Raw genomic sequence first — 57,671 nt, forward strand, 5'->3', positions numbered from 1 at the left:
TATGAGGTGTAAGTCTCACGTACGGTTCTTAGGAGAGTTTGGGGAAGTAATTCCTCACTCTTATCCGACAACATCAGTGCAAGAGTAGATTTAACACTCAAAAAAATAGTAGAAGAATCAACCTTCAACCATAAAGACGCCTACGAGCTTGGAGCAAAACTGATAGCTATCGGCGATGCAGAAGAAACCATGGAAATAATTGACACTGATCCAGTTCTTCAGAAATTAATAAAACAAAATGAATACAAAATAATCCAAGCAAAAAAGGAACAGCTTGAAAAGGAATTAAAAGATTTATAGGAGGCAACCTATGGGTCGAGGTAGTTCAATAAAAAGTAGCGGATAATTTTACTACTGCTATGCAAACGTCAACATAAAGTTGGTTAAAAGGAACCAAAAGTTGCATAATATTTATTCACAATTGATGATTGGTGAGGTTAAATAAGGGCGAAACTGTTAATGAAGTTTCGAACCAAGCTATATTGATGCTCAAACTAGATTGATATAGTTATTAGGTTGGGCCTTGAATATTTAAAGTTCATCAGAAATCAATCTTACAGAGATTATGGTATTCTTGCAGTATTTTGATAAAAATCCAATCCAAAAATTTAATCGTTGCGAAAGCAAATATAAAATTAAGTTCATGTTTAAGTTTGAATGTTAAAATATTTTTTAAGATAATATGTTGGAGGATTAATAAATATGAATGAAAAGGCTAACGAGAGTTCTTGGTTTCCGTTAATAGTTGTGGCTTGTGCTTCCTTTATTATAGTATTGGACTCTTTTTTCATGAATGTTAGCATTTCTAGAATTGTTGTTGATTTGAGTACTGATGTTAGTACTATTCAAATGATCGTGTCGTTTTGTACTCTTATCACTGCTGCGTTGATACTGTTCAGTACCAAACTTCAGGACATAGTTGGTAAAAAGAAACTGTTTGTAATTGGTGCTGCACTTTTTGGTATCGGCATATTTGCTGCAGTATTGAGTTCAAGTGTTACAATGTTTTTTGTCGGATGGGCAGCGATTAAAGGTGTTGCTGCGGCATTAATGCTGCCTGCCATAGTTTCAATAATAAGCGGAATATATTCCGGAAGAAAGCGTACAATTGCTTTGGCAACTCTCGGGGTAATGGCAGGACTTGCAGATATTTTAGCTCCACTCCTTGGTGGGCTTATTACAACTTTTTTCAGCTGGAGATACACTTTCGCATGTGAATTAATATTCATTTTATTTATTTTAGTAATGCAAAATAAAATACCTGATTTTAAGCCTACTGAATCTAAAAGCGATCTTGATATTATTGGTGCTATACTTTCCGGTATATGTCTTCTTTTGCTTGTGCTTGGTATTTTGACTCTGACTAAGGATGTTGCTACCAGCATAACTGAGATAATTTTGGGATTGATAGTCTTGGCAATCTTTATATGGTTTGAACTCAAAAGAAAAAGGTCAGGCAAGGTGCCATTGATTGATGTTGATTTATTTAGAGACAAAAATTTGCGTATAGGTACATCTATTAAGTTATTATATAATATTATAATATCCGGAACATTTTTTGTAATGGTTCTGTTTTTCCAAAGTGTATTGCAGTTAAATCCATTCGATACGGGTTTGGCTTCACTTCCGTTTGTTATGGCTTTGTTTATTTTTTCATTGACCGCTCCAAAACTAATAGGAAAACTGAATCACAAGACAATCATGGCAGTAGGATGTATAATATCCATTGTCGGATGTCTGATTTTAAGTTATCAATTTAAATTAAATGTAAATATGCTGGATTTAATTCCAGGACAGTTTTTACTTGGGACAGGTCTTGGTTTTATGATGGCTTTAGCATCGGATGTTGCATTATTCGATGTTCCTGCTGAAGGCCAAAATAACGCATCAGGTATTATTACAACTGGTGAAACATTAGGTTCCTCATTGGGAACAGCAATCATTGGAATAATTCTAATTCTTGGAGTTATGGGTGGTATTAGTACTGCAGTCGATACCTATGCGCCTGATTATTCAGGGGACGAACATTTCCATCAGGAGGTCTATGATTACTTCCAAAAATTAGAGACTATAGAGGGACAAGACAGTATTGTTGTGGATACTGCAGATATAATTATTCAGAATGCAATGGCATCCGTAATGTATGGATTGGCCGTCGTGTTAGCAGCTATTTTAATTCAAACGCTGCGGATAAAAAACAATAATATTAAAAAACAATGAGAGGTCATCTCTCATTTGCTTTTTTTTTAATCTGCACCAATCATTCTAAGGTATCTTTCTAAATCATCATCCATGTAACGCTTTAAGTATTTTCTTTCCATTTCAATCAACTTATTATTTTATTGGAGACTTTTTGATATTTTTATTATATATTTTTTGATATTTTTATTGGAGACTTTTGTAAATAATAATTAATTTCCCCAATGTTTGTCATCTTAATGTTTACTTTAGTATTTCATAGATATTCTGTTAGGGTGAGAGCATTTGGAAGTAATATTTGTTCGTTAACTATGAAATAAATTTCACTAAAAAATAGGAAATACTTTTATTAATTTTTAAGTTTTTTTGTTAGTACTGAATAAGATATATTTCGATTTTTAGTAGATAATTTCTATACTGCTATGCGAATAGTATTTGAAATTCATGATACATTCAGTTTTACTGCGAATATAACGTTTTCTGATTTTATTCGCAATTTATGAAACAAGATTTCGCTTTTTAGTCGTTAATTTCAATCTTGCTACGCCAATGCCAATATGAAATTGGTTAAAAAGAATCAGAAGTTGCATAATCCAGATTCACCATTGATGATTGGTGATGTTAAAAAGGATGATTTTGTAAAAGAGGTTATGGAACCTAGCTATATTGATTCGCAGCTAAAGATTAATGTAAGTTTTTCATAATTGTAGAGAATATTTTTGATTTTTAATGTGTAGATAATATATTGTTCAAAAACAAAAATATTATTATGAAAAAGTTTTTGAGTGTATCATTAAAATTCCAATGGAAAACAGTACTGGCTATTTTCGCATTAATCGCCGTTCAGACATACTTTCAAATGGAAATAATTGACCTATTCGGTGCTGCTTTGACGGGAGTTAAACAGCAGAATGCAGATTTGCTTTTCAAATCCGGATTGAATATGGTAGGGTATACAATCCTTTCAATGATTTCCCTTTATGCGGTCTCTTTACTCTCAACAAGAGTGGCTTCAAATGCAGCATATAAAATCCGTGAGAAAATATTTCATATCCTGATGAACCTGCCTGATGAGGAAGTTGCTCAATTTAAAATTTCAGGGCTAACTACACGGTCAACCAGGGGTATGTCCTCAGAACAGGGATTTTTAGTGATAATACTCGAACAGTTAATACTGATTCCCGTTACATTCATAGCAGTCGTATATGAAATAGCATTGATTGATACGTCTTATGCGATATTCTTCTTGGCACTTATTGCCATTCTTTCCATGATTATAATTTTAAGAATGAAAAAAATTGTAGAAATATTTTTCAGAGCTAAAAAGACATACGGAATGCTAAACCAGTTATTTCTATCTAAAATCAGTGATATAGCTGACAAAATCCCATATAACAAAAAGGAGTATGAGGCTGAATTTGAAAAGGCCTGTGAGAATTCATATGATAAAAACGTTAAGTATATTTCTAGTCAATATTACCTCGGGCCACTGTTAATGTGGGGTTTATATTTCATTGTTTTGATTACTTTGGCAATGGTTAATTCCGGATACACAATCGGCTTTGAAACCGACAGCGTATTTGACTCATTCATTATTTTAATGTATATTGCCTACTTCATTGGTACCTTAACTCCTATTCCCGCATTGATTGACAGGTGGCCACGTGCATATGCCACTTCAGTGCGTTTAGAGGAAGTCCTGACTATTGAAGATAAAATCATAAAATCCAAAAACACAGATGCTAATCCAAAAGCAATAGAAATTGTTGAGGAGGATATTGCATGGGAGGATAAGGGCATATGGGCTGAAAGAAACGACATCCTGGACAAATTCACTGACATATTAAAAGAGGACAAGATTAAAATAATAATATCAATGATTTTGCTTACTGTATCTACCTTGTGTATTGTTTATGCCCCTAAAGTTGCAGGAAAGACTGCTAATTTATTGCTTTCTAATTCAAATACATTCAACGACCCTACTGTCTACACCAATCTTGCAATATTGATTCTATTATATTCCGGAGGGTATCTCTTAACAATACCTACAAAGAAAATCATGGGAACTATCGGTGAAAAGGTAGCATATAATTTAAGAATGCAATTATTTGATAAGATCGATGCTATCGGTTCAGGATACATTAAAGAAAATTCAAAGGGTCTCATCTTTTCCAGATTAAACAATGATGTGATGAACATCCGTGAGTTTGTCTCTTCCCGCTTTTCTGATATTTATGCGCAAATTCTATCAATAATCCTAGTAATTGTATTGATGTTGATGACAGACTTCAGATTGAGTCTAGTATATATTGCGATATTGCCGATTTATGCCATCGCATTCTATTTATGTGATTATAAATCTAGAGATTACTACGACGGTCATCAAAAGCATTTAGGAAGATTGATGAGCAATTTTGAAAGAGGTCTATCAAATCGTGATTCATTCCATGAAAAAGGATTTAAAAATATCAATCAAACTGTAATTGACTATTACACTAAATCCAAAAACGTCACTAATGCCATGGTGCCGATTACAACATTTTTAACAAATATAAGTAATATAACTGTATATATGGCAGGGATTTACTTCTTATCAGTTAATGAGATTCAGCTGGGAACCCTATTGGCAGTTATTATGTACGGGCAATTATTGACTAAGCCTATTAAAAAAATAAGCAAATCTATCGCTTCCATTGAAACTTCATTTTCAAGCATCAAAAGGATATTTGCGATTATTGACTATGAAAACGATGAATAATTGATTGTTGTTAAAAAAAGTTAAAAAACATAGGATTCCTATGTTTTTTTTTTTAATTTATAGATTTTCCAATCTCGTACGCTTCTTTTAATTCAGGTTTTCCTTCAGTGTCTCCTGGCTGTGTTACATGACTGCATAAGATCTTGCCGATGTTTTTCCATCCAATGTGTTTTTCCAAATTGTCATACCAAAACTCACTTTCTTCAAATCCGGCACCTTCTGCTGCCATAATAAGAATACTGTCTTTTACTGGATTTTTGTAGTTATCACATTCCGCAACTGCAAACAAGCGGTCAAAAGCGTTCTTAAGAAATCCTGAAATGTTCCAGTAATATAATGGGATGATAAAACCACTATCTGCCCAATTAAAATCGGAGTTGATTTTTGAAAACCTTGCCGTTAATGTAAAATACGTCCTATTAAATTAAAATCTAAAAGAATTCCGTCAATTATATTGTTTGTCTTTTAATCGAAATATGGTGTATGGATAGATGAGTTTTGAGGTTATTGGAAAGTGATTTTGATGAAAAAAAGATATTAACCTATAAAAGGTAAAATGAGAGATGAACTCTCATCGTATTTTAATGCGCGTATCATCCAGCCGCAATGTCAGAGCAAAAACAACGCCCATAAGAATTGTCGTTACTATCATTACGAATCCCATTGCATTTTGAACAATGATGTCTGCAGCAGCAATAACAATGCTTTCCTGTGATTTAAGTTCGTCTATGTTTCCCATTTTTTGGAAGTAGTTGTAGATATCTTGATGTATGTGGTCATTTTCTGAATATTGTGGTGCATAGATATCGACTGCATCGATGATGCCTCCAATAACTCCAAGAATTAGAATTACTCCGATGATTGCTGTACCCATTGATTCACCTAATGTCTGGCTGACTGTAGTGATGCCTGATGCGTTATTTTGATTTTCATCAGGAATGTTGATTAATGCAATGTCAGTGCTTAAAGCCATTATAAAACCAAGTCCTGATCCTAATATAAACATTCCAGGCATTAAATCAAACATTGTTGTTTCAAGTCTAAACTGATAGAGTAGAATCAGACATCCAATGATTGCTATTACGCTTCCGACTGCCATGAGGGTCTTGTGATTCAATTTTCCTATTAGACTTGGAGCCGCCACTGCAAAGATAAGCAAGCCGAAAGTCAGAGGAAGTGTGGTCAAACCTGTATCGAATGCATTTAAATTCAATACGCTTTGCAGGAACAGTGAAACTGCAAACAATCCACCGCCCATTACAATATAAGATAATACGATAATGGAACTGCCTATACGTAAATTCTTGTCTTTGAACAGGTCCATGTCGAGCAGTGGCACTTTGCCATTTCTTTTTCTTTTGATTTCAAACAATGCAAAGATGGCCAGTGCGATTATGCCTAAAATAATGGCGGATACACTTATTATGGCATCTTCACTTAGCATCAAAATACCAATGACAAATAAGATAAGGCCTATAAATGAAATAATTGCACCTGTAATGTCCAAATCGCTTTTGGATTCGGTAGGAACGAAGTCAGGTATTTTATTTTGCATTACTAAGATGAATATCACAATTATCAGTTCACATGCAAATCCATATCTCCATGAGAGAAATGTTGTCATGATTCCACCGAATATCGGACCGACGGCGGCTGAAAGTGCAACCATTATGCTCTCAATTGCCAAAGCAAATGTACGTTTTTCACCGGAATATGTTCCGCTGATTATGGAAACAGTCGCAGGTGTCATTAATGCTCCTGCAATACCTTCAATCACTGCCCATCCGATAAACAACATTGTATCGCTTGTACTTATTGCTGCAGTCATTGTACCTATACCGTAAAGCACAGCACCGATTATAAACAGTCGCTTTTTACCGACAATGTCTTGAAGCTTGGCACTGAGCAGCATGAATGCTGCTGTGATGAGGGTGTAAAATGACATTGTCAGCTGAATTGTGCTAACATCTGTATTCAAATCAGCAACAACTTGGGAAATGCTGACGTTCATGAATGTGGAATCCAAAGTTATGATAAATGAGGCGCAAGCCACTAATATTAATGGAATCCATGAGTGTTCCTTAATAGTTTCATTCAATTAGTAATCCTCCAATAAAATTATCAATTTTAACATAGGTCATGTTTTTCTTATATTACTATTTTCTTTTTGTTGTTTAATATATTTGTTCTGTTATTGTAAAATCATATTTTCAAAACGTTTAAACATAAAAAAACATAAATTATTTGTCTAGACAATTATTTGTTAGACAACTAAATTCTTAAGGAAAAAATATCATGGAATTTGAAAATAAAAATGGATTAATAACTTTAATTATACTTATATTAGCTTCTGCGGTTACAATAACTTCTCAAAGTATTGTAACAACAAGCCTGCCGCATTATATGCATGATTTCTCAGTATCCTCTGCAACTGCACAATGGACATATTCTGTATTTCTATTGGTTCTTGGAGTGATGATTCCTCCAACCGCATACATTACAAGAAGATTTAAAATCAAAACAATACTGACAGCATCCCTCATATTGTTCATAATCGGATCAGCGATTTGTTTTTTATCAACAAACATTGGAATGTTGATTGTTGGTAGAATTTTCGAAGCTATGGGAACCGGTATTCTAATGCCAATATGCCAAATATTGATCTTTAGGATAATGCCTGAAGAAAAATGGGCAGTATTTATGGGGCTGTTCGGATTCATTGTCGGAATTACACCTGCAATGGGACCTACATTTGGAGGCATTATAGTTGATTTGTATAACTGGAGAGTTATATTTGAAATTTTTGCAATATTGGCTGCAGTAATTTTAATTTTAGCTATTCTCTTTGTAAAATTCGAACTTGAAACTGAAGATTATCCGCTGGATTTTGTATCATTGATATTGTCCATATTATTCTGTGTAGGCATTATGGCCGGATTTTCAAATATTGCAGAGTTCAGATTCAGCTTAACTTATGTAATCCTGCCAATAATCATTGGAGTAATAACATTAATAATATTTGTCAAGCGTCAAAACAAGATTGAAAAGCCACTGATTAACTTGGCTGTACTTAAAAATAAGTATTTTGTATATGGAACCGTTTTTGCTGCATTGCTATACTTTACAATGTGTGGAATCAATGTAATGGTGCCGTTATTTGTTCAAAATGTAGCATATCACTCCCCAACAGCATCAGGACTCATACTGTTGCCTGCAGCAATAATAATGATCGTGTTTAATTTCATAGGTCCTGTATTGTCAGATAAAATTGGAATTAAACCTGTTTTGATTGCAGCATCAGTTTTAAATATAATAGGATTTGGGGCAATGATGACCTATAACATGAATTCAACATTTGAATACCTGCTTATTACACAGATAATCAGAGGAATCGGATGTGGACTTGGTCTGACACCTGCAATTACATGGACCATGAGTGTGGTGTCATGGGACGTTGAGGATGCAACCGCAATCAACAACACTGCAAGACAGGTTATAGGTGCAATCGGTTCATCAGTCACTGTTGTTATAATGCAGATATTGGCAAACGGAAAAATTACTCATAATCAACTTTCCGTCAGCTCATTCAGCATGACCTCTATGATGATGATAATTATTACAGTAATAATATTGATTATAACAATACTGTTTATAAAGAATAAAAAAGACATTGTTGAGGGCTAAAATGAATAATTTGGATTTCGACCAGAGGTTATTTAGAATCAACAAACTGTATACTGAAAAAACAAACAGCAATCTAAAGGAATTTAATGTGACACGTTCGGACATGTCATTTCTTTTAACATTAAATGAAATGGGTGAAATCACCCAAAAGGAATTGGCCAAGTCCAGAAATCTCAATAATGCAACTGTTACACGTGCCCTTGAAAGGCTTGAAAAAAAGGGATTCGTAAAACGGGTGGATGATGAAAAAGATAAGAGAAAAAAGAATGTTTTGCTTACCTCTGATGGAAAGCAAATTATTGTTAAAATCCTAAAAACGCATGAAGCTTACAAAAAGGAATTATTCAAGGATTTTGATGAAAATGAATTTCAAAATCTGTTGATTCTTATGGATAAGCTATTGTTTAAATTGGAAAATTTTTAAATGATATATGATTTTTCCATTATCTTTTTTTAATTATGTAAAACATTATAAAATGGAAATATTCTTTCCATTTTTTTTATTTAATTAATATATTTGAATCCTAATTGATTAGATAGGGTTCTATATTTGTTGTTATCTTGGAACCTATCTTTGCAAGGCTTTCCACATCATCTTCCATCTCATTTTCAATCCAGCAAATGATGAAATTGTATATTCCTCCGATATGATAATAAACTTGATATCTTTCTTTTTTAGAAGTATTTTTCAAAATGTCGTTGAAATAGTTGACAAGTACTTTCTGCAGGATGTAGCTCTGGTTTTGCCTGTGGATTGTCTTTAGGAATTCATCATATTTCAGAAATGTTTCAAGGATTGTCTGAATATATGTCTCCTTTGTACGTGTTGATTTATTTTCATATTCGGTTAAGTATTCGTCCATCATCAGCTCGAGTTTGTATCTGATGATATCTTCCTTTGATTTGAAGTTACGATAATATGTGGATCGGTTAACTTCTGCCAGTTCAGATATATCTTTCACTGTAATTGCTTCAAATTCATTTGTTTTCATCAGTTCAATAAGGCTTTCAACAATTCTGTCTTTACTTTTCATTTTATCTTCCTGAAATTTTCTGTAGTGTTCTGGTATCTAATAAAATCCATACATTTATGGTATTACCTTTTGTTCACAATTTTTAATGAATTGGCTATCTCTTCAAGTTTGGAAACGGGTATTCCGATTATAACTTGATCTTCCTGGAGTTCTGTTGCTATATGTGAGCCCATGCAGCCAAATGAGATGTGAGGTTCATCTGTCTGGATGGAATTGACTACAATGTCTCCGCATAATGACTGTGTTCCTCCAACGCTGTTGTCCATTCTTTTTCCTTTCTGATGGGCATTGGCTCTTATCAAATCAAATATTTGTCTTGGTTTTGCAATGATTACGACAACGTCAGGTTTTATTTTCGAATCTTCAAGAGGCATATATCCTATTGCTTCTATTTTACTGCTGTTTTTAGGAACTGAATCAATCAGTGCCTTTCCGCTTTCCTGTGTTGATGTCACATTCATTTTGTCGAATTGTGATCCGTTAAGTATTTTTTCAGGTATTTCTTTTAATCCCAATATGCTCGCCCCTATTGGGCATCCTATTTCTTTTGCTGTTCCGTAGAATGATTTTCCTTTGCTTGCAGTTATTATTGCCTGGTAGTGCATTATGTTATCTGATTTTTCAAGTATTTCATCGGCATATTCTTGTTTTTCAAATAATTTGACGCTGACAGGACTGGTTTTGAGATTTAGACAGTCTTTAATAGTATTTGATATTTCCTGATAATTTATATAATCACCATAATATGCAACATATGTTGCATTTTATTATTATGGTCCTGGGGATATATAAAGTTTTGCAACATATGTTGCATCATGTCATGGAATATTTGAAAAATAACTTATTTTGAAATTTGTTTTGTTAATGTATGAAATAATTCTTTAAAAATAGAAGTTTGTTAAACTATTTAAATGTAAAATTAAAGAAATATAGTTAAAGACTAAATTCAAGGAAAAAATTCATGAAATTTGAAAATAAGAACGGATTAATAACTTTAATTATACTTATAATGGCTTCTGCTGTTACACTGATATCACAAAGTATAGTAACAACAAGCCTGCCGTATTATATGGAGGATTTCTCAATATCTTCTGCAACTGTGCAATGGACATACTCAGTGTTTCTGCTGGTGCTGGGAGTGATGATTCCACCAACTGCATACATTACAAAAAGATTCAGGATTAAAACAATCCTGACAACATCACTAGTTTTATTTATAATAGGTTCATTACTTTGCTTTTTAGCAACAAGCTTTGAAATTTTAATTGTTGGAAGAATCCTTGAAGCTATGGGAACTGGTATTCTCATGCCTATAGGCCAAATTTTGATTTTCAGAATCATGCCTGAAGAAAAATGGGCATTTTTCATGGGATTAATGGGATTTCTTGTTGGAATCGTACCTGCATTTGGGCCGACAATGGGTGGAATCATAATTGATTTGTATGATTGGAGAGTTATTTTCGAATTTTTAGCTATAATCACCTTTGTAATTTTAATTTCAGCGGTTCTGTTCGCAAACTTTGAACTTGAAACCCAGGATTATCCTTTGGATTTTGCATCTTTAATACTGTCAGTACTGTTCTGTGCAGGTCTGATGATTGGCTTTTCAAATATTGCAGAATTTTCATTCAGCTTGACTCATGTAATTTTACCTATAGTTATTGGAATAATCACATTAGCGATATTTGTCAAACGTCAAAACAAAATTGAAAAGCCGTTGATTAATTTAAATGTGCTTAAAAATAAGTATTTTGTATATGGTACTGTTTTTGCAGCATTGCTCTACTTTATCATGTGTGGAATCAATGTGGTGGTGCCTTTATTTGTACAAAATGTTGCATATTACTCTCCAACCGAATCAGGACTCATATTGTTTCCATCAGCAATAATCATGATAGTGTTCAATTTCTTAAGTCCTGTAATGGCAGATAAGATTGGAATAAAACCAGTTTTGATAGCTTCATCACTTTTAAATATAATTGGATTTGCAGCTATGATGACATATAATATGAACTCTACGTTTGAATACCTGTTAATCACTCAGTTAATCAGAGGAATCGGCTGCGGACTCGGATTATCTCCGGCAATTACATGGGCTATGAGTGTTGTAGCAGGTGACGTTGAGGATGCAACTGCAATCAACAATACTGCAAGGCAGGTTATAGGTGCAATAGGTTCATCAGTTACGGTTGTAGTAATGCAGATACTGGCAAACGGAAACATTACACATAATCAGATTTCCGTCAAATCATTTAGCTTGACATTCTTAATGATGATAATAATAACAGTAATTCTATTGATAATAACAATACTGTTTATAAAGAATAAAAATGATATTGTTGAGAGTTACGATGTATAGATTTAAAATCAGTGGATTTTTTTCATTTTATTAGCTATTAAATAATTTTTCCGCCAATTCCTTTAACATATTCTTCAACATAATTTTTATCTTTCCTGTGGAATGTTGTGTACTCAAATGTGAATTCTGTTGCGGAATCACTGATTTGTTTGATATTTGTTATTTCAACATCAATGACGCCTTCAATATTTTCAAACATTTTAATGAGGTATTTTTCATCGCAGCTAGATGGCAGTCTGACAGATAACTTGAATTTTTCAAGTTTAAGATTATTTTTCTTCCATTCAAATACTTCTTTTGCAGATAATATATCAACAGTTGAAATTTTTAAGGAAAGTTCATCATTGCTTTCTAAGATTACGCATTTTGAAGTAACCTTTTTGACAATGCCCACATATATTTTTTCAGAATGTAAATCCTTCAAGCCCACTTCCTTGCCAATTGATTTTGTCAGGACATTGGTTTTTTGGCTGAGCATTCCTATGGCTCTGTCTGAGCGAATCAATGCTTCCTCACGATTATCCAAATGCTCGGATGATTCCTCCATATTTTTTACAAAGTCCTCTTCATTACCATCTTCGATTAATTTTGACAGATATGCTCCCTCTTTAATCAATACTTCTCTCGCATGGGTGTTTTCCTTATTATTTTTCTGTATTGAATAGTAAAGGTAAGGGTTTTGATATATGACACGGCTGACCATATCTAGCATTAGGCTGTAGATTGGGCTTGAAAATGATCTTGACCTTTCAACGTTGATATGGAGCTTTCTGATTGTTGAAGCTAATGTAATGAATGAAAAATGAGTGAGGCCCTGGACTATGCTCATGTACTTGTCATGCTCTTCGGGTGTGGTTACGACAATTTCACACTCTGATTTTGTTAAATATTTTTCCACACGGTCGAACCAGTTCTCTGCTCTGTTTTCAATAGGGGTCAAAACTATAATCTGTCTTTTGATTGTAGGAACTCGTGGCCCAAACATAGGATGGCAAGGCAGGATTTCCACATTATCTGGAGCATATTTATTCAATGCTTCGGCAGCTTCTGTTTTAATGCTGCATACGTCCATCAATAGTGATCCTTCCGGTGCATGGGGAGCTACTTCTTTAATGGTTTCAGCTGTATATTCTATTGGTACGCTGAAAATGACTATGTCTGCATTCTGTATTGCTTCAATGTTGTTATTGCTATAGTCAACATTCAATTCCCTTGCAACTTCAAGTCCTGAAGCCTTGTTACGGCTTGTGATTGTGATGTTGAAATCATTATTTAAATGTTCAGCTATCCATCGGCCCAGGCCTCTTGTACCTCCGATAATGGTCATATTGCTCTTTTCAGCCATAGTATTTCCTCACCGTAAATTAACAATACTGTTATTCATTTGAATTATATTTGTATCAAAAGTTAATTAAATTTTTCATTTATTTCTCTTTTCTTGAACTACCTCGACCTCTTACAGGTCGAGGTAGTTCAATATATTTTAACTTCATTAATTCTATTGAAATTGAAATAATTCGTTATGTAAAGTGTGTAAATGATTTAATTCGAATTTAAATTATTTTTTGATATGAATGTGTTATTTTATTTCAAATATTATAAAATTCCATATTTTGCAATGAATTATTGAACAAATGAAGTGTCACTTGAATAATTTTACACAATCTCTTAAAAGATTAACTTTTTATTTTAAAAAAAATAAACATATAAAACAATAAAATATATGGATTAGAATAACATGATTGATAAGAATGTAAACTATATAAAATATTTTTTAAATCTTATAAAAGATTTTGATGAAAGTACGGTTCTTAATCCTGATTTAAATGGGATAGAAACTCCAAATATAAAATCTGAAGAATTAAAAATAGATAAAGATTCATTAAATGATTTCTGTCGAAAAAATTCAATCAGTGAAAGTGCTCTTTTTTTAGCTGGTATAAGTCTAGCATTAAATAAGTTTAATTTTTCCAATAAAAACTTGATATTTCATGAAAATGATATAATTTTCACAACAAATTTTGAAAACAGAAAAATCTCCATTGATGAGTATTTAATGCAAATCCAAAAGGATTATGAAGAAAATTTAAAATATGCTGATTTTTCAGTTGATGATGTCATTAAGGAATATGATTTAAAATCAGGCATATATTATGCATTCAATAAGGAATTGGACTTTGATTCATTAGGATATGAATATGACCTTTATCTGGCAATAAATGAAAATTCTGATGAATTCGTTGTATCCTCTTCATATAATGACCAGTTATATTCAGCTGAATACATTAATTTATTCCTCAATAGTATTAATCAAATTATCAATCAATTCTTATCTATAGATATTTCCAATTCAAAATTATCTGATATTTATCTTGTAAAAGAAGATGAAGATTTCAAATTCAATGAAATTAAAACACCATTCATCCATAAACGTTTTGAAAAGCAAGTGGAAAAAGACCCTGATCACCTCGCACTTGTCGCAGACGGTGAAAGATTAACTTACGATGAACTTAACAGGAAGGCCAATAAGATTGCTAATGCCCTTATCAACAAAGGCGTTGAGCCTAGAAGCAATATTGTTATAATGTTTCACAGAAACAGCAATTTGATTGCTGCAATTTTAGGTGTTTTAAAAGCGGGCTGTGCTTATATTCCTATTGATTTAGCATTTCCAAAAGAAAGGATACTCTTCATGGCCCATAACAGTCAGGCAGACTATATTCTTGCTGAAACCACTGACCTTATGCCAAATTCAATAGGCATTGACGAATTGCTTCAGGAGGAAAATGATGAAAATCCTGATGTCGAGATTTCTCCAGACGACTTGGCATATCTCCTTTACACTTCAGGTTCTACAGGTTTGCCAAAAGGTGTAATGGGAACTCATAGAAACGTTACAAGCGGATTCACTGAAGATGAAGAAAATATTGTTTATCAGGCATATTCCAAAATGGAGAAAAACCTTGGGGTCATTACAGTTTCATTTGTTGCATTTACAGCTGACTTTTTAAGTTTAACTTATGGAAATACCTTGGTATTTGCAAATGATGATGAAGCTAAAAACATTGAATCATTGGTTAGGTTAATGGAAAAAGAAAAACCTGACGCATTCACATTCACAACTCCTTCACGTCTAAAACAATATTTAGAATATGAGCCTTTTGCAAAAGCACTATCTTCAATTAACCAAATCAGTATGGGTGGAGAAAAAGTTCCAGATGAACTTGCACATATTCTTTTGTCCAATGATGATATGCTTCCTTATGTCATTTATGGATGTACTGAAGTGACAGGAATCGGAACAATTGAGAAAATAACCGATATGGATAAGGAATTGACAATTGGTGAGGCACCATATAATGTAGTTGCTCAAATAAGAGATATTGACGGACGGATATTACCTCCCGGAGTCATGGGTGAAATTTATATAGGAGGTTGTGGTGTTTCAAAAGGATATTATAATCTGGATGAAAAAAGCCAGGAATCCTTCATTAACATTAACAATATTCCATTCTACAAAACAGGAGACTTCGGTATAGAAAATTCCGAAGGAAAACTGATTTCAAAAGGAAGGATGGACAACCAGATAAAACTCCGTGGATTGAGAATTGAAATCGGTGAAATAGAAGCTAACATCACCAAATTCCCAAATGTAAAACAGACTGCTGTTGTAGTTAAAAAAATCAACAATAACGATCACCTATGCGCATACTTCACTGCAAGTGAAGAAATTGATGTTAAGGCATTGAAAAAATACCTGCAGGAAAGATTAACCACTTATATGGTTCCAACTGTTTTCATGCAGTTAGATGAAATGCCAAAAACACCGAATGGAAAGATATTCCTTAAAAAACTCCCAAAACCAGTGCTTAATTTGGAGTTGATTCCACCTGAAACAGAAACTGAGAAAAAATTATTCGATATTGCAGTATCTGTTGCTGAAAGCACAGAATTGGGTGTGACTGATGATTTATATGCAGTAGGATTTACCTCACTGACATTGATGAAATTAAGTGCAGTTGTCTTTGAAGAGACCGGTGTCAATTTAAATATTTCCAAACTGATTGACGAGCCAACAATCAGAAAAATTGCAAATGAGATAGACAATGCTCAAAAAGATTCCGAGAAACTTGAAAAGATTATTGAAGATGCTAAAAATTCAACATACATTCCATTGACTGCAAATCAGTTAGGTGTTTATTATGAATGTGCTCAGAATCCTGATGAGCCTCAATATAACTTGCCTTGTCTTATAAGATTTGACAATTCAATTGATGCTGAAAAGTTGAAGGAAGCTATTATCAAAACATTTGATACATATCCATATCTTAAAACAAGAATTGTCATGCATGGTGACCAGTTAATGCATAAACGTGATGATTCAATTCCAATAGAAGATATTCCTATTGTTGAAGTGCCTCATATCAGTGATGAGGAAATATATAATCTTAACTTCAAAAAATTCGAGTTGTTGGGTGGACAATTATTCAGAGCAAAAATATATAAAACTGATGATGGAGTCATACTGTTCTTTGACATGCACCACATTATAACAGATGGTGCATCTGTAAACATACTGTTCAAGAGCTTTTCAGATGCTTATGAAGGAAATGAAATTGAAAAGGAAACCATTGACGGTTATATAAACGCATTGATTGAAAAGGAAAACGAAAATAGTGATGAATACATTGCATCTGAAAGATACTTCCATGAATTAATGACACAGGAAGTAGATTCAACTGTCCTGACACCTAACTTGAACGGTAATCCTGATGATGGAGCATTGAAATCAATTTCTAAAAACATCAACCCACAAATAATCAGGAAATTCTGTGCTGATGAAAGGATAAGTCCTAACGTTTTATTCATGGCAAGTACAATATTGAATTTGAATAAGTACACATTTTCAGACAAGACTCTGATTACAACCATATTTAACGGTAGGTCAAATTCCAATTACTTCAATACTCAGGCGTTTTTAGTTAAAACACTTCCTATATTGTCCATCAATGAAGACAGAAACATTACAATAAGACAATTATTGAATCAAACTGACAGATTATGGAAGGATACACTTAAGCATGCTGACTATCCGTATACTAAGATTTCAGAAGAATTCCAATTAAAACCTGAATTCATGTATACTTACAATAACTTTGATGAAAGCATCATTACAATGAACGGTAATGATTATGAATTGACTCGTCTGGACACTGTTGAAACCAATTACAAGATTACTTTCGATATTAACGAATCTGGAGACAATATTGAATTGTTCCTGTTATACAATGACCAGTTATACACAGAACAATACGTTAAAACCTTTTTAAACAGTGTTTTAACCACTGTAAATCAATTTATTGAAATGGATATTGATCAAATTCCTATAAGTGAAATTGAACTTAATAAAAACTATGAGATTCCAACTTTCACACCTGTTGAACTTCCATTCATCCACAAACGCTTTGAAAGACAGGTTGAAGCAAATCCAGAAAACATTGCACTTGTTGCAGAGGATGCAACCTTAACGGCTAGTGAACTTAACATAAAAGCTAATAAAATTGCTAATGCCTTAATTAAAAAAGGAGTCAAACCAAAAAGCAATGTTTTAGTAATGCTTCACAGGAACAGTGACCTGATAGCATCCATATTGGGTATCCTAAAAGCTGGATGTGCATATATTCCTATTGATTTGGAATATCCTCAGGACAGAATCGATTATATCTATGAAAACAGTCAGGCAGATTACATAATATCTGACAAAGATGATTATAACTCATTGAACGTTAAAGAATTGCTTGAAGAAACTAACACTTCAAATCCTGATGTTGATGTTGCTCCTGATGATCTGGCATATATGATTTATACATCAGGTTCAACAGGAAATCCAAAAGGTGTGATGATTTCACATGAAAACATTGCAAACCAGGTTCAAAACCCTAAATCACAATATAATAGTTTATTATGTCTTGCAACAATTTCCTTTGACGTATCTGTCGATGATATATTAACTTCACTTTCAAACGGATTAAAATTAATATTTGCAAGTGACACACAGATTAAAAACATTCCTGAGTTAATTAAATTAATTGATGAGGAAAAACCTGAAGTTTCAGAAATCACTCCATCAAGACTTGCTTCATATCTGGAAGTTCCTGAGTTCTGTGATGTAATTAATTGCTTGAAATGCGTATTCCTTGGAGGAGAACAGTTCTCAACCAAAGTTTATGAGAACTTCAAGAAATACTCTGATGCGATTGTATACAACAGTTACGGACCTACAGAAACTACAATTACTTCAAACAACAAGGAAGTCACTGATGTCAATGATATAACCGTTGGTCATCCGTTAGACAATTATGTTACTGATGTCCGTGATATTGACGGAAAACTCCTGCCGCAAGGTGTAATGGGAGAACTATACATAGGAGGTCTCGGTGTAGGTAAAGGATATTACAACATGCCTGATAAAACAGAAGAAGTATTCCTAACAATCAATAACATTCCATACTACAGAAGCGGAGACTACGCAATAGAAAAACCTAACGGTGAAATAGATATTCAGGGAAGAATCGACAACCAAATCAAACTCAGAGGATTAAGAATTGAAATAGGTGAAATCGAATCCAATATCAATAAGTATCCGTCAGTGAAACAGACAGTTGTTGTAATTAAGAAAATCAACAATAACGACCACTTATGTGCTTACTATACTGCTGAAGAAGAAATTAACAGTTCCGAGTTGAAAGAGTTCTTAAAGGATAAATTAACCAAGTATATGGTTCCAACTGCATACATGCAGCTTGATGAAATGCCTCAAACACCGAACGGTAAGACAGACTTGAAGGCATTGCCTGAACCAAAACTTGACCTGGAAAACATCAAACCTGAAAATGAACTTGAAGAAAAACTCTTCAAAATAGCTTCAGAGCTGGTCAACACTGATCAATTTGGTGTTACTGATGATTTGTATGCAATAGGATTTACTTCATTGATATTAATGAAATTCAACTCATTGATTTATGCTGAAATGGGAATCAATTTGGATATTTCTGTATTATTCAATGACCCAACCATTAGAAAACTTGCAGCAGAAATTGATGCTAACGCAGATCAGGAAACAGATTTAGAAGAATTTGTCGAATTGGCTTCTAAATTAGATTATTTCCCATTAACTGAAAACCAGTTAGGTATATACTATGAATGTATACAAAATCCTGATGTAATCAAATATACCATGCCAACACTTTTAAGATTCGGCAGTGATGTTGATACTGATAAATTGAAGGAATCCATTATTAAAACAGTTGAAGCTCATCCATACATCAAAACCCGAATCATCACAACAGAAGACGGCTCTTTAAAACAGCAAAGAAATGATGATGCTCCAATCGATGAAATCGAAATTGTTGAAGTTGATTCAATAAGTGATGATGAAATAATTAAAAATGATGTTAGAGCATTCAATTTCGGTGATGAACAGCTATTCAGATTTAAAATATATAAAACATCTGATGAAACAATATTGTTCGTTGATTTCCACCACATAATTACTGACGGTGTATCACAAATCAATATTTTCGCAGATATAGCTAATGCTTATGAAAATAGGGATTTATCACAGGAAATCGTGGACGGTTATGTCTACAGCCTTATTGAAGCTGATGCCAAAAACAGTGATAAATATGATGAATCTAAAGAATTCTTTGATGAGAAACTGTCACAGGAAATTGAGTCAACAATTTTAACACCAAACCTTAATGGAAATCCTGATGAAGGACAGTTAAAATCAGTTATACGGGAATTCAGTGCTGATAGCATTAAAGAATTCTGTAATGATTATTCATTAAGTCAAAATGCAGTATTCTTATCTGCTCTTACATTAACATTGAATAAATACACTTTCAGTGATAAAACATTGATTACAACAATTTTCAATGGAAGATCCAATCCGTTCTACTATGACACTCAGGGATTCTTGGTAAAAACACTTCCATTGATATTCAACAATGAAAACAGGCAGGAAACCATTAAAGAATTCATTAACGGCATTGATGATGTCTGGAAAGATACAATAAGTCACAGTGAATACCCATACACTAGTCTTGCAGAAAACTATCAGTTAAAACCTGAATTCTTCTTCTCTTATCAGGAATTCCTGCAGTCTGAAGAAGTAACAATAAACGGTAAAAATTATCAGGAAACCGCTCTGCTTTCAGATGACCTTTCTGCAACAGCATATAAGGTTAACTTTGATATTTTTGTCTATGAAGATAAAATTTTATACAAATTGGATTACAATGACCAATTATACAGCGAAGAATACATTCAGAAATTCCTGGATTCACTTAATCTTGTTCTAAATCAGTTCATTGAAAATGACATTAACAAACTGATGATTAATGAAATAGAATTGGAAAGTGAATATGAATTACCTGTTTTCACTCCTTTGGAAACTCCAATAATTCACAAACGCTTTGAAAAACAAGTTGAAGCAAATCCTGACAAAATCGCACTTGTAGCGGAAGATGCTACACTAACTGCTGATGATCTTAACAAAAAAGCTAATATAATTGCAAACGCATTAATCAAAAGAGGAGTCAAACCTAAAAATAATGTATTGGTAATGCTTCACAGGAACAGTGATTTGATAGCATCTATTTTAGGAATTTTAAAAGCAGGATGTGCATTCATTCCTATTGATTTGGAATATCCTCAGGACAGAATTGATTATATTTATGAAAACAGTCAGGCAGACTACATTATTTCAGAAGAAAATAATGAAAACTCCTTAAATGTGAAAGAACTGCTGGAAGAAGGCAATGTTGAATCTCCTGATGTTGATGTGGCTCCTGATGATACAGCATACATGATTTACACATCCGGTTCTACTGGAAACCCTAAAGGTGTAATGATTAGTCATGAAAATGCATGTAACGAAACTGAAGGAAATCCTAAATGTGAATATGACAACCTATTGAGTATTGCAACAATTGCATTCGACACATCCCTTGAAGACATCCTTACAGGTTTGACCAATGGAATTAAAATAATTTTTGCTAATGACACTGAAATCAAGAATGTGGTTGATTTAATACAGCTAATCAAAACAGAAAAACCGCAGGTCATGGAATTCACACCGTCAAGGTTACTGTCTTACCTTCAAGTTGATGAGTTCTGTAACGTAATAGACTGCGCCAAATGTATTGTTATGGGTGGAGAGCAATTCTCAGCCAAAGCATTTGAAGGAGTTAAAAAATACTGTGATGCAAAGGTATATAACAGTTACGGACCGACAGAAGCAACAATAGCTTCCAACTATAAGGAAATAACTGATCCTAACGTTATCACTATTGGTAAGGCATTGCAAAACTACGTAACCGAAGTAAGGGATATCGACGGAAAACTCCTGCCTCAGGGAGTAATGGGAGAGCTATACATCGGAGGAACAGGTGTCGGTAAAGGATACTACAACATGCCTGAAAAAACCGAAGAGGTGTACTTAACCATAAACGACATTCCATATTACAGAAGTGGGGACTATGCAATAGAACTTCCTGATGGTGAAATTGATATTAAAGGAAGAATTGACAATCAAATCAAGCTCAGAGGTTTAAGAATAGAAATAGGTGAAATTGAATCAAACATTAACAGATATCCGTCAGTAAAACAGGCTGTTGTTGTAATTAAGGAAATCAACAACAATGACCACTTATGTGCTTACTATACTTCCGATGAAGAAATTGAACCTAGAACCTTAAAAGAGTTCTTAAAGGATAAATTAACCAAGTATATGGTTCCTACTGCATACATGCAGATTGATGAAATGCCTCAAACACCAAACGGAAAAACTGACATAAATGCATTGCCTGAACCAAAACTTGACCTGGAATATGTGGCTCCTGAAAATGAAACTGAAGAAAAACTCTTTGAAATTGCATCTGAACTAATCAGCACTGACCAATTCGGTGTAACTGATGATTTATATGCTGTTGGATTTACATCACTGATTTTGATGAAATTCAACTCAATGATATATTCCGAAATGGGCGTTAATTTAGACATTTCAGTTTTATTCAATGATCCGACTATCAGAAAACTTGCATCAGAAATAACTGGTAGCGATAAAGAATCTGATTTACAGAAATTCATTGAATTAGCTGACAAATCAGAATACTTCCCATTAACCGAAAATCAAATGGGAGTATACTATGAATGCATGCAAAGCCCTGGTGAGATAAAATACACAATGCCGACTGTCATAAGATTTGACAGTGATGTTGATGCCGATAAACTAAAACAAGCAGTTATCAAAGCAATTGAAGCTCATCCATACCTTAAAACTAGAATCGTAACTTCTGAAGATGGTTCTTTAAAACAACAAAGAAATGATGATGCAGTCATTGATGAAATTGAAATTGTTAAAGTTGAATCAGTAAGTGATGATGAAATCATTAAAAATGATGTTAAAGCATTTTATTTCGAAGACAATCAGTTATTCAGATTTAAAATATATGATGCTGATGATGAAACAGTATTATTCCTTGATTTCCATCACATAATAACTGACGGTGTATCACAAATCAATTTATTTGCAGACATTGCAAATGCCTATGAAAATAGGGAGTTATCACAGGAGATTGTTGATGGATATGTTTACAGCCTTATTGAAGAAGATGCTAAAAACAGTGAAAAATACATTGAATCCAAAGAGTTCTTTGATGAAAAACTGTCACAGGAAATTGAATCAACAATCCTGACACCAAACCTCAACGGAAACCCTGATGAAGGTAAAATAAAAACTGTCATTGAGGCATTTGAATCAGATAAAATCAAGGAATTATGTAACAAGTATTCATTAAGTCAGAATGCACTGATATTATCTGCTCTTACATTAACATTGAATAAATACACATTCAGCGATAAGACATTGATTACAACAATTTTCAATGGAAGAGCTAATCCGTTCTATTATGACACTCAAGGATTCCTGGTAAAAACACTTCCGTTAATATTCAACAATGAAAACAGACAGGAAAACATAAAAGATTTCATAAACGGCATTGATAATGTATGGAAAGATACAATAGGTCATAGTGAATATCCATACACAAGTATTGCTGAAGATTATCAGTTAAAACCTGAATTCTTCTTTACCTACCAAGAATTCTTAGACGAAGATGGCATTGTTATTAACGGCAAAGCTTATCAGGATTATGAACTGTCTGACGAGGAATTATTGGCTACCGATTATAAGATTAATTTCGACTTGTATGCCTATGAAAACAGGTTGGAATTCAAACTAGACTATAATGACCAATTATATAGTGAAGAATATATTAAAACATTCATAAATTCCATGAAATTTGTCTTAGAGCAATTTATTAATGTCAATATTGAAAAACAAAGAATTTGTGATATTGAATTGGAAACTCCAAAAGAGCTGCCTACTTTCACTCCTGTGGAAACTCCAATTATTCACAAACGCTTTGAAAGACAAGTTGAAGCAAACCCTGAAAATATTGCACTTGTAGCTGAAGATGCAACACTGACTGCTGATGAACTGAACAAAAAAGCCAATAAGATTGCTAATGCATTAATCAAAAAAGGTGTAAAACCTAAAAATAACGTATTGGTAATGCTTCACAGGAACAGTGATTTAATTGCATCAATTTTAGGAATTCTAAAAGCGGGATGTGCATATATTCCTATTGATTTGGAATATCCTCAGGACAGAATCGATTATATCTATGAAAACAGTCAGGCAGATTACATAATATCTGACAAAGATGATTATAACTCATTGAACGTTAAAGAATTGCTTGAAGAAACTAACACTTCAAATCCTGATGTTGATGTTGCTCCTGATGATCTGGCATATATGATTTATACATCAGGTTCAACAGGAAATCCAAAAGGTGTGATGATTTCACATGAAAACATTGCAAACCAGGTTCAAAACCCTAAATCACAGTATGCCAGTCTGTTATGTCTTGCAACAATTTCCTTTGACGTATCTGTCGATGATATATTAACTTCACTTTCAAACGGATTGAAACTTATATTAGCTAGTGATACTCAAATCAAAAACATTCCTGAACTTATTACTCTTATTGATGAAGAAAAACCTGAAGTTTCAGAAATCACTCCATCAAGACTTGCTTCATACCTGGAAGTGCCTGAGTTCTGTGATGTGATAGGCTGCTTGAAATGTGTATTCTTAGGTGGTGAACAGTTCTCAACCAAAGTATATGAAAACTTCAAGAAATACTCTGATGCGATTGTATACAACAGTTATGGACCTACAGAAACCACAATCACATCAAACAACAAGGAAGTTACTGATGTCAATGACATAACTGTTGGTCATCCATTGGATAATTATGTTACTGATGTTCGTGATATTGATGGAAAACTTCTGCCTCAAGGTGTAATGGGAGAGCTATACATTGGAGGTCTCGGTGTGGGTAAAGGATACTACAACATGCCGGATAAAACCGAAGAAGTATTCCTGACCATCAATGACATCCCATACTACAGAAGCGGAGACTATGCAATAGAAAGACCTAATGGCGAAATAGATATTCAGGGAAGAATTGACAACCAAATCAAACTCAGAGGATTGAGAATAGAAATTGGTGAAATTGAGTCAAGCATCAACAGATATCCATCAGTTAAACAGGCTGTTGTCGTAATCAAAGAAATCAACAATAACGACCACTTATGCGCTTACTATACAGCAGAGGAAGAAGTGGGCATCGGTGATTTAAAAGAATTCCTAAAAGATAAATTAACTAAATATATGGTTCCTACTGCATACATGCAGCTTGATGAAATGCCACAAACACCGAACGGTAAGACAGACTTGAAGGCATTGCCTGAACCAAAACTTGACCTGGAAAACATCAAACCTGAAACTGAAACCGAAGAAAAACTCTTCGAAATTGCAGTAGAACTCATCAATACCGATCAATTCGGTGTAACCGATGATTTATATGCTATAGGATTTACATCATTGATTCTGATGAAATTCAACTCAATGATATATTCACAAATGGGCGTAAACTTGGACATTTCTCTATTGTTCAATGACCCAACTATCAGAAAACTTGCAGCCGAAATTGAAAGCAGCGATAAAGACTCTGATATAAGTGAAATTATTGAAATGGCAAACAGCATGGATTACCTGCCGATGACTGACAACCAAATTGGTGTATACTACGAATGTATGCAAAGTCCCGGCGAAATCAAATATACCATGCCTACTACCATGAGACTGGGCTGTGATGTTGATGCAGATAAATTAAAAGAAGCAGTAATTGAAACTGTCGAAGCCCATCCATATCTCAAAACAAGAATTGTCATTGACGATGAAGGTGAACTGAAACAGAAGAGATGTGATGATGTTGCCATAGATGAAATTGAGATTGTAGAAGTCGATTCCATTAGCGATGAAGAAATGATGAAAAATGACGTAAAAGCATTTTCATTCGGTGATGAACAGTTATTCAGGGCTAAAATATATAAAACACCTGATGAAACAGTACTCTTCACTGATTTCCACCACATAATTACTGATGGTGTGTCTCAAATCAATTTCTTCGACGATATAGCTAATGCTTATGAAGGAAAAGACCTTAATGGTGAAATCGTTGACGGATATGTTTACAGTCTGCTTGAAGATAATCTTAAAAACAGTGACGCTTACGGAAAAGCTAAAGAATTCTTCGATGAAAAACTTTCACAGGAAGTTGAATCAACAGTTCTTACTCCAAACCTTAACGGTAATCCTGATGAGGGTAAATTAAAAGCATTTATTGATACTATTGATGCTGAAGAAATTAAAGAATTCTGTAATCGTAATTCATTTAGTCAAAACTCATTATTCCTGGCTGCCCTCACATTAACATTGAATAAATACACTTTCAGCGATAAGACACTGATTACAACTATATTCAATGGTAGATCCAATCCATTGTATTATGACACTCAAGGATTCCTGGTAAAAACACTTCCATTGATATTCAACAATGAAAACAGACAGGAAACTATTAAAGAATTCATTAACGGCATTGATGATGTCTGGAAAGACACTATGGCCAACAGCATTTACCCATACACAAATGTTGCACAGGAATATCAACTAAAACCCGAATTCTTCTTTACATATCAGGAATTTTATGATTCAGGACCTCGTGTAATAAATGGAAATCTTTGGGAAGAAAGGGAATTAGTTTCTGAAGATTTGGCTACAACTGAATATAAGATTAACTTTGATATAGATGTTTCAGAAGATAAAATAGACTTTGTAATCATATATAATGATGAATTATACACTGAAGACTACATTAAAACATTTATCAAGTCCATGCAGCTTGTCTTAAATCAGTTCCTGGAAAATGATGTCAATGAATTATGCATCGGTGAAGTGGAATTGGAAACCACCAAAGAAATACCTACCTTCAGCCATGTGGAAACTCCATTCATCCACAAACGCTTTGAAAAACAGGTTGAAGCAAATCCTGACAACATTGCTCTTGTTGCAACAGATGCTACATTAACCAATGAAGAGCTTAACATCAAATCAAATCGTATAGCTAATGCACTTATCAGAAAAGGTGTTGAGCCGAGAAGCAACATCTTAGCAATGCTTCCAAGGGACAGCAACCTGATAGCAACAATAATCGGTATCTTAAAGGCAGGATGTACATTTATCCCTATTGATTTGGAATATCCTAAAGAACGTATTGATTATATCTATGAAAACAGTCAGGCAGATTATATCATAACCTCTGACGGAAAAGCAGATAATGAATTGGACATTTATGAATTGCTTGAAGAGAAAAACACTTCAAATCCTAATGTTGAAATTTCACCTAATGACTTGGCATACATGATTTACACTTCCGGTTCAACAGGATTGCCTAAAGGTGTAATGATTGGACATAAAAATGCATGTAACCAGGCCGAATCCAATCCAAAATGCGAATACGATAATCTATTAAGTATTGCAACAATTGCATTCGATACATCTCTGGAGGATATCTTAACAGGTATTACAAACGGTATCAGAATAATATTCGCTAATGATTCAGAAATCAAGAATATTGTTGATTTAATCAGATTAATCAGGGAACACGAACCTCAAGTAATGGAATTCACTCCTTCAAGATTGATATCCTATCTTGAAGTTGAGGAGTTCTGTGAAGTGATTGGCTGTGCCAAATGTATCGTTATGGGTGGAGAGCAATTCTCAGCTAAAGCATTTGAAGGCGTTAAAAAATACTGTGACGCTAAGGTCTACAACAGTTACGGACCAACTGAGGCAACAATTGCATCCAACTATAAAGAAATCACAGATCCAGAAAACATTACAATCGGTAAAGCTCTTAAAAACTATGTAACCGAAGTAAGGGATATCGATGGAAAACTCCTGCCTCAAGGAGTAATGGGTGAGCTGTACATCGGTGGTGTCGGTGTAGGTAAAGGATACTACAACATGCCTGACAAAACAGAAGAAGTATATCTTACAATTAACAATATCCCATACTACAAGAGTGGGGACTATGCAATAGAGCTTCCAGACGGAGACATTGACATTAAAGGAAGAATCGACAACCAAATCAAGCTCAGAGGATTGAGAATTGAAATTGGTGAAATCGAATCAAGCATTAACAAATTCCCTAATGTCAAAAATGCAGTTGTTGTAATTAAGGAAATCAACAACAACGACCATTTATGTGCTTATTTCACAGCTGAAAATGAAATCGATAAGGATGCATTGAAAGAATTCCTTAAAGAAAGATTAACATATTACATGGTTCCAACAGTGTTCATGCAATTGGATGAAATTCCACAATTGCCTAACGGTAAAACAGATACCAAAAAACTGCCAGAACCTAAATTAGAACTGGAAAACATAAAACCTGAAAATGAAACCGAGCAAAAACTGTTCGATATCACTTCAGAGTTAATCGGAACAGATGAATTCGGTGTTACTGATGATTTATATGCCATTGGATTTACCTCATTAACATTGATGAAATTAAACACCTTAATTTATAAGGAAATGAATGTTAATCTGGACATTTCAATATTGTTCAACAGTCCAACAGTTAGAAAGCTTTCCGATGAGATTTTGAATCATGGTGAACAGTCATCAAAATTAGATGAACTCATTGAATTAGCAGATACTCAGGAATATTTCCCATTGACAGAAAATCAACTGGGTATTTACTATGAGTGCATGCAGAGTCCTGGTGAAATCAAATACACCATGCCTGCAATTGCAAGGTTTGACCATGACGTTGATGCTGAAAAATTAAAAGAATCAATCGTCAAAGCAATTGAAGCACATCCATATCTTAAAACAAGAATTGTAACTGCTGATGATGGTACATTAAAACAATATAAAAACATTTCTGCTGAAATAGATGAAATTGAAATTGTTAATGTGGATTCAATCAGTGATGAAGAAATCATTGAAAATGATGTAAAAGCATTTTCATTTGACGGCGAACAATTGTTCAGATTCAAAATATACAATACTCCTGAAGAAATTTTATTGTTCAGCGATTTCCACCATATAATTACAGATGGTGTATCACAGGCATTATTATTTGAAGATATAGGAAATGCATATGAAAATAAAGAGATTGAAAAAGAAATCGTTGACGGTTATGTTTTCAGCTTAATTGAGAATTATCTGCAAAACAGTGAAAGATATGAGGATGCTAAAAAATTCTTTGATGACAAGCTGTCACAGGAAATCGATTCAACTGTTTTAACACCTGACCTTAACGGAGATCCTGAAGATGGATTAATCAAATTGGTCTATAGCAGAATGGATATTGGTAAAATTGATGATTTCTGTTTAAAACATTCAATAGGACACAATTCCTTGTTTATGTCTGCAATGATTTTGAGCTTGAACAAGTTCACTTATAGTGATGAGACATTGTTTACTACAATATTCAATGGAAGAACAAATCCTAACTATTTCAATACTCAAGGATTTTTAGTAAAAACCTTGCCATTGATTATTAAAAATGAAAACAGACAACAAACTGTTGAAAAATTCCTCAAATCTGTAGATAAAACTTGGATTGATTCAATCAACAATAGTATTTATCCATATACCCATATTTCTGATGAATATCAGTTAAAACCTGAAATATTCTATTCCTATAATGAGGGTTCAGGATCTGAAAGCCTTGTTATAAACGGCAAGGATTATGAAAACTATGAATTGTCTGATGCAACTGAAGAAACAGAATATAAAATAGATATTTCAGTGCTTAAACAGGAAACCACACTTGATATAGGAATATCCTACAATGACCAATTGTACTCTGAGGATTATGTAAAAACATTCCTGGCTTCAATTGAAACTGTATTGAATCAATTCATGGACAATGATGTTGAGACATTCAGAATATGCGATGTTGAACTTGAAACCACAAAAGAAGAACCTACATTCATTCCTCTTGAAAATCCATTCATCCATAAGCGTTTCGAAGCACAAGTGGAAAGCAAACCTGATGAAATTGCATTGATATCAAATGGGAAAGAGTACACCTACAGTGAATTAAATGAATTAAGTAACCGTGTTGCTAACGGTCTGATTAAACGTGGAGTCGAACCTAAACACAATATTCTGATAATGCTTCCAAGAACTGCTGATTTAATTGCATCCATATTAGGTATTCTAAAGGCAGGATGCGGATTCATCCCAATCGATTTGGAATATCCTAAAGACAGAATTGAATACATTTATGAAAACAGTGAAGCGGATTACATTATCTCAAATGAAACCTTTGATGTATCATTAAATATTAAAGAATTGCTTGAAGAAGACAATGTTGAATCTCCTGATGTGGAAATGTCTAAGGATGATACTGCATACATGATTTACACTTCAGGTTCCACAGGAAAACCTAAAGGAGTAATGATCAGTCATGAAAATGCATGTAACGAAACTGAAGGAAATCCTAAATGTGAATATGACAACCTATTGAGTATTGCTACAATTGCATTCGACACATCCCTTGAAGATATCCTTACAGGTTTAACTAACGGAATTAAAATAATCTTTGCTAATGACACTGAAATCAAGAATGTGGTTGATTTAATACAGCTAATCAAAACAGAAAAACCGCAGGTCATGGAATTCACTCCATCAAGGTTACTGTCTTACCTTGAAGTTGAGGAGTTCTGTAACGTAATAGACTGCGCTGAATGTATCGTCATGGGAGGAGAACAATTCTCAGCCAAAGCGTTCAATGAAGTAAAACAGTACTGCGATGCAAAAGTCTACAACAGTTACGGACCGACAGAAGCAACAATAGCTTCCAACTACAAGGAAATTACTGATCCTAACGTTATCACTATTGGTAAAGCATTGCAAAACTACGTAACCGAAGTAAGGGACATTGACGGAAAACTCCTGCCTCAGGGAGTAATGGGAGAGCTATACATTGGAGGAACCGGTGTAGGTAAAGGATACTACAACATGCCTGAAAAAACCGAAGAAGTATACTTAACCATAAATGACATTCCATACTACAGAAGCGGAGACTATGCAATAGAACTTCCTGACGGTGACATTGATATCAAAGGAAGAATTGACAACCAAATCAAACTCAGAGGATTAAGAATAGAAATAGGTGAAATTGAATCAAACATCTCCAGATTCCCAAATATCAAACGTGTTGTTGTTGCAATTAAGGAAATGAACAGCAGCGAACATTTATGTGCTTACTTCACAGCTGAGGAAGACATTGACACCAAACTCCTTAAACGCTACCTGCAAAGCAAGCTAACCCAGTATATGGTTCCAACAGTCTTCATGCAATTGGATGAAATTCCACAATTGCCGAATGGAAAAACAGATATGAAATCATTGCCTGAACCTTCATTGGCACTTGATTATGTTGAACCTGAAACTGAAACTGAGAAAAAGCTATTCAAACTCGTTTCATCACTTACAAGTGCAGAGGAATTCGGTATTACTGATGATTTATACGCTTTAGGATTCACTTCATTGACATTAATGAAATTGAATTCAATGATTTATAATGAAACTGATGTAAACATTGAGATTACTGACCTGTTCAACAATCCTACAATCCAAAGTCTTGCAGACAAAGTAGACAACAATATTGATACCCAAATTGATATTCCTGAAATCATAAAGACTGCTGAGACAATGGAACTGTTCCCATTGACCTCCAATCAGTTAGGTATCTACTATGAATGTATGCAGACACAGGAAATCAAGTACACAATGCCTTCAGCAATACACTTTGGCAGTGATATTGATCCGTTCAGACTCAAACAGGCAATCATTGATGCTATTGAAGCACATCCATATCTTAAAACAAGAATAATCACCACTCCTGAAGGAGAATTAAGACAAAAAAGATGTGATGATATAGAAATTGATGAAATTGAAATTGCAGAAGTTGATTCAATTACAAATGAAGAAATGATGGAAAATGACATCAGCTACATTCCAATTGAAGACAATCAGTTATTCAAATTCAAAATCTATAAAACTCCGACCGAAACAGTGCTGTTCACAGATATTCATCACATTATCACTGATGGTGTTTCACAAGACATTCTCTTTGATGACATTCTCAGCATTTATAACGGTGAAGAAATCGAAAGTGAAATCGTGGACGGATTTGCTTACAGTTTAATTGAAGAGCAACTCTCTGAAAATGAGGTTTCAAAAGAGTTCTATCAAAATAAATTTGCTCAAGGATTTGAATCAACTGTTTTAACTCCAAACCTGAATGGAAATCCTGATGAGGCTAAAATTAAGCTGATCGGTGACGGTATCAATTCAAACTTCGTTAGAATGTTCTGTCAAGACCATTCAATAAGTCCAAATGTACTGTTCATGAGTGCTACAATATTAGCTTTAAATAAATTCACATTCTCGGATAAGGCATTGATTACAACAATTTTCAACGGTAGGTCAAACTCCAATTACTACAATACTCAAGGAATGCTGGTTAAAACACTGCCGATAATGGTTGACAGTTCAAATAGGGACATGTTCATTGAAGACTACATTAAAGTAGTGGACAAATCCTGGAAAGATTCATTAGTGCACAGCAATTATTCATACACTAAACTTTCAGAAGATTATCAATTAAAACCTGAATTCTTCTATGCATACCATGGAGCATTTGAAACAGATAATCTTGAATTGAATGGAAACACTTACGGTATGGAAGAGCTTGACGGTACTGTAGCAACCGATTACAAGATTAACTTGGATGTTTACGATGACGGAGAAAATATTGGAATTTACATTGAATATAATGACCAAATATATACTGAAGAATACGTTAAAAAATTCTTGGATGCTATTAAATATGTTTTAGTACAATTCTTCGTAAATGACATGGATAAATTAAGAGTTAATGAAATCGAGCTTGCACCTAACTGGCTACTGCCTGAATTTGAGGAAGTTGTCAATCCGTTCTTACATAAACGTTTCGAAGAACAAGTGGCAGCCAAAGGAGATGAAATTGCGCTTGTTGCAAGTGACGCTTCATTATCATATGATGAGCTTAACAGAAAGGCAAATCGCATAGCTAATGCATTAATCAGTAAGGGTGTTAAACCGAGAAGCAATATTTTGATAATGCTTCCTCGTACCAGTGACCTGATTGCTTCAATAATCGGTGTATTAAAAGCAGGTTGTGCATTCATACCACTCGATTTAAAGTTCCCTAAAGAAAGAATTGAGTACATATATGAAAACAGTCAGGCAGATTACATAATTAATGTAGATGGCGTTGCACTTAATTCACTATCTATTGAAGAATTACTTGATGAAAGCAATGACGAAAATCCTGATGTTGAAATTTCATGTGATGATCTGGCATACATGATTTACACTTCAGGTTCAACAGGAAACCCTAAAGGTGTAATGATCAGTCACAAGAATGCATGTAACCAGACAGAATCAAATCCAAAATGCGAATACAACAACCTGTTAAGTATCGCAACAATTGCATTCGACACATCCCTTGAGGACATTCTTACAGGATTTACCAACGGAATAAAAATAATATTTGCAAACGACGATGAAATAAAAAGCATTGTTGAGCTAATCAGATTAATCAAACGTGAAAAACCTGAAGTAATGGAATTCACACCGTCAAGATTGCTGTCATATCTTGAGTTTGAGGAATTCTGCGATGCAATAAGCTGCGCTAAATGTGTGGTAATGGGTGGAGAACAATTCTCAGCCAAAGCATTTGAAGGCGTTAAAAAATACGCTGATGCTAAAGTCTACAACAGTTACGGACCAACAGAAATCACAATTGCATCCAGTTATAAGGAAATAACTGATCCTGAAAACATTACAATCGGTAAGGCTTTAAGAAATTACATAACTGATGTAAGGGATATTGACGGAAAACTTCTCCCACAGGGGGTAATGGGTGAGCTGTACATCGGTGGTGTCGGTGTAGGTCAAGGATACTACAACATGCCTGACAAAACCGAAGAGGTATATCTCACAATTGATGATATTCCATACTACAGAAGTGGAGATTATGCAATTGAACTTCCAAATGGTGAAATTGACATTAAAGGAAGAATTGATAACCAAATCAAGCTCAGAGGATTGAGAATAGAGATTGGTGAAATCGAATCCAACATCTCAAACTTCCCAGACATCAAGCAGAATATTGTTGTAATCAAGGAAATAAGAAACAATGAACATTTATGCGCTTACTTCACAGCAGATGCACAAATCAATAAAGATGAGCTTAAAGCCTACTTGGGCGAAAGATTAACTCAATATATGGTTCCAACAGTATTTATGCAAATTGATGAAATGCCTCAAACTCCTAACGGAAAAACAGATGTAAAGGCATTGCCTGAACCTAAATTGGAATTAACTTATGTTGCTCCTAAAAACCAGCTTGAACAGACAATCTGTGCAATTTACTCATCTATCCTTGATATAGAAATTGTCGGTGCAGAAGATAACTTCTTTGAAATAGGTGGAACATCACTTATTGCATCCAAGCTTATCATTGAATTGCTCAAGCAGGATTATAATGTGAAATATGATGACATTTTCAGAAACCAAACTCCAAGAGCATTAGCTGACTTCCTCTCAGGTGAAGGAATTTCAGAAGACTTGGATGTTGACATCATTGAAAACTACGACTACACTCAAATCCATAAGCTTCTTGAACAAAACACCTTTGAAAACTTTGCCAAAGGTACAAATCTTGAACTGGGCAATGTCCTGTTAACTGGTGTAACCGGATTCATGGGTATTCACGTATTATATGAATACATCAAACATGAAGAAGGAACAATTTACTGTATGATTAGAAAAGGTAAATTCGACAGCTGTGAAGAACGTTTAATTGATTTGATGAATTATTACTTCGAGGAAGACTTCACTGACCTTATCGGATCACGTATAATCTTAAGCGAAGGGGATATTACCAGTCTGGATGACTTCAAAAAGCTAGAGGATTATCCAATTGACACAATCATAAACTGTGCAGCAATAGTAAAACACTACACTCATGATGACTACATATTCAGAGTTAACGTTGACGGTGTGGTCAATGGACTTGAATTTGCTGAAGCAAACAACATCAATTACGTTCAAATCTCAACTACAAGTGTTTTAGATGAATTTACAGAAGATACTGACATTGAAAATGTTCACTGTGATGAAACAACCCTGTATTGGGGACAAGACTTGTCAAACAAATACTTGAACAGTAAGTTCCTTGCAGAAAGAATGGTTCTTGAAAAAGCATTAACAGGCATGAATGTAAAAATAATAAGGGTTGGAAACCTTATGGGCCGTTATTCAGACGGTAGATTCCAGAAAAACTTTGATACAAACGCATTCTTAAATAACATTAAAGCTATTAAGAACTTAAAAGCAACAATTGCTCCAATTTCCGAGGAACTCGTTGAATTAAGTCCGATTGATTATGTGGCAAAGGCAACTCTTGCTCTTGCTAAAACACCAAAAGAATCCATGATATTCCACGCTGTAAGCGATAAGCTAATACCTAACAGTGACATATTCGATGCTTTAAATTCATTCGGATTTGAAATTGACGAAGTAACTCCTGAAGAATTTAAAGAAATCTATGAAAACAACATGGATGAAAACATTCAGGGAATGATTACAGCTGATATGAGTATTAATGATTTCGACTTTGAAGATGAAGAAGAAGTTGAAGGAGATTACGGTGAACTTGTTAAAATAGACCAAACATTGGATATTCTAAGTTCATTAGGCTTTGACTGGCCTGAATGTGATGAAGATTATCTTGAAAGATTTATAGGTTATTTAAATGAGGTACATTATTTTGATTAAATAAGGTGGTTTTAAATGAATTTCAAAATAGCAGATAGTAAATTTAAGGAATTATTATTACCTACATTGCTTATCGTAATGGCTTTGAACATAAGTTCAGTTGTCGACACGTTTTTTGTAGGTACATTCATAGGTGAAAATGCAGTTGCTGCAATTGATCTTTTGGAGCCTATGATTCTATTAGTAACCGTTTTAGAATGGTTGTTTGGACTTGGTGGTCAAATTTTGGCGTTGAGTAAAAAATCAGAATTTGATATTGATGGAAGTAATCGTTTCTTTACAACATCAATAGTTGTATCAGTTATTGCTTCACTTGTAATGGCATTGGTGTGTTTAATATTTCTTGATCAATTGGCTGTAGTTTTAGGTTCAAATGCTGCTACAAAACCTCTTGTTATGCAATATTCCACATATCTGTACGGATGCTTCTTTGTATCTACAGTTGTAGGAATACTTGCTCAATATATCCGTGTGGACGGTCAGCCAAACTTCGCATCAGTCGTAATTATAGTCGCAAATATAGTTAATATCATTTTTGATTATATTTTCTTATCTTCAGGCATGGGTATGGCATCCGCTTCACTTGCATCATTTATAGGGTACAGCGTAGGAATCGTTATCTGTTTATTTTACATTCGCAATCCTAAAAGAACATTCAGATTTGTCAGATCTGCACTTGAAATTAAAACCTTCATTAAAACCACTTGGGAAATGATTAAAGTGGGATTCCCTGGTGCAAGTATAGGTGCTTTTGATGTAGTGTTTGTTTATCTTTTAAACCTGTTTTTGGCTTCAACACTGGGAAATACTGGATTGACTACCTATATGGTATGTACTGATGCATTGGTTATTGCAAGTATTGTTGATGTTGGTGTTTCAGAGACATTGACGTCAATTGTTCCGGTATACTATTCAAAGCATGATTATCTTAATTTAAACCACCTTGTAAAAAATTCACTTCTGATAAGCGGGTCATGTGCAATAATATTGATGGGTGTCATGTGGGTATGGCCTCAAGGATTCCTGGCACTTTACAACTTTAATCATAGTGAAATAGCTGACTTTGTGATAAATGCGCTTAGATTATATTCATTATTCTTTATAGTTTCAGTGCTTCCTAATTTACTGGTATTCTATTATGAAGCAATAGAAAGGCCGGTATTGTCATCAGCAATATCCATTCTTTATACTCTTGTAATGCCGTTTATTTCCATTGTAATATTATATAACTTGATTGGATCTAATGGAATATGGCTAGGATTTACTGTAGGAACTATAATTTCTATGGGAATTGCCCTTGTAGTTATTAAGCTAATTCAAAAAAGAGAGCCGCAATACAGCGGATTATTCTTCATTGAGCATGATTTGATACCTAAAACCCGAAATTTTGTCTTAACTGATAATGACTTGAATGCAAGAAAAGAATGTTTAAACCATTTGAAAGATTTAAATGCCGATGATAAGTTCTGTGATAACACAAATAAGATTTTTGATGTGATTTTCGATACAAATCCTCACGGCACCTATGTGGAAGTGTTAGTCATTGATTATGATGATAATATACATCTTGATGTTAAGTATGATGGGGAACATGAAAATCTTGAACATCTTAAACATAACTTCCCTGAGGGTCTTTTAAAATATGCAGAAGTTTTAGGATTCAACACTATTGAATATGTGATGAAAAAATAGATATTCAAAGATATAAGGCGTTGTTAATATGGAATTCAAAAAATTGAATAATAATGAAAAAATGCCATTTATAAGTTATGGCGTTTATGAAATAAGTCCTAGAAAAACAAAAAAAGCTGTTATTAATGCTTTAAATGCAGGATATACTTCAATTGATAATGCGCAAATCTACTATAATGAAGAAAAAGTTGGTGAAGCAATTTCTGAATCAGGAATTCCCAGGGAAGAACTATTTTTGACCAGTAAAAACTGGGTAAGCAATTCAGGATATGAAAAAACAATGAAAGCCGTTAATAAAACATTAGATGATTTGCAAACGGATTATCTTGACTTGTTGCTTATTCATCAGCCATTTGGAGATTATTACGGGTCATACAGAGCATTTCAGGATTTGCAAAAAGAGGGAAAGGTATTGTCAATTGGTGTTTCAAATTTTGATTCTGTTCGTCTGGTTGACTTATGCATGAATTTTGACATAGTTCCTCAAGTCAATCAGGTTGAAACAACACCTTATTACCAGCAATATGAAGCTAACAAGATAATGAAGGAGTGGGATGTGACTCATCAGAGTTGGGGCCCTCTTTCCGAAGGGTTAGATAATCTATTTGAAAATCCGATTCTTTTGGAAATAGCTGAAAAATATGACAAGAGCGCCGCACAGGTTATTTTAAGATGGTTGATTGACAGGGATATTCCTCTCTCATGCAGATCTGTTAAAACAGAAAGGATGGAAGAAAATATTGATGTTTTTGATTTCACTTTAAATAAAAAGGAAATCGAAAAAATTAAGGAATTGGACAGAGGCAAAAGTCCTTTCAATGATTATAATGACCCTGAAATTGCAGAGGAGTTTATTTCAGAAGTGATTTCTGATTCAAAATTCAGTTTTGATCTGTTTTAATAATTTTAAAAATATTTTCTTGCAAACTCAAATTAAATTGTTGATTTTTATCAACATTTTACTTATTTTTTTAATATATTATATTGTATGAAATATTCCAACTAAAATTGAATTGATTGGATAATTTCACCTTTTCGGTGTTCTAAATGTGATTACTTTAAATATCATGTTAAATATACATAACAATAATATATAATGTTCAATGTAATTCTTTAAAGATAATATATCTTTTATTTTGTATCTTCGATTTTCTATTCAATGAAAATTTAGTTTAGTGAATATTATTATAACATAAATGAAATTAAGGAAATTAAATATGAAAATATATAAAGATTATAGGCGATTGGAAGATATTGATGAACTCCGTATTTATGATATTGACCAAAAAGAATTGTATAATCCAACACCTCTTGAATTCAGCGTAGATGATGTTCCTTTTCCACAGCTGATAAGTAATATCCCAATGGATGTAAATATTTTAATACCTCACAATGACGGAAATGATTTTATAATAAAATCTTTGGGAAGTTTTATACTGGGACATTTTAATCTTCAGTTGGATGATGTGAGAGGAAGGCTTTTAAGTAAAATTTCACCTGTTTTCTATGAAATGTTTCATGAATATTTCAGAGAAGTCTATAAAACTCAAAAAACTAAAGTGGTTCATGTTTTTTATTATGGAAAACATAATTTATCAAGAATTACTATTGTTAAAATCGTTTATGAACTGAACAGGTTATTTGTTTTTGCAGACCATATCAATAAAGATGCCAATGTTTCAGATGAATTTGATAAAATCAAGTATTCCGAAGATAAAGTGAGTATGATGGAATATTTCACTCAGACAGGAAGTTATCGTAGGGTTGATGGAAAATATACCTGGACACAAGGGATATATAATATTATAAATCGTCCTAGGGAGGAACGTGATGAATATTATAATATTGTATTTGATTTAGCCATTCCTGAAGATAAGGATCTGATTGAAAAAATCTTAAATATCATGGATACCGATACAAGCCATCATGAGGATATTATAAGGATTAGAACTGAAGATGGAGTATTAAAATATCTTGAGATTAATCTTTATTCAAATTTTGATGAAGAAGGTAATCTGATTAGTCGTTATGGATTATTTAATGATATAACTACCTATTCAAAACAATCATCTATAAAACCTGTCGATTTTCTATTGCAAGGATTTAAAAACAGTAAAAAATTGGCTTTGTTAATTGAACCGTTAAATTTTAAACATTTTGAATTTTCAGAAGGCTATTATTATTTCATTGACCAAGATCCATCTGAGTATGTTCATTCCCTTGATTTAATTAACAATATTGTTGAGGATGAAACAAAAAAACAAATCATTCGATTGGTTGATGGAGAAATAAACAGAATTGATGAAACATTCAGATACAATGTTGGCGGTGATGAATCCAATCAGAAAATCTGTGAACTGTACATTGAACGATTTGAGTTCAGTAACAGTAATCACAGTTTGGGTTTTCTAGCTGACATTACCGATGAAAAGAATAAACAACTGGAATTGCAAGATGCCAACGAGCATAAGGCCGTATTAATTAAAGAAGTTCATCATAGAGTCAAAAACAATCTGCAAGTTCTCAACAGTTTCTTAAATCTTGAAAGAAGAGCATATAAAGATAAACCTGAAGTAATCATAGATCATATGCAGTCACGTCTGACTTCACTTGCTTTATTGCATGAAAAAACATACAATACTCATGACTTTAAAAACATCAATCTTAATGATTTTATTCAGGATCAGGACAGTCAAATTAGAAATTTGGTTGGCATGAAGAATGGTGTCGAATTTGAATCTGAAGTTGACAAAGATCTTAACCTGACAATTGAGGTTATTACTCCTTTATTGTTGATTATCGATGAATTGAATATGAATGCCATAAAACATGCATTTCCGGATAAAACAGTTCCTGACAAAAAGATTATCAAAAAAATTGTTAAAATTGATGAAAATACTGCCGAATTAACATTCAAGGATAATGGTGTAGGTATTGAAGACCCTAAAAAGATTAAAAAGAATTTAGGGTGCATAATAATTCAAAATCTTACTAAACAGTTGGACGGCAAAATCCAATTGGTTGAGCATAAAAATGGAACTGAATATAAATTGGTTTTCCCTATTCATATGCAACATACAATACATGGATGATTTAGTCAAGTAACTGTTTTTTAAAGCCTTCTTTAGCTTTAACAGCAGTTTCTTTATTATATAAATCTTTATTGTTGTCTAGAGTATATTCAACCAAATAATATATTATTTTATTTAATGATTTTCCTTTCTCTGTTAGGAAATATTCAATATTTGCATCATCAACCACCTTTTTGATAAGGTCTTGTTCTTCCATGAATTTCAAACTTCTTGATAATGCTTTGTTGGACAGTTCAGGCCTTCCTTCTTTAAACTCACTAAAACGTGTTTTTCCAAAAAACATGTCGCAAATAATTTGCAAAACCCATTTTCTATTTAAAATATCAAGGGATAATTCCACAGGACAGTGAGTAAGTTCAAAATCAAAGTATGTCATATGCTTTAAACATTTTTATTTTGTTTTATTTTTAATTTTTGGTGTCATAGCTGTCACTTTAATTTTTTATATTTTCTTTTAAAGATATAATTTCATGACTTTAAAAGACAACCTTCCAAAAATTGCTCTTGGTGCATGGGCATGGGGTAATGATGGAACTTTCGGAAATGAGCATAAAGTTGACGATTTAAAACCAATTTATGATAAAGCAATGGAATTAGGTCTTAATCTATGGGATACTGCTTATGTCTATGGAATGGGAACTTCAGAAGAGGTTTTAGGAGAATTTCTAAGGACATCAAATCGTGATGATTTTGTAATTTCAACAAAATTCACACCTCAGCTGGCTGAAATGTTTGAGGCAAATGAAGTAACTTCAATGTATGAAAACAGTGCAAAAATTTTAGGTGTGGACGATATTGATATATTTTGGATTCACAATCCTGTTGGAGCACCTGAATGGACTAAAAAACTGGTGGAAACAGCTAAAGAGCATGATATTAAAATGATTGGTGTTTCAAACCATAATCTTGCAGAAATCAAGGAAGCTAATGAAATCCTAAAAGAAGCTGGATTAAAGCTTGGTGCTGTACAAAACCATTACAGTTTACTTAACAGATCATCTGAAGACTCAGGAATTCTAGAATATTGTAAAGAGAATGATATTGTTTTCTTTGCATACATGGTTCTTGAACAAGGGGCATTATCAGGTAAATATGATACTGCTCATCCATTCCCTGAAGGATCTGACAGAGCAAATGCATATGGAGACAGTTTAGCTGAAATTGAAGAGTTAAACAATGCATTGGCTGAAATCGCTGATGCTCATGATGCAAAAATAGCTCAGCTTCCAATCGCTTGGGCAGTTGCAAAAGGAACTCTTCCAATTATTGGTGCAACAAAAGTTCATCACGTAGAAGATGCTGCTGAAGCGGTAAATATTGAATTAAGTGATGATGAGATTAAAACAATGGAAGAATTGGCTGATAAAGCTAATGTAAATGTTATAAGAGTCTGGGAAAAAGAAATGAAATAATTTCTTTTCCTTTAATTTTTTTAAAAATAAAATAAAATAAGAGAGCAGAATTATTCTGCTGCAATTTCAGTCACAAAGGTCATATTTTCGATAGTTTCACTTTCACCGGATTTGATGGTGTAAAGAGGAGAACCGAGTAAGATTAATCCGTTACAAACTTCTCTGATTTTGTTGTCGGTTACTTCTTGCATGTGGGTTCCTTCGTATGTGAAACCTGCGTCTCTGTCGCCTTCTAATGCGAATGAAATTACTTCGCCACTATTTTTATTAGTTGCTTTTACATTTACAATCATAATTAAATCTCCAATTAATTTGATAATTATATTTTTGTAAGTTAACATTTTTAAATAATGCGGTTTAAACTTATCAACATGGAAATTCCACTATATTTTTATCAGGCTTATAGAGATTTGGACAGATTGTCGCCGGGTAGTGAAGATACAACGTTAAAGGCAATTGATAAGATTGACATTAACATTAACGATGAGCTATATGTACTTGATATTGCATGCGGTGTTGGCACATCAACAATACAACTTGCAAAATACTTTGAAAATGCTGAAATTGAAGCGTTTGACTTGTTTAAACATTATATAGTATCATTGGATGAAAAAATAGCCGAAAATGCTCTTGAAGATAGGGTATTCAGCAGTGTTGGCGACATGAAAGATCCAGATTTTGCAAATGAGGAATTTGATATTGTTTTCTGTGAAGCGTCTGTAGAAATAATGGGCTTTAAGAGAGCTTTGGATGAATGGCGGAGGTTACTGAAGCCTAACGGGTATATGGTAATTTCTGATGTTTCATGGATTTCACGGCCTAGTGGAGAAAGTGTAAAATTCTGGAAAAATATCTATGATGAAGTTGACACTATTGAAAATAAGATTAAACAGATTGAAAGTGCAGGTTATGAGTTCATTGATTATGTAATTGTCCCGAAACGTGATTGGAACAATTATTATCAGAAATTAGAGAAAAATTTAAACTCTTTAAGCGGTGATAAATCTGCAAAGGACTTTGTAAAACAGCTGAAAAAGGAAATGGATTTCTATAGAAATCACAGTGACGATTACAGTTATGTATTTTATGTTATGAAGAAGTGTTGAATATGGATTATGTAAAACTTGGAAACTCAAATTTAAATGTAAGTAGAATTTGTATGGGATGTATGGGATTCGGAGACCCTCAAAATGGAATGCACACATGGACATTGCCTGAAAAGGAATCTCTTGAAATCATTAAAAAGGGAATGGATAATGGAATAAACTTTTTTGATACTGCCATAGGATATCAGAACGGAACTTCAGAACAGTATGTGGGTCGTGCGATAAGGGAATATGCTTCACGTGAAGATATAGTGCTTGCAACTAAGTTTCTTCCAAGAACAGAAGAGGAAATAAAAAACAATGTCTCAGGTCAGGAGCACATTCATAATTTTGTAGATAAAAGCCTTGAAAATTTAGGTCTCGACTACATAGACTTATATATTTATCACATGTGGGACTACAATACTCCGTTGTATGATATTCTTGAAGGACTGACTGAGGTCATTGATGAAGGAAAAGTAAAATACATCGGTATTTCAAACTGTTTTGCATGGCAGCTTGCAAAGGCAAATGCCCTGGCTGAAGCTGAAGGTTTTCACAAATTCGTATCAATTCAGGGTCATTACAACCTGATTTTCAGAGAAGAGGAACGTGAAATGATTCCTCTTTGTGCAGCGGATAATATCGCAACAACACCTTACAGTTCACTTGCTTCCGGAAGACTTTCAAGACTTCCTGGTGAAGATTCAAAAAGATTAAACGAAGACTTTTATGCCAAACTGAAATATCAGAATAGTGAATCACAGGATTTGGAAATCATTAAAAGGGTTGATGAACTGGCCAATAATTATGATGTTTCAATGACTGAAGTTTCACTGGCATGGCTTTTGGAGAAGGTTACCTCTCCAATTGTAGGTGCAACCAAAGCTCACCATGTTGATGGAGCAGTCGGCGCAGTTGATTTAAAACTGACTTCTGATGACATCAGCTATCTTGAAGAGCCTTATGTAGCTCATGATCTTGTTGGTGTGATGGCGGATAATAAAATCTCAGCCAGTGACAATGAAAAAGTCTGGCAGAAGCATACTAAAGATAAAATTTAAGAGTATCTCTTAAATTACAATTTTTTTTATTTATCTCAATTTAATTAATTTAAAAGAATTTTTTCTTTTTAAATCAATTTAATATTCTAAAAACTTTTTATTTTAAATATCATGCGGAATAAATCTTTTATAGTAGGTTTTGACCACTAAAATAAAAATACATAACAATTCAGAAGGGATAATCTTGAAAAAAGATACTCGTTTTTTAATTAAAATGACTATCGAATTAATTAGAATCATTTTAATGTTTTTTAAATGATTCGCAGAGTATAATTAGGTTGTTGAATGCAAAGAAAGAAGTTTTTAGCATTTTTTCTTTAGTGGGGTTCTCCTTACATTATAAAATAAGAAATATTATATATGATAAAATTAAAATAAGTATTCAAGAGATTATTCTCGATGAATTGTTTACAAATAAAGTTAAGATCTTTTGATTTTAACTTTATTATGTTTAAATTATTCTTTTTTTCCAAATATTAATTCATCGATGATATCCATATCCAGATTTTCTTCAACGATTTCAGCCAGTCTGTTTAAAGAATAATCCTTTTGGGTTTCGTAAGGATCTTCACCGTATTTTGCTTCAAGACCTTTTTTAACTCTTAAATAATTTAAAAATTCTCTTCTGAAATTATAGTTATGGAATATTCCATGGAAATAAGTTGCAAATACGTTATCTGAAGAGGCACCGTCAACAAGTCCGTCTTCATTGTTTCCCTGTCCTTTTTTAATGTTTAAAAGAGGATTTGATTCTAAAAGTTTAGTGGTTCCTTCATGAATCTCATATCCTGTCACCTCTTCACCGGCTATGTCTTTAAATATTTCTCCGACTAATCCTTTCAAATCATCAGGTATTGTTGCAACGGACTGTGTCACGATTTTACCTGCTCTTGAAAACTCGGATTCAATATCTAAAAGTCCAAGTCCGTTTAAGGTTCCATGCTTGGATTCACGTTTGTCATCATCATGAATTACATTTCCCAAAATCTGCAGGCCTCCGCATATTCCAACGATTGGAATTTCTGATGATTTTTCAATAATCTTGTCAGCAAGGCCACTTTGGCGAAGAGCAAACATGTCTTCTGTTGAGTTACGGGTTCCTGGAATTAGAATTGCATCAACATCACCTATATCGTCATTGATACCAATCATTTTAAGCGCAACGTCCTCTTCGTACTCAAACGGGTCGATATCTGTGAAATTAGCTATTTTCGGTAATCTGATTACTCCTATTGTTATGTCCTTGTCTTCTGCAAACACATGTGTTGTCAGTGATGCTGAATCCTCTTCAGGCAGTTTCAATGTTTCATCATAAGGAAGCACTCCCAGTACAGGTTCGCCGGTTATCTCTTCGATTCTGTCAAGCCCTGGCTTTAAAATATCCAAATTACCTCTGAACTTGTTGATTACAGTTGCTTTAAGACGGGACCTGTCATAATCATCAAGTAAAACGTATGTTCCGGCAATGGCTGCAAAAACTCCTCCCATTTCAATGTCTGCTATTAGAATAACGTTGGCATCGGCAAGATGTGCGATTTCCATATTTGCTATATCCTGGTCTCGCATGTTAATCTCGGCCGGTGAACCTGCCCCTTCAATTACGATTATGTCATATTCCTCAGATAGTATTTTGAAGCTTTCTTTTATTGCATTGAATGCTGTATCATGGTATTTGTGCTGGTAATCATAAAAGTTCATGTCACCTATTGATTTTCCCTGAATGATTACGTTTGATGTGAAATCTCCTTTTGGTTTTAATAAAACGGGATTCATATGTATGCTGGGTTCAATCATTGCCGCTTCCGCCTGCAGCATCTGAGCAATTCCAATTTCACCATTTTCTTTTGTGGTGTATGAATTTAAAGACATATTTTGGGATTTGAATGGAGCTACTTTATATCCTCTGTTCTTATATATTCTACATAATGCTGCTACAAGCATACTTTTTCCGGCGTTTGAAGAGGTTCCCTGAACCATGATACATTTTGACATGTTAGAATATATTTAGTTAATATTATAAATAATTTAAAAATGAGATTTTTTTAATTAAATTTGAAGGAGAGTCATGCCGTATTGTCTGGGGCTTAATAATGAACTGACTGTGCGACAATAATGTTCGGTTCTCCTTCAAAAATCGAGTGACAAGATATAATTATCGAAAATTTATCTTGTAATTAATATTATTGAGATTATATTTAATATATCTTTACTTTTTTCAATATATAATCATATTTTTCTATTTATTCAATTTTATTTTATTAATTTTTTATTTGGGTTTTATTGTTCTAAAATTATATTTTTGATATGTTTTAATGTGCAATTCGATGTGATTTATTATATGGAAATAATGCAAATATTTTACTTACTTTTATTTACTAAAATAGAAAGCTTTTTATATGTCCTAAAATTAAATAAATATTAAATAGTATATGAAACTTAACTTTTAATGATGAATTTATTACAAGAAGTGAGGTTAATTTTATGAAATTTGAAGAACAAGAATCAATCGAAGATTCTTTAGAAGAAGTCACTGAAAAACCAGTCGAAGAGGAAGCTTCTGGTGAAGAAACAATTCACATGCTGGATTATGATAACATAAAAAGCTCACAAGATATTGAGGTTCCACCTTTATTAATTGATCAGGTTATAGGACATGAAGAGTCCATTGAAACAATTAAAAAAGCAGCAAAACAAAGAAGGAATGTTTTGTTAATAGGTGACCCTGGTGTGGGTAAATCCATGCTTGCAAAAGGAATGGCACAAATCCTGCCTCATGAAACCCTACAAGATGTTTTGGTCTATCCTAATATGGAAGATAACAACCATCCTCTGGTAAGAACAGTCCCTGCAGGTGAAGGTAAAAAAATTGTAAGGGCAACAAAAGGGTCCGCCAAAGGTCATGAAGAGAGAAAAACAATTATTACAATGTTTGCTATTGGTGGTATCCTGGTTATAGGATTCATGTACGGCAGATTGCTCGAATCCATTATTGCAGCTGCTTTAATCTTACTTATATCAATACAGATTAAACCTAAAACCAATAACATGTCTCCAAAATTATTGGTTAACAATGAAGAATCCAGATTTGCACCATTCATGGATGCGACTGGTGCTCATGCAGGTGCACTTTTAGGAGATGTACGTCACGACCCATACCAATCCGGAGGATTAGGAACTCCTGCACACGAACGTGTCGAAGCAGGTATGATTCACAAGGCAAACCGTGGAGTTTTATATATTGACGAAATAGGTACAATGAGTATGAAAACCCAGCAGGAGCTTTTATCTGCAATGCAGGAAAAGCAATATGCAATCACAGGTCAAAGTGAAAACTCCAGTGGTGCAATGGTAAGGTCACAGGCAGTTCCATGTGACTTTGTGCTTGTAGCATCAGGAAACCTTCAGGTATTGGAAGGAATGCACATAGCAATGAGGTCAAGAATCAGAGGATACGGTTACGAAGTTTTCATGAAAGATTACATGGAAGATACAACCGAAAACCGAGAAAAACTGGTTCAATTCGTAGCTCAGGAAGTTAAAAACGATGGAAGAATTCCACACTTCGCTCCTGATGCATTGGATGAAATTATCCTTGAAGCTAAAAGAAGATCAGGTAAGCAAAATGCATTGACCTTAAGGTTAAGGGACTTAGGCGGTTTAGTCAGGTCCGCTGGTGATGTAGCTATTGAAAAAGGTGCAGAGCTTGTTACTGCTGAGCATGTTGTTGAAGCTAAAAGATTTGCAAGAACCCTCGAACAGCAAATAGCTGACAGATCCATTATCCAAAGAAAAGATTACAGTATGGTATCTGCTGAAGGTGGAAGAGTTGGTCTTATCAATGGTCTTGCAGTAATTGGAGATAGAAGCGGTATTGTATCACCAATTGCAGCTGAAGCAGCACCAACACAATCTAAAAACGGTGGTCAAATCATAGCTACCGGTAAACTTGGTGAAATCGCTCAGGAATCTGTTCAAAACGTAAGTGCACTGATTAAAAAATACACTAACAAGGACATTTCAGATTATGACATTCACATTCAGTTTATACAAACCTATGATGGTGTTGAAGGCGACTCAGCCAGTGTAAGTATTGCTACTGCGGTAATTTCAGCTGTTGAAGAGATTCCGATTGACCAGACCGTAGCATTGACCGGTTCACTTAATGTTCGTGGAGATGTAATGCCTATCGGTGGTGCAACAGCAAAAATTGAAGCGGCTGCAGAAGCGGGAATGAAAAAAGTATTGATTCCTAAATCTAATTTAAAAGATGTTATGATTGAGAAAAAATACGAAGACATGATTGAAATCATTCCAACCGAAACTTTAAGTGATGTTTTAGAAAATATCTTAATCAGCGGTTCTAAAAAAGATAACTTGATTGCAAAAATGAAGAATTTAGGTTCCAGAGTCGCTGAAAAAGTTCCACAAACAACAATTAATAATCCAACTACAAATTAAAATGGGATTATTTATTTTTTCTATTTTTTTCATACAAATTTTTATATATTTATATATTCAAAAGGTAAAATATGAGTTTTAAAGTTAGTGTTGCAAAACTTGTAGCTAAAGTAGGAGGACCATTTTCAAAATTCGGATCTGGAAGTGGAAAAAGTTTTGCAGGAATTTTATTTACAAAGATTGCAGGTATTGATGCAATTTCAGAATTATCAAAGCAATTGGGTATAGGTTCAATTATTCTTACAGGAACAAACGGAAAGACAACAACTACAACACTTTTAATTAAGTTATTATCAACTGATGTTCCAATCAGAAGCAGTTTTGAAAGTAACACTATCAATGCTATAGCTTCAGCTTTCATCCAGCAAAAAGGGGACATTGGTGTTTTTGAATATGGAATCCGTAATATCAAATACGGAATTCCGGACACAGTTCAGAGAGTCGTTGACCCTGTTGGTGTAGTATATACGACCATTTCCCAGGAACATACTCAGGTTGCCGGTGTTAAAAACCCATTTGAAGATTATTATAAAGCTAAAAGATTGCTGTCTCAGGGCATGAAGCGTGGAGTTATCATAACCAATGGTGATGACCCAAGAACAGCACTGTTAGGGATTGACAAAGAAAAGGATGTCCATGTAAACTATTATGGAATTGAAACCGATGGAATTGAAGATATCAACGGTGAAGCGGTAAACTGTCCGAAATGCGGTGAAACATTAACATATTCCAAATATTATCTCAATCATAGAGGCATCTATTCCTGCAGCTGCGGATTCAAACGTCCTGACTTGAATGTTAAACTAACAGATATTGAATTTGCTCCTGATTCATGGAAACTCACAATTGAAGGAGATTTGTTCAATTACACTGTTTCAAAAAACATTAACTTTAACATAGACATTACTGTACCTCCATACGGTTTCCACAATATATACAATACTCTGGCCTCCATTACAACCTACGCATCATTCACTCCTAAGGTGGAAAACATTGAATCCACGGTTAAAAAAGTATTCAACAATCTGGACATGTCATTTATTCCGCCTGGAAGATTTGAAGTTGTTGATATAGGAGGCAAATTCGTCGGATTGGGTCAGGGTGATAATGGTGATGCGCTTAAAATCAATGCAATGTTCATGAATCAGTTCGTTGATGCTCCATTGGAGTTCATCTATACAACTCCGGATGTGGATGAAGAGGAAATCTTTGAAGACCACTATAAGGTAATAAAAAGCATGAATCCGGAACATGTTATTGTTGTTCCTGGAAGGCATTCCATTGAGAAAGCCGAAGAATACTATAATATTATAAAACAGGATTTCCCCGATGCCGAGTTTTACCCTCTCAGTTATGAGGAAATGGACGTCAGAATTGAAAAGTTAAATGAACTGGCCAGAAATTCAGACTATAAATATGTAATCATGACAGGTTGCGGTGAAGAACAGGCAATGTGGGAAGAAATCAAAAAGAAAATGATTAATAGATAATTTTACTATCTATTATCTCTTTAATTTTTTTGTAAAAATCAAGTTCGGAAGGTTCAATTTCCTTAAATGCCGCATCGATGCTGCATCCGCACAAATCACAGCTTCCGATTATATATTCATCTGTGCCCTTTTTAATCAATATTCCAAAAACACGCTCTTTTTCATTTGCATATTTTTCAAATTCTTCTTCGGATAACTTCAAATTGCAATCCTCAGTTGAATAGATGTCGCATTCATTGATTATCGGCACGAAAGTGTACATGCCTATGTTGAGGAATATGTTTTCATGTTTTAGTATTTTCAGGATTTTTTCTTCAAAGGAATCCTCTTTTTTGAGGTCAAATTTGTCCAGTTCATGGATGTTGCTTGAGCCCATGTAGTAATTGTCATGAATTACTGTGGCAACTAAATCAGGGTCTACATAATTATTGCATGTAGCCCTAATATTTTTAATAGTTTCTTTAACATTCATCACAAAACGCCTCGAATTTTTCACATAATGACATTACCTTGTCAAGATGCGGAATTGATTCAATCCAATCTATAGGTATTGCATCATATCCGTAAAAAATTCCTGCAAGTCCTCCGCAAATAGCTGCAGTAGTATCTGTATCTCCGCCCAGATTCACTGCTTTAAGGACTGCATCACTGTAGGTGTCTGTATTTTTTAAACAATAGATGACACTTTCAATGGTGTCAATAACATAGCCTCCACTTCTGATTTCTCCGGTAAAATCATCGTCAAGTATTCTTTTAAAGTGGATTAGCTCTTCGTTTCCTTCATAATATGAAACAATTTTATTGCAGGCATTTTTCACATGCTCATCTATGGTCAGGTCATTTTCAAGCATTGATTTTGCAATTTCAATATATAAAACGCAGGCTATTTTTGACCTGTCATGGGCATGGGTTAGGCCTGATACGTTTTCAATTGTTTCATGGTTGATATCCGGAATAAAAGCAAGGGGCAATATCCTCATAAGTGATCCGTTTCCGTTGTCATGTGTTGATGTTCCTCCGCTTGACATTGCATCTGCACTATTTTTATATCTTGTAAGGCTCCTTCTGGTTGTATTTCCAATATCAAAAGTATCGTTATACTGTGTGAATTCACTTTCAAAGGCCCATTTGCAGAAATTTATCATGATGTCTTCATAGTCAATTCCTTTCTTGTCTACAATGCTTCTCATAGTTGCAATGGTCATTGAGGAGTCATCAGACCAGGTGCCCTTGGGCATATTGTATGTTCCATTGCCTCTCATCTCATTTACCGGATCTTCTGCAAGTTCCGCTCTTGAGTAAAATTCAACAGGAACTCCAAGTGCATCTCCAACAATAAAACCGCATATTCCGTCTTTAACCTTCATGTTTAATAATAGGTTTTTGAAAATTATTAATATATTCGTTAAAATTATGTTACATCATTTTTAAGTATTTCAAAAACAATTCTTATATAATGATTTTAAAAACTCAAAACCTCCTTTTAAGGCCTTGGCGCGAAAGCGATGCTGAATGTTTATATCACTTTGCAAAAAATCCCAATGTAGGTCCGATTGCAGGATGGCCACCTCATGAAAGCGTTGATGATAGTTTAAACATTATCAAAACAGTCTTTTCCAAAAGGGAAACCTATGCAGTTGTCAGGAATGACATTCCAATAGGCTGTGTGGGACTACTGTTTCACCCGGATACAAACCATTGGTGGGGGGAAGGAGCATGTGAACTTGGCTACTGGATAGCTGAGGAGTTCTGGGGAAATGGCTATGCGGTAGAAGCATCAAAAGCAATAATCAAAAGAGCATTTGATGATTTGAATGTAACCCATATTTACGCTTCATATAGAATTGAAAATTCCCAGTCAAAAAGGGTTTTGGAAAAATTGGGCTTTAAATATTATACAGAATTGGTTAACCAAAATTATTTAGGTGAATATTTTAAAGAAATTGCAATGATTTTAGAAAAATAATTTATATTAAGAAATATTAATGTTAACTAATGACAAGAATATGTGAAAATTGCAAATTTGAAAATCAGGATGATTATGATTTCTGCGCAAAATGCGGAACTCCACTGGTGGAAGGTGTTCAGCCTAAAAATTTCATTGTGTTTCGCAACGAATTGCCTCCGGTAAACAACAAGGCGATTATAGCCTCATATATAGTTACAATATTTTTGTCCTGGAGCGGATTTATCGTTGGAACATTTCTTAAAAACACAAATCTTTCTTTTTTTACATTCTTTGGTTTTTTCATGCCTTTCTATCTTGTCCAGTCAAGACATCCGACAATTAAAAAGCACGGAATAGTAATGTTAATTATTTCACTTGTTGGTGTGGCTCTCTCATTTTATACTGTGCTTCACAAATAGAAAAAAAGGGGAAAATTAAACGAAAATGAATTTAATGTTTCCCATTAAAATGTTTGTTGGAATAGCTATAGGATTGAAAGTACCGCTGTTCATTGCAGTATCCACTGCGTCCCCTCTTGACATGGTACCTTGGACATTTTCACTGCCTGAATAACCGTTGTATGCATCATTTGCCCTTATATTGTCAATCAAACCAGCACCAAAGATGCCTTCAGCAGCTTCAGGATTTACACTAATGATTAAATGTGGTGAAAACTGATATGAGTATTCCATAATGTCTCTTGCAGCTCCATAAGGGTCATCTGGTGAATCCTGGTGAACATTATGCAATGTTTGTCCATTTGCATTTACTGAACTTCCAGGATAAATCCAATCAAAACCGCCTAATGCAGTGAATTTTGCAGCCATATCTATTCCCGGCGATCCTTCGGTAGTATCTTCAGCAATAATCAATATCGGACTTGTTATTGTAAATAACAAAAGCGCAATAAGAATTACCACTATGATTGCCAGTATTACTTTTACTTTGCTCATGATTTTTTTTATTAATGCTTTTTATATTAATAATTAACTTTTTTAATTATCACCAACAAATATAATGTCATATATATTATTGGTGATATTGTGATTATAGGTGGTTCAGCTTCACAAGATTTAGCAGCTCATGTAGCTCGTGAACTCGGAGAAGAATTATGTTATGTTGAAACTCGTAAGTTTCCGGATGGAGAAAGGTATTTAAGAATTGATGGTGAGATTTCTGATGAAGTAACTGTTATCCAGTCAACAGGATATCCTCAGGATGAAAATCTGATGGAATTGTTATTCTTAATATCAAATCTAAAGGATTTGGGAGCTAAAAAAGTTCGTGCAGTGGTTCCATATATGGGATATGCAAGACAGGAAAAACGTTTCAATCCCGGCGAGACAGTTTCCGCAAAAATAATCTGCGAATTGATTCAAGCAGCAGGTGCAGATGAGTTTATCACATTCAATATTCATGAGGAATGTGTATTGAACTTCTTTGACATTCCGGCAAGAAACATCTCAGCAATGCCTGCAATTGCCGAATATCTGGACAAGAAATTCTTCAAAAAAGAAGATCTAAAACCATTAATTATAGCTCCGGATAAAGGTGCTTACGGTTTTGCTCAGGAAATTTCTAAAATTATCGGTTGTGACTGTACATATTTAACAAAAGTTCGTTTAGGACCTGATAAGGTTGAAACAAAAATTGTAGATGTCAGATGCGATAGTGAAAGTGAAAATACTGTAAATATCGATTCAGTTAAAGGCATGCACGCTGTCATTGTTGATGATATTATTGCAACCGGAGGAACAATTGTCAATGCAATAAACATTTTAAAACAGTATGGTGCATCTGCAATTGACGTATGCTGTGTGCATCCGATTCTAACCAATAACGGCGCTACCAGAATCTATGCTGCAGGTGCCAACAAAATCATTGGTACAAACAGTTTATCATCTGACACTTCACGTGTATCCATTGCAAAAGCTATTGCAGATGCATTGAGGGATTAGGATGGATAAGGAAAAGTTAAAATCAGAACTAATTGACAAATCAAATAATATTTTAGCTAAATATGAGGAAATGGATGTTGTTGAAGATATTTCAGTTATGAATATGGCTGCTAAAACAATATTCCTGGGGTCTCTTAAGGTTTATAACAATGCAGTTATTCCGAATATCATGAGAGATTTGCAAAAGGAAATGAAAGGTTACGGAGAGCTTGTAATCAGGGATCAGAGAGTAACTCCATGCTGTTCTCCAAGCTATACTCATATTAGTTTCAACATTACTATTCTAAACTAGAAATCATGAAAGAATTTAAGCTCAAGTCACCTTATAAACCGTTAGGTGACCAGCCAAAAGCAATCAACTCTCTGGCTGAGGGTATAAAAAAAGGCATTAAGGAACAGACACTTCTGGGTGTGACCGGTTCAGGTAAGACTTTTACAATGGCAAATGTCATTGAAAAGGTTCAAAAGCCTACTCTTGTTATTTCACACAATAAAACTTTAGCTGCACAGCTGTATGAAGAATTCAAGGAATTTTTCCCGGACAATGCAGTAGAGTATTTTGTCAGCTATTATGACTATTACCAGCCGGAAGCCTATGTTCCACGTACAGATACCTTTATCGATAAGGAAGCATCCATCAACGAAGATATTGACATGATGAGACACTCTGCAACACAGTCTCTGCTTTCAAGGGATGACGTTATTGTTGTAAGCAGTGTAAGCTGCATTTATGGTATTGGTTCACCGGAGGATTATGGTGAGTTTGCTTTTGGAATTGCAGTGGGAGACATTTATGAGAGATCTGAAATTCTCTCACGTTTGGTTTTTATGCAGTATGAGCGCAATGACATTGAATTTGACCGTGGTCAGTTCAGGGTTCGAGGGGATGTCATTGAAATCAATCCTGTTCACGGAACACCACCGATAAGAATAGAGCTTTTCGGTGATGAAATCGATGCAATCAGCATTATAGACAAGGTCACAGGAAAAAAACAGGAATCACTTCAAAGATACATGATTTTCCCCGCAAAGCACTTTGTAGTTGGCCAGGACAAGATGGATGTGGCTCTTGCAAACATCAAACAGGAACTTGATGAAAGACTTAATGAGCTGAATTTAACCGGAAAACTCCTTGAAGCACAAAGACTGGAGCAGAGAACCCGCTTTGACATTGAAATGCTTCAGGAGATGGGATACTGTCCTGGTGTAGAAAACTATTCAATGCATTTGTCAGGTCGTAACTGGGGAGACAAACCTTATTCCCTTTTAAAATATTTCCCTGATGATTTCCTGACAATAATCGATGAATCTCACGTTACTGTTCCTCAAATCAGGGGAATGTATAATGGTGACAGGGCACGTAAGGAAACCCTGGTTGAATACGGTTTCAGACTGCCTTCCGCTAAGGAAAACCGTCCTTTGAGATTTGATGAGTTTGAATCATCCGTCAATCAGGTAATCTATGTATCTGCAACACCTGCACAATATGAACTTGCAAAATCAAGAAACGTTGTTGAGCAGATTATCAGACCTACAGGACTGGTTGACCCTGAAGTTATCATAAGACCGGTTACAGGACAAGTTGAAGACTTGCTTGAAGAGGTTAGAAAAACAGCCAAAAAGGACGAAAGAGTACTTGTAACCACATTAACAAAGAGAATGGCTGAAGATTTAACAGATTATTATGCAAGAATTGGCGTTAAAGTAAGATATATGCATTCTGAAATCGACACATTGGAGAGAATTGACATTGTTGATGATTTGAGACGTGGTAAATTCGATGTGCTGGTCGGTGTAAACCTTTTAAGGGAAGGTCTGGATTTGCCTGAAGTGTCTCTGGTAGCTATTCTGGATGCTGATAAGGAAGGATTTTTAAGAAATCAGACTTCACTGATACAGACTATAGGGCGTGCTGCAAGAAACGTCAACGGCCGTGTAATAATGTATGTGGATGAAATGACTGATTCAGTTCAAAATGCATACGACATCACTCTCAAAAGGCGTAAGCTGCAGATGAAATACAATGAAGTTCATGGAATCACACCAAAATCCACTCAGAGAACCTTAAAAGAAAAAATTGCTGAGGAAGAGGAAAAATACAAAGGCCTTACAGGTGCCGAAGTTGATAAAATGCCTAAGGATGAACTTCGCTTATTGATTAAAGATCTGGAAAAGGACATGAAGGAAGCAGCTGCAAGGCTTGACTTTGAAAGAGCTGCTGAGCTGAGAAACAAACTTTATGCTTTAAAGGGTTTTGACAAGTAATTGTCTCTGTATTTTAATTTTTAATTATTTTTTTAAGTTAAAATAATTTTTATTTTTCTTTAAAATATTATTAAAAGATTATAATTTTGTTTTAGCTTTATATAGAAATATATATTAAGTTTAAAGTTAAACTAATAATTATAATCAATTTTGAGTATTTTTTAAGTATTATTTTTAATTTTAGTATTTTTATATTTTAGGAAATATTACTTTCTAAAATATTAAATATTAGGAATTTTAAACAATTAGATAAGTGATATTATGGATGGCATTGTCAGTTCAAAAATATATAAGGGATTTCAGACAGTTATTCCAAGTAAAATTAGGGATGAGATTGGAATAACTTTAGAAGATACTCTTAATTGGAGAGTTGAAAAGGATGTGATTATTGTGGAAGTGGAAAAACAAAGACCTTTATCTGATTTAGCGAAATTTGCAATTTCTCTTGATGAAGAAACTGATGTTGTTGATTTGAAAAGAAAATCAGGTAGAGGGGAATTATAGTGATATTTGTTGACACTACATTTTTGATAGCATTATTGATTAAAACAGATTCTCATCATGAAACTGCTTTAAAGATAAGCGATTCTATTCATGAGAGGAAAGTCATTAACAATACTGTACTTAATGAAACATTAAATTCTTTTACCGGTAAAGGCGGAAAGGTTGGAAAAGAATTATTCAGAGTAATTAATGAAATGTTTGATATCAAATATTTGTCTGATTCAGATTATGAAGCTGCGATTGATATCTATTTGAACTATGATTCTGCTATAAATTATTCCGATTGTACAATTTTGACTACTATGTTTCAGAATGGGATTAGTAAAATTGTTACTTTTGATTCTGATTTTGAAAAAATTAAAGGTCTCACAATTTGGGACGAAAATTTTGAATAGTTGTCAAGTGCTCTCTCAAATACTTTATAAGTAAGTTTGTTCTAATATTATATAACTAATTTTTAGGAGTGTATTATGGCAGAAGATTCTAGAAAAAAAATTGTCATCAAGGGTGCGCGTGAGCACAATTTGCAGGATATTGATGTCAGTGTCCCTCGTGATGAATTTATTGTAATTACAGGTCTCAGTGGGTCTGGAAAGTCATCTTTAGCTTTTGATACTATTTATGCTGAAGGACAGCGTAGATATGTTGAATCCCTTTCTGCTTATGCAAGGCAATTCCTGGGGCAGATGAAAAAACCTGAAATGGAATCCATTGAGGGTTTGTCTCCGGCCATTTCAATTGACCAGAAAACAACAAGGGAAAACCCGAGATCAACTGTAGGTACAATTACAGAAATTTATGATTATCTAAGATTATTATTTGCAAGGATTGGTATTCCTCACTGTCCTAACTGTGGAAAGGAGATTTCCCATCAGACCATTGGCCAGATTGGAGATTCCATCATCGAGGAAGGTGAAGGATTAAAAATCCATATCCTGGCACCAATTGTTCGTGATAAGAAAGGTCAGTTCAAGGATGTTCTTGAAGACCTCAGAAACAAAGGTTTTGTAAGGGTTCGTGTTGATGGGGAAGTCAGGGACCTGGATGAGGACATTCAGCTTGCAAAGACATATAGGCACGATATTGATGTTGTGGTTGACAGGCTGAAAATAAGAAAGAATGTTGATTTTAAAAGAAGACTTGTTGATTCTTTGGAAACTGCAACTGAGCTTACAGAAGGGCTTGTTACAGTTTTATTTGACAATGGTGAAAAGGAGTATGAGAAAAAATACTCAGAACACTTTGCATGTGTTGACTGTGGAATAAACTTTGAAGAGCTTACTCCA

The 57,671-nt window shown here is 34.1% G+C and carries 34 protein-coding genes (1 of these 34 running past the window's edge); 23 read left to right on the forward strand and 11 right to left on the reverse strand.

Annotation, left to right across the window (positions count from 1 at the left end):
- The first annotated feature begins 702 nt into the window (after positions 1-702).
- The 3 genes from E7Z81_RS02460 (at position 703) to E7Z81_RS02470 (ending at position 4,957) form a co-directional block, all read left to right on the forward strand.
- Positions 703-2,220: an MFS transporter gene (locus E7Z81_RS02460; protein ID WP_292743754.1), complete on the forward strand. Its 1,518-nt coding sequence runs from the start codon at positions 703-705 to the stop codon at positions 2,218-2,220.
- 536 nt (positions 2,221-2,756) lie between these two features.
- On the forward strand, positions 2,757-2,903 hold the full coding sequence (locus tag E7Z81_RS02465) for a hypothetical protein (RefSeq protein ID WP_292743757.1): 147 nt from the start codon (positions 2,757-2,759) through the stop codon (positions 2,901-2,903).
- 65 nt (positions 2,904-2,968) lie between these two features.
- The gene (locus E7Z81_RS02470; RefSeq protein ID WP_292743759.1) at positions 2,969-4,957 is read left to right on the forward strand and encodes an ABC transporter transmembrane domain-containing protein; all 1,989 of its coding nucleotides are present in this window, start codon (positions 2,969-2,971) and stop codon (positions 4,955-4,957) included.
- A 52-nt stretch (positions 4,958-5,009) separates the two neighbouring features.
- Here the strand turns inward: E7Z81_RS02470 and E7Z81_RS02475 are convergent, their stop codons facing one another.
- Together E7Z81_RS02475 and E7Z81_RS02480 are read right to left on the reverse strand one after the other, a co-directional pair.
- A complete protein-coding gene (locus E7Z81_RS02475; protein WP_292743761.1) occupies positions 5,010-5,246 on the reverse strand; it encodes a hypothetical protein in 237 nt (78 codons plus the stop codon).
- Positions 5,247-5,528: 282 nt separating this feature from the next.
- Entirely contained in the window at positions 5,529-7,055 is a 1,527-nt protein-coding gene (locus tag E7Z81_RS02480; RefSeq protein WP_292743764.1) for an MFS transporter, read from the reverse strand.
- 197 nt (positions 7,056-7,252) lie between these two features.
- Between E7Z81_RS02480 and E7Z81_RS02485 the strand changes: the two genes are divergently transcribed.
- Both E7Z81_RS02485 and E7Z81_RS02490 read left to right on the forward strand, forming a co-directional pair.
- Positions 7,253-8,641 (forward strand): DHA2 family efflux MFS transporter permease subunit, encoded by a 1,389-nt coding sequence (locus tag E7Z81_RS02485; protein WP_292743767.1) that lies wholly within the window; start codon positions 7,253-7,255, stop codon positions 8,639-8,641.
- A 1-nt stretch (position 8,642) separates the two neighbouring features.
- A complete protein-coding gene (locus tag E7Z81_RS02490; protein WP_292743769.1) occupies positions 8,643-9,065 on the forward strand; it encodes a MarR family winged helix-turn-helix transcriptional regulator in 423 nt (140 codons plus the stop codon).
- Between the two features lie 100 nt (positions 9,066-9,165).
- Here E7Z81_RS02490 and E7Z81_RS02495 read toward each other — a convergent pair whose 3' ends face one another.
- Positions 9,166-9,675: a TetR/AcrR family transcriptional regulator gene (locus tag E7Z81_RS02495; protein ID WP_292743772.1), complete on the reverse strand. Its 510-nt coding sequence runs from the start codon at positions 9,673-9,675 to the stop codon at positions 9,166-9,168.
- Positions 9,676-9,737: 62 nt separating this feature from the next.
- A complete protein-coding gene (locus E7Z81_RS02500; RefSeq protein WP_367263001.1) occupies positions 9,738-10,406 on the reverse strand; it encodes a DUF169 domain-containing protein in 669 nt (222 codons plus the stop codon).
- Positions 10,407-10,636: 230 nt separating this feature from the next.
- On the opposite strand from E7Z81_RS02500, the gene E7Z81_RS02505 reads away from it, so the two are divergent.
- Entirely contained in the window at positions 10,637-12,034 is a 1,398-nt protein-coding gene (locus E7Z81_RS02505) for a DHA2 family efflux MFS transporter permease subunit (protein ID WP_292743775.1), read from the forward strand.
- Positions 12,035-12,071: 37 nt separating this feature from the next.
- Here the strand turns inward: E7Z81_RS02505 and E7Z81_RS02510 are convergent, their stop codons facing one another.
- Positions 12,072-13,379, reverse strand: coding sequence for a prephenate dehydrogenase (locus tag E7Z81_RS02510; protein ID WP_292743778.1), 1,308 nt, complete (start codon positions 13,377-13,379; stop codon positions 12,072-12,074).
- A 393-nt stretch (positions 13,380-13,772) separates the two neighbouring features.
- On the opposite strand from E7Z81_RS02510, the gene E7Z81_RS02515 reads away from it, so the two are divergent.
- The 4 genes from E7Z81_RS02515 (at position 13,773) to E7Z81_RS02530 (ending at position 40,201) form a co-directional block, all read left to right on the forward strand.
- Complete coding sequence (locus E7Z81_RS02515) at positions 13,773-35,417, forward strand: non-ribosomal peptide synthetase (RefSeq protein ID WP_292743781.1); 21,645 nt, start codon at positions 13,773-13,775, stop codon at positions 35,415-35,417.
- A 15-nt stretch (positions 35,418-35,432) separates the two neighbouring features.
- Positions 35,433-37,109, forward strand: coding sequence for an MATE family efflux transporter (locus E7Z81_RS02520; RefSeq protein ID WP_292743784.1), 1,677 nt, complete (start codon positions 35,433-35,435; stop codon positions 37,107-37,109).
- A 28-nt stretch (positions 37,110-37,137) separates the two neighbouring features.
- Positions 37,138-38,010 (forward strand): aldo/keto reductase, encoded by an 873-nt coding sequence (locus tag E7Z81_RS02525; RefSeq protein ID WP_292743788.1) that lies wholly within the window; start codon positions 37,138-37,140, stop codon positions 38,008-38,010.
- Positions 38,011-38,326: 316 nt separating this feature from the next.
- Complete coding sequence (locus tag E7Z81_RS02530; RefSeq protein ID WP_292743791.1) at positions 38,327-40,201, forward strand: sensor histidine kinase; 1,875 nt, start codon at positions 38,327-38,329, stop codon at positions 40,199-40,201.
- Position 40,202: 1 nt separating this feature from the next.
- Here E7Z81_RS02530 and E7Z81_RS02535 read toward each other — a convergent pair whose 3' ends face one another.
- Positions 40,203-40,577, reverse strand: coding sequence for a helix-turn-helix domain-containing protein (locus tag E7Z81_RS02535; protein ID WP_292743794.1), 375 nt, complete (start codon positions 40,575-40,577; stop codon positions 40,203-40,205).
- Between the two features lie 94 nt (positions 40,578-40,671).
- Between E7Z81_RS02535 and E7Z81_RS02540 the strand changes: the two genes are divergently transcribed.
- The gene (locus E7Z81_RS02540; RefSeq protein ID WP_292743797.1) at positions 40,672-41,613 is read left to right on the forward strand and encodes an aldo/keto reductase; all 942 of its coding nucleotides are present in this window, start codon (positions 40,672-40,674) and stop codon (positions 41,611-41,613) included.
- Between the two features lie 50 nt (positions 41,614-41,663).
- Here the strand turns inward: E7Z81_RS02540 and E7Z81_RS02545 are convergent, their stop codons facing one another.
- Entirely contained in the window at positions 41,664-41,906 is a 243-nt protein-coding gene (locus E7Z81_RS02545) for a hypothetical protein (RefSeq protein ID WP_292743800.1), read from the reverse strand.
- Between the two features lie 78 nt (positions 41,907-41,984).
- Between E7Z81_RS02545 and E7Z81_RS02550 the strand changes: the two genes are divergently transcribed.
- Positions 41,985-42,719, forward strand: coding sequence for a methyltransferase domain-containing protein (locus tag E7Z81_RS02550; RefSeq protein WP_292743803.1), 735 nt, complete (start codon positions 41,985-41,987; stop codon positions 42,717-42,719).
- A 2-nt stretch (positions 42,720-42,721) separates the two neighbouring features.
- A complete protein-coding gene (locus E7Z81_RS02555) occupies positions 42,722-43,762 on the forward strand; it encodes an aldo/keto reductase (RefSeq protein WP_292743806.1) in 1,041 nt (346 codons plus the stop codon).
- A gap of 456 nt (positions 43,763-44,218) precedes the next feature.
- On the opposite strand, the gene cobQ is transcribed toward E7Z81_RS02555, so the two are convergent.
- Positions 44,219-45,754 carry a cobyric acid synthase CobQ gene (gene cobQ / locus E7Z81_RS02560; RefSeq protein WP_292743810.1) on the reverse strand — a complete coding sequence of 512 codons (1,536 nt, stop codon included), beginning with the start codon at positions 45,752-45,754 and terminating at the stop codon, positions 44,219-44,221.
- Positions 45,755-46,339: 585 nt separating this feature from the next.
- Between cobQ and lonB the strand changes: the two genes are divergently transcribed.
- On the forward strand, positions 46,340-48,220 hold the full coding sequence (gene lonB, locus E7Z81_RS02565; RefSeq protein ID WP_292744041.1) for an ATP-dependent protease LonB: 1,881 nt from the start codon (positions 46,340-46,342) through the stop codon (positions 48,218-48,220).
- A gap of 71 nt (positions 48,221-48,291) precedes the next feature.
- Entirely contained in the window at positions 48,292-49,710 is a 1,419-nt protein-coding gene (locus E7Z81_RS02570; protein ID WP_292743813.1) for a Mur ligase family protein, read from the forward strand.
- Here E7Z81_RS02570 and E7Z81_RS02575 read toward each other — a convergent pair.
- Both E7Z81_RS02575 and E7Z81_RS02580 read right to left on the reverse strand, forming a co-directional pair.
- Entirely contained in the window at positions 49,700-50,182 is a 483-nt protein-coding gene (locus tag E7Z81_RS02575; RefSeq protein WP_292743815.1) for a hypothetical protein, read from the reverse strand. The two genes, E7Z81_RS02570 and E7Z81_RS02575, sit on opposite strands and share 11 nt — an antisense overlap.
- On the reverse strand, positions 50,172-51,077 hold the full coding sequence (locus E7Z81_RS02580) for an ADP-ribosylglycohydrolase family protein (protein ID WP_292743818.1): 906 nt from the start codon (positions 51,075-51,077) through the stop codon (positions 50,172-50,174). The genes E7Z81_RS02575 and E7Z81_RS02580 overlap by 11 nt, the downstream gene beginning before the upstream one ends.
- Before the next feature lie 89 nt (positions 51,078-51,166).
- Between E7Z81_RS02580 and E7Z81_RS02585 the strand changes: the two genes are divergently transcribed.
- Positions 51,167-51,676: a GNAT family N-acetyltransferase gene (locus E7Z81_RS02585; RefSeq protein WP_292743821.1), complete on the forward strand. Its 510-nt coding sequence runs from the start codon at positions 51,167-51,169 to the stop codon at positions 51,674-51,676.
- A 29-nt stretch (positions 51,677-51,705) separates the two neighbouring features.
- Positions 51,706-52,077: a zinc ribbon domain-containing protein gene (locus E7Z81_RS02590; RefSeq protein ID WP_292743824.1), complete on the forward strand. Its 372-nt coding sequence runs from the start codon at positions 51,706-51,708 to the stop codon at positions 52,075-52,077.
- Between the two features lie 15 nt (positions 52,078-52,092).
- On the opposite strand, the gene E7Z81_RS02595 is transcribed toward E7Z81_RS02590, so the two are convergent.
- Entirely contained in the window at positions 52,093-52,611 is a 519-nt protein-coding gene (locus E7Z81_RS02595; protein WP_292743827.1) for a hypothetical protein, read from the reverse strand.
- A gap of 90 nt (positions 52,612-52,701) precedes the next feature.
- Between E7Z81_RS02595 and E7Z81_RS02600 the strand changes: the two genes are divergently transcribed.
- The 6 genes from E7Z81_RS02600 to uvrA all read left to right on the forward strand — a co-directional run.
- The gene (locus tag E7Z81_RS02600) at positions 52,702-53,616 is read left to right on the forward strand and encodes a ribose-phosphate diphosphokinase (protein WP_292743829.1); all 915 of its coding nucleotides are present in this window, start codon (positions 52,702-52,704) and stop codon (positions 53,614-53,616) included.
- A 1-nt stretch (position 53,617) separates the two neighbouring features.
- Positions 53,618-53,908, forward strand: a complete 291-nt coding sequence (locus E7Z81_RS02605; RefSeq protein ID WP_292743832.1) for a hypothetical protein — start codon at positions 53,618-53,620, stop codon at positions 53,906-53,908.
- A gap of 5 nt (positions 53,909-53,913) precedes the next feature.
- Complete coding sequence (uvrB, locus tag E7Z81_RS02610) at positions 53,914-55,881, forward strand: excinuclease ABC subunit UvrB (RefSeq protein ID WP_292743835.1); 1,968 nt, start codon at positions 53,914-53,916, stop codon at positions 55,879-55,881.
- A gap of 261 nt (positions 55,882-56,142) precedes the next feature.
- Entirely contained in the window at positions 56,143-56,385 is a 243-nt protein-coding gene (locus E7Z81_RS02615) for an AbrB/MazE/SpoVT family DNA-binding domain-containing protein (protein WP_292743838.1), read from the forward strand.
- Positions 56,385-56,780, forward strand: coding sequence for a type II toxin-antitoxin system VapC family toxin (locus E7Z81_RS02620; RefSeq protein ID WP_292743841.1), 396 nt, complete (start codon positions 56,385-56,387; stop codon positions 56,778-56,780). The genes E7Z81_RS02615 and E7Z81_RS02620 overlap by 1 nt, the downstream gene beginning before the upstream one ends.
- 75 nt (positions 56,781-56,855) lie before the next feature.
- Positions 56,856-57,671, forward strand: the beginning of a protein-coding gene (gene uvrA / locus E7Z81_RS02625; protein WP_292743844.1) for an excinuclease ABC subunit UvrA. It continues 2,073 nt past the right edge of the window; the window shows 816 of its 2,889 coding nt (coding positions 1-816); the start codon lies at positions 56,856-56,858; its stop codon lies beyond the right edge, outside the window.

The organism is Methanobrevibacter sp., from assembly GCF_015062935.1.
Lineage (GTDB): Archaea > Methanobacteriota > Methanobacteria > Methanobacteriales > Methanobacteriaceae > Methanocatella.

Bases quoted from the DNA above. Each gene is read 5' to 3' on its own strand.
- E7Z81_RS02460 (WP_292743754.1), top strand. From the start codon at position 703: ATGAATGAAAAGGCTAACGAGAGTTCTTGGTTTCCGTTAATAGTTGTG.
- E7Z81_RS02465 (WP_292743757.1), top strand. From the start codon at position 2,757: ATGAAATTGGTTAAAAAGAATCAGAAGTTGCATAATCCAGATTCACCA.
- E7Z81_RS02470 (WP_292743759.1), top strand. From the start codon at position 2,969: ATGAAAAAGTTTTTGAGTGTATCATTAAAATTCCAATGGAAAACAGTA.
- E7Z81_RS02485 (WP_292743767.1), top strand. From the start codon at position 7,253: ATGGAATTTGAAAATAAAAATGGATTAATAACTTTAATTATACTTATA.
- E7Z81_RS02490 (WP_292743769.1), top strand. From the start codon at position 8,643: ATGAATAATTTGGATTTCGACCAGAGGTTATTTAGAATCAACAAACTG.
- E7Z81_RS02495 (WP_292743772.1), bottom strand. From the start codon at position 9,675: ATGAAAAGTAAAGACAGAATTGTTGAAAGCCTTATTGAACTGATGAAA.
- E7Z81_RS02505 (WP_292743775.1), top strand. From the start codon at position 10,637: ATGAAATTTGAAAATAAGAACGGATTAATAACTTTAATTATACTTATA.
- E7Z81_RS02510 (WP_292743778.1), bottom strand. From the start codon at position 13,379: ATGGCTGAAAAGAGCAATATGACCATTATCGGAGGTACAAGAGGCCTG.
- E7Z81_RS02515 (WP_292743781.1), top strand. From the start codon at position 13,773: ATGATTGATAAGAATGTAAACTATATAAAATATTTTTTAAATCTTATA.
- E7Z81_RS02520 (WP_292743784.1), top strand. From the start codon at position 35,433: ATGAATTTCAAAATAGCAGATAGTAAATTTAAGGAATTATTATTACCT.
- E7Z81_RS02525 (WP_292743788.1), top strand. From the start codon at position 37,138: ATGGAATTCAAAAAATTGAATAATAATGAAAAAATGCCATTTATAAGT.
- E7Z81_RS02530 (WP_292743791.1), top strand. From the start codon at position 38,327: ATGAAAATATATAAAGATTATAGGCGATTGGAAGATATTGATGAACTC.
- E7Z81_RS02535 (WP_292743794.1), bottom strand. From the start codon at position 40,577: ATGACATACTTTGATTTTGAACTTACTCACTGTCCTGTGGAATTATCC.
- E7Z81_RS02540 (WP_292743797.1), top strand. From the start codon at position 40,672: ATGACTTTAAAAGACAACCTTCCAAAAATTGCTCTTGGTGCATGGGCA.
- E7Z81_RS02545 (WP_292743800.1), bottom strand. From the start codon at position 41,906: ATGATTGTAAATGTAAAAGCAACTAATAAAAATAGTGGCGAAGTAATT.
- E7Z81_RS02550 (WP_292743803.1), top strand. From the start codon at position 41,985: ATGGAAATTCCACTATATTTTTATCAGGCTTATAGAGATTTGGACAGA.
- E7Z81_RS02555 (WP_292743806.1), top strand. From the start codon at position 42,722: ATGGATTATGTAAAACTTGGAAACTCAAATTTAAATGTAAGTAGAATT.
- cobQ (WP_292743810.1), bottom strand. From the start codon at position 45,754: ATGTCAAAATGTATCATGGTTCAGGGAACCTCTTCAAACGCCGGAAAA.
- lonB (WP_292744041.1), top strand. From the start codon at position 46,340: ATGCTGGATTATGATAACATAAAAAGCTCACAAGATATTGAGGTTCCA.
- E7Z81_RS02570 (WP_292743813.1), top strand. From the start codon at position 48,292: ATGAGTTTTAAAGTTAGTGTTGCAAAACTTGTAGCTAAAGTAGGAGGA.
- E7Z81_RS02575 (WP_292743815.1), bottom strand. From the start codon at position 50,182: ATGAATGTTAAAGAAACTATTAAAAATATTAGGGCTACATGCAATAAT.
- E7Z81_RS02580 (WP_292743818.1), bottom strand. From the start codon at position 51,077: ATGAAGGTTAAAGACGGAATATGCGGTTTTATTGTTGGAGATGCACTT.
- E7Z81_RS02585 (WP_292743821.1), top strand. From the start codon at position 51,167: ATGATTTTAAAAACTCAAAACCTCCTTTTAAGGCCTTGGCGCGAAAGC.
- E7Z81_RS02590 (WP_292743824.1), top strand. From the start codon at position 51,706: ATGACAAGAATATGTGAAAATTGCAAATTTGAAAATCAGGATGATTAT.
- E7Z81_RS02595 (WP_292743827.1), bottom strand. From the start codon at position 52,611: ATGAGCAAAGTAAAAGTAATACTGGCAATCATAGTGGTAATTCTTATT.
- E7Z81_RS02605 (WP_292743832.1), top strand. From the start codon at position 53,618: ATGGATAAGGAAAAGTTAAAATCAGAACTAATTGACAAATCAAATAAT.
- uvrB (WP_292743835.1), top strand. From the start codon at position 53,914: ATGAAAGAATTTAAGCTCAAGTCACCTTATAAACCGTTAGGTGACCAG.
- E7Z81_RS02615 (WP_292743838.1), top strand. From the start codon at position 56,143: ATGGATGGCATTGTCAGTTCAAAAATATATAAGGGATTTCAGACAGTT.